General features: G+C 68.5%; 49 protein-coding genes (1 of these 49 cut by a window edge). 17 read left to right on the top strand and 32 right to left on the bottom strand.

The genetic code is table 11. The annotated features are described in order from the left end of the window. The 4 genes from AC07NI_RS25700 to AC07NI_RS25685 form a co-directional block, all read right to left on the bottom strand. On the bottom strand, window positions 1-211 hold the 5' portion of the coding sequence (locus AC07NI_RS25700) for a thermonuclease family protein (RefSeq protein WP_494624461.1). The gene continues 176 nt to the left of window position 1, outside the view; the window shows 211 of its 387 coding nt (coding positions 1-211); its start codon is at window positions 209-211; the stop codon falls past the left edge of the window. 83 nt (window positions 212-294) lie between these two features. After that, window positions 295-1,875 (bottom strand): malate synthase A, encoded by a 1,581-nt coding sequence (aceB, locus tag AC07NI_RS25695; RefSeq protein WP_494624459.1) that lies wholly within the window; start codon window positions 1,873-1,875, stop codon window positions 295-297. 74 nt (window positions 1,876-1,949) lie between these two features. Continuing rightward, entirely contained in the window at window positions 1,950-2,183 is a 234-nt protein-coding gene (locus tag AC07NI_RS25690; protein ID WP_494624457.1) for a hypothetical protein, read from the bottom strand. Between the two features lie 42 nt (window positions 2,184-2,225). Continuing rightward, window positions 2,226-3,842 carry an isocitrate lyase gene (locus AC07NI_RS25685; protein ID WP_494624455.1) on the bottom strand — a complete coding sequence of 539 codons (1,617 nt, stop codon included), beginning with the start codon at window positions 3,840-3,842 and terminating at the stop codon, window positions 2,226-2,228. 180 nt (window positions 3,843-4,022) lie between these two features. On the opposite strand from AC07NI_RS25685, the gene AC07NI_RS25680 reads away from it, so the two are divergent. Then, window positions 4,023-5,453 carry a helix-turn-helix domain-containing protein gene (locus tag AC07NI_RS25680; protein WP_494624453.1) on the top strand — a complete coding sequence of 477 codons (1,431 nt, stop codon included), beginning with the start codon at window positions 4,023-4,025 and terminating at the stop codon, window positions 5,451-5,453. Window positions 5,454-5,571: 118 nt separating this feature from the next. On the opposite strand, the gene AC07NI_RS25675 is transcribed toward AC07NI_RS25680, so the two are convergent. Continuing rightward, on the bottom strand, window positions 5,572-7,824 hold the full coding sequence (locus AC07NI_RS25675; protein WP_494624451.1) for a TonB-dependent receptor: 2,253 nt from the start codon (window positions 7,822-7,824) through the stop codon (window positions 5,572-5,574). A 365-nt stretch (window positions 7,825-8,189) separates the two neighbouring features. Between AC07NI_RS25675 and AC07NI_RS25670 the strand changes: the two genes are divergently transcribed. Then, the gene (locus AC07NI_RS25670) at window positions 8,190-8,894 is read left to right on the top strand and encodes a GntR family transcriptional regulator (protein WP_494624449.1); all 705 of its coding nucleotides are present in this window, start codon (window positions 8,190-8,192) and stop codon (window positions 8,892-8,894) included. Between the two features lie 41 nt (window positions 8,895-8,935). On the opposite strand, the gene pcaF is transcribed toward AC07NI_RS25670, so the two are convergent. The 4 genes from pcaF to AC07NI_RS25650 form a co-directional block, all read right to left on the bottom strand. After that, a complete protein-coding gene (gene pcaF, locus AC07NI_RS25665) occupies window positions 8,936-10,135 on the bottom strand; it encodes a 3-oxoadipyl-CoA thiolase (protein ID WP_494624447.1) in 1,200 nt (399 codons plus the stop codon). A 135-nt stretch (window positions 10,136-10,270) separates the two neighbouring features. Further along, the gene (locus AC07NI_RS25660) at window positions 10,271-11,017 is read right to left on the bottom strand and encodes an alpha/beta fold hydrolase (RefSeq protein WP_494624445.1); all 747 of its coding nucleotides are present in this window, start codon (window positions 11,015-11,017) and stop codon (window positions 10,271-10,273) included. A 152-nt stretch (window positions 11,018-11,169) separates the two neighbouring features. Continuing rightward, window positions 11,170-11,955 (bottom strand): IclR family transcriptional regulator, encoded by a 786-nt coding sequence (locus AC07NI_RS25655; RefSeq protein WP_494624443.1) that lies wholly within the window; start codon window positions 11,953-11,955, stop codon window positions 11,170-11,172. A gap of 141 nt (window positions 11,956-12,096) precedes the next feature. Beyond that, window positions 12,097-13,641: an acetolactate synthase large subunit gene (locus AC07NI_RS25650; protein ID WP_494624441.1), complete on the bottom strand. Its 1,545-nt coding sequence runs from the start codon at window positions 13,639-13,641 to the stop codon at window positions 12,097-12,099. Between the two features lie 354 nt (window positions 13,642-13,995). Between AC07NI_RS25650 and AC07NI_RS25645 the strand changes: the two genes are divergently transcribed. Further along, entirely contained in the window at window positions 13,996-15,258 is a 1,263-nt protein-coding gene (locus AC07NI_RS25645; protein ID WP_494624439.1) for a TetR/AcrR family transcriptional regulator, read from the top strand. Window positions 15,259-15,430: 172 nt separating this feature from the next. Here AC07NI_RS25645 and AC07NI_RS25640 read toward each other — a convergent pair whose 3' ends face one another. The 5 genes from AC07NI_RS25640 to AC07NI_RS25620 form a co-directional block, all read right to left on the bottom strand. Continuing rightward, entirely contained in the window at window positions 15,431-16,660 is a 1,230-nt protein-coding gene (locus AC07NI_RS25640) for a cytochrome P450 (protein ID WP_494624437.1), read from the bottom strand. A gap of 33 nt (window positions 16,661-16,693) precedes the next feature. After that, window positions 16,694-17,992: an NAD(P)/FAD-dependent oxidoreductase gene (locus tag AC07NI_RS25635; RefSeq protein ID WP_494624435.1), complete on the bottom strand. Its 1,299-nt coding sequence runs from the start codon at window positions 17,990-17,992 to the stop codon at window positions 16,694-16,696. Further along, window positions 17,989-18,198, bottom strand: coding sequence for a ferredoxin (locus AC07NI_RS25630; protein ID WP_494624433.1), 210 nt, complete (start codon window positions 18,196-18,198; stop codon window positions 17,989-17,991). Before AC07NI_RS25630 ends, AC07NI_RS25635 begins: the two co-directional genes overlap by 4 nt. A 32-nt stretch (window positions 18,199-18,230) precedes the next feature. Further along, complete coding sequence (locus tag AC07NI_RS25625; RefSeq protein ID WP_494624431.1) at window positions 18,231-19,553, bottom strand: MFS transporter; 1,323 nt, start codon at window positions 19,551-19,553, stop codon at window positions 18,231-18,233. A gap of 97 nt (window positions 19,554-19,650) precedes the next feature. Beyond that, complete coding sequence (locus AC07NI_RS25620) at window positions 19,651-21,834, bottom strand: TonB-dependent receptor (protein ID WP_494624429.1); 2,184 nt, start codon at window positions 21,832-21,834, stop codon at window positions 19,651-19,653. Window positions 21,835-22,573: 739 nt separating this feature from the next. On the opposite strand from AC07NI_RS25620, the gene AC07NI_RS25615 reads away from it, so the two are divergent. The 8 genes from AC07NI_RS25615 to AC07NI_RS25580 all read left to right on the top strand — a co-directional run bounded on the left by AC07NI_RS25615 (window position 22,574) and on the right by AC07NI_RS25580 (window position 30,780). Next, window positions 22,574-23,812 carry a 3-isopropylmalate dehydratase large subunit gene (locus tag AC07NI_RS25615; protein ID WP_494624585.1) on the top strand — a complete coding sequence of 413 codons (1,239 nt, stop codon included), beginning with the start codon at window positions 22,574-22,576 and terminating at the stop codon, window positions 23,810-23,812. A 13-nt stretch (window positions 23,813-23,825) separates the two neighbouring features. Beyond that, on the top strand, window positions 23,826-24,368 hold the full coding sequence (locus tag AC07NI_RS25610; RefSeq protein WP_494624427.1) for a LeuD/DmdB family oxidoreductase small subunit: 543 nt from the start codon (window positions 23,826-23,828) through the stop codon (window positions 24,366-24,368). A gap of 67 nt (window positions 24,369-24,435) precedes the next feature. Then, complete coding sequence (locus AC07NI_RS25605) at window positions 24,436-25,416, top strand: isocitrate lyase/PEP mutase family protein (protein WP_494624425.1); 981 nt, start codon at window positions 24,436-24,438, stop codon at window positions 25,414-25,416. Between the two features lie 68 nt (window positions 25,417-25,484). Then, on the top strand, window positions 25,485-25,904 hold the full coding sequence (locus AC07NI_RS25600; RefSeq protein WP_494624423.1) for a Zn-ribbon domain-containing OB-fold protein: 420 nt from the start codon (window positions 25,485-25,487) through the stop codon (window positions 25,902-25,904). Next, window positions 25,901-27,040, top strand: coding sequence for a thiolase C-terminal domain-containing protein (locus AC07NI_RS25595; RefSeq protein ID WP_494624421.1), 1,140 nt, complete (start codon window positions 25,901-25,903; stop codon window positions 27,038-27,040). Before AC07NI_RS25600 ends, AC07NI_RS25595 begins: the two co-directional genes overlap by 4 nt. A gap of 56 nt (window positions 27,041-27,096) precedes the next feature. Beyond that, window positions 27,097-28,302: an acyl-CoA dehydrogenase family protein gene (locus AC07NI_RS25590; protein WP_494624419.1), complete on the top strand. Its 1,206-nt coding sequence runs from the start codon at window positions 27,097-27,099 to the stop codon at window positions 28,300-28,302. A gap of 30 nt (window positions 28,303-28,332) precedes the next feature. Continuing rightward, a complete protein-coding gene (locus AC07NI_RS25585) occupies window positions 28,333-29,445 on the top strand; it encodes an acyl-CoA dehydrogenase family protein (RefSeq protein WP_494624417.1) in 1,113 nt (370 codons plus the stop codon). Between the two features lie 72 nt (window positions 29,446-29,517). Then, window positions 29,518-30,780 (top strand): MFS transporter, encoded by a 1,263-nt coding sequence (locus AC07NI_RS25580; RefSeq protein ID WP_494624415.1) that lies wholly within the window; start codon window positions 29,518-29,520, stop codon window positions 30,778-30,780. 8 nt (window positions 30,781-30,788) lie between these two features. On the opposite strand, the gene AC07NI_RS25575 is transcribed toward AC07NI_RS25580, so the two are convergent. The 11 genes from AC07NI_RS25575 to AC07NI_RS25525 all read right to left on the bottom strand — a co-directional run bounded on the left by AC07NI_RS25575 (window position 30,789) and on the right by AC07NI_RS25525 (window position 43,996). Further along, entirely contained in the window at window positions 30,789-31,706 is a 918-nt protein-coding gene (locus tag AC07NI_RS25575; protein WP_494624413.1) for an SDR family NAD(P)-dependent oxidoreductase, read from the bottom strand. 37 nt (window positions 31,707-31,743) lie between these two features. Next, on the bottom strand, window positions 31,744-32,820 hold the full coding sequence (locus tag AC07NI_RS25570) for an acyl-CoA dehydrogenase family protein (protein WP_494624411.1): 1,077 nt from the start codon (window positions 32,818-32,820) through the stop codon (window positions 31,744-31,746). Between the two features lie 8 nt (window positions 32,821-32,828). Further along, entirely contained in the window at window positions 32,829-34,004 is a 1,176-nt protein-coding gene (locus tag AC07NI_RS25565) for an acyl-CoA dehydrogenase family protein (protein WP_494624409.1), read from the bottom strand. A gap of 4 nt (window positions 34,005-34,008) precedes the next feature. Continuing rightward, a complete protein-coding gene (locus AC07NI_RS25560) occupies window positions 34,009-36,126 on the bottom strand; it encodes an acetate--CoA ligase family protein (protein ID WP_494624407.1) in 2,118 nt (705 codons plus the stop codon). Between the two features lie 2 nt (window positions 36,127-36,128). Further along, complete coding sequence (locus AC07NI_RS25555; protein ID WP_494624405.1) at window positions 36,129-36,899, bottom strand: enoyl-CoA hydratase/isomerase family protein; 771 nt, start codon at window positions 36,897-36,899, stop codon at window positions 36,129-36,131. A 31-nt stretch (window positions 36,900-36,930) separates the two neighbouring features. Beyond that, window positions 36,931-38,094 (bottom strand): iron-containing alcohol dehydrogenase, encoded by a 1,164-nt coding sequence (locus AC07NI_RS25550; RefSeq protein ID WP_494624404.1) that lies wholly within the window; start codon window positions 38,092-38,094, stop codon window positions 36,931-36,933. Window positions 38,095-38,404: 310 nt separating this feature from the next. Beyond that, on the bottom strand, window positions 38,405-38,716 hold the full coding sequence (locus AC07NI_RS25545; protein WP_494624402.1) for a DUF4387 domain-containing protein: 312 nt from the start codon (window positions 38,714-38,716) through the stop codon (window positions 38,405-38,407). Beyond that, the gene (locus AC07NI_RS25540) at window positions 38,709-40,097 is read right to left on the bottom strand and encodes an acyclic terpene utilization AtuA family protein (RefSeq protein WP_494624400.1); all 1,389 of its coding nucleotides are present in this window, start codon (window positions 40,095-40,097) and stop codon (window positions 38,709-38,711) included. The genes AC07NI_RS25545 and AC07NI_RS25540 overlap by 8 nt, the downstream gene beginning before the upstream one ends. Before the next feature lie 67 nt (window positions 40,098-40,164). Beyond that, window positions 40,165-41,223: a TauD/TfdA family dioxygenase gene (locus AC07NI_RS25535; RefSeq protein ID WP_494624398.1), complete on the bottom strand. Its 1,059-nt coding sequence runs from the start codon at window positions 41,221-41,223 to the stop codon at window positions 40,165-40,167. A 41-nt stretch (window positions 41,224-41,264) separates the two neighbouring features. Then, complete coding sequence (locus AC07NI_RS25530) at window positions 41,265-42,680, bottom strand: MmgE/PrpD family protein (protein WP_494624396.1); 1,416 nt, start codon at window positions 42,678-42,680, stop codon at window positions 41,265-41,267. A 101-nt stretch (window positions 42,681-42,781) separates the two neighbouring features. Then, window positions 42,782-43,996: a citrate/2-methylcitrate synthase gene (locus AC07NI_RS25525; protein WP_494624394.1), complete on the bottom strand. Its 1,215-nt coding sequence runs from the start codon at window positions 43,994-43,996 to the stop codon at window positions 42,782-42,784. 103 nt (window positions 43,997-44,099) lie between these two features. Between AC07NI_RS25525 and AC07NI_RS25520 the strand changes: the two genes are divergently transcribed. From AC07NI_RS25520 to AC07NI_RS25510, 3 genes are all read left to right on the top strand, one after another. Next, window positions 44,100-44,837: a hypothetical protein gene (locus AC07NI_RS25520; protein ID WP_494624392.1), complete on the top strand. Its 738-nt coding sequence runs from the start codon at window positions 44,100-44,102 to the stop codon at window positions 44,835-44,837. Window positions 44,838-44,894: 57 nt separating this feature from the next. Beyond that, complete coding sequence (locus AC07NI_RS25515; protein WP_494624390.1) at window positions 44,895-46,355, top strand: bifunctional DNA primase/polymerase; 1,461 nt, start codon at window positions 44,895-44,897, stop codon at window positions 46,353-46,355. A 150-nt stretch (window positions 46,356-46,505) separates the two neighbouring features. Further along, entirely contained in the window at window positions 46,506-47,552 is a 1,047-nt protein-coding gene (locus tag AC07NI_RS25510; RefSeq protein WP_494624388.1) for a hypothetical protein, read from the top strand. A gap of 80 nt (window positions 47,553-47,632) precedes the next feature. On the opposite strand, the gene AC07NI_RS25505 is transcribed toward AC07NI_RS25510, so the two are convergent. Beyond that, window positions 47,633-47,926 (bottom strand): hypothetical protein, encoded by a 294-nt coding sequence (locus AC07NI_RS25505; RefSeq protein ID WP_494624386.1) that lies wholly within the window; start codon window positions 47,924-47,926, stop codon window positions 47,633-47,635. Window positions 47,927-48,000: 74 nt separating this feature from the next. Next, the gene (locus AC07NI_RS25500) at window positions 48,001-48,180 is read right to left on the bottom strand and encodes a YjzC family protein (RefSeq protein ID WP_494624384.1); all 180 of its coding nucleotides are present in this window, start codon (window positions 48,178-48,180) and stop codon (window positions 48,001-48,003) included. A gap of 282 nt (window positions 48,181-48,462) precedes the next feature. Here AC07NI_RS25500 and AC07NI_RS25495 point away from each other — a divergent pair, with 282 nt between their 5' ends. Both AC07NI_RS25495 and AC07NI_RS25490 read left to right on the top strand, forming a co-directional pair. Continuing rightward, complete coding sequence (locus AC07NI_RS25495; RefSeq protein WP_494624382.1) at window positions 48,463-48,882, top strand: helix-turn-helix domain-containing protein; 420 nt, start codon at window positions 48,463-48,465, stop codon at window positions 48,880-48,882. Window positions 48,883-49,060: 178 nt separating this feature from the next. Further along, the gene (locus AC07NI_RS25490; RefSeq protein ID WP_494624380.1) at window positions 49,061-49,762 is read left to right on the top strand and encodes a hypothetical protein; all 702 of its coding nucleotides are present in this window, start codon (window positions 49,061-49,063) and stop codon (window positions 49,760-49,762) included. Here AC07NI_RS25490 and AC07NI_RS25485 read toward each other — a convergent pair. The 5 genes from AC07NI_RS25485 to AC07NI_RS25465 all read right to left on the bottom strand — a co-directional run bounded on the left by AC07NI_RS25485 (window position 49,759) and on the right by AC07NI_RS25465 (window position 56,249). Further along, window positions 49,759-50,340 (bottom strand): alpha-ketoglutarate-dependent dioxygenase AlkB, encoded by a 582-nt coding sequence (locus tag AC07NI_RS25485; protein WP_494624378.1) that lies wholly within the window; start codon window positions 50,338-50,340, stop codon window positions 49,759-49,761. The two genes, AC07NI_RS25490 and AC07NI_RS25485, sit on opposite strands and share 4 nt — an antisense overlap. A gap of 8 nt (window positions 50,341-50,348) precedes the next feature. Beyond that, window positions 50,349-53,522 carry an error-prone DNA polymerase gene (locus tag AC07NI_RS25480; RefSeq protein WP_494624376.1) on the bottom strand — a complete coding sequence of 1,058 codons (3,174 nt, stop codon included), beginning with the start codon at window positions 53,520-53,522 and terminating at the stop codon, window positions 50,349-50,351. Beyond that, a complete protein-coding gene (locus tag AC07NI_RS25475; protein ID WP_494624583.1) occupies window positions 53,519-54,943 on the bottom strand; it encodes a DUF6504 family protein in 1,425 nt (474 codons plus the stop codon). The genes AC07NI_RS25480 and AC07NI_RS25475 overlap by 4 nt, the downstream gene beginning before the upstream one ends. A gap of 13 nt (window positions 54,944-54,956) precedes the next feature. Further along, the gene (locus tag AC07NI_RS25470; RefSeq protein WP_494624374.1) at window positions 54,957-55,718 is read right to left on the bottom strand and encodes an ImuA family protein; all 762 of its coding nucleotides are present in this window, start codon (window positions 55,716-55,718) and stop codon (window positions 54,957-54,959) included. A gap of 246 nt (window positions 55,719-55,964) precedes the next feature. Further along, window positions 55,965-56,249 carry a hypothetical protein gene (locus AC07NI_RS25465; RefSeq protein ID WP_494624372.1) on the bottom strand — a complete coding sequence of 95 codons (285 nt, stop codon included), beginning with the start codon at window positions 56,247-56,249 and terminating at the stop codon, window positions 55,965-55,967. 223 nt (window positions 56,250-56,472) lie between these two features. Between AC07NI_RS25465 and AC07NI_RS25460 the strand changes: the two genes are divergently transcribed. Beyond that, the gene (locus tag AC07NI_RS25460; protein WP_494624370.1) at window positions 56,473-56,655 is read left to right on the top strand and encodes a hypothetical protein; all 183 of its coding nucleotides are present in this window, start codon (window positions 56,473-56,475) and stop codon (window positions 56,653-56,655) included. The last annotated feature ends 7 nt before the right edge of the window (window positions 56,656-56,662 follow it).

The raw sequence follows: 56,662 nt of genomic DNA, 5'->3' as shown, positions 1-56,662 counted from the left end.
CGACGCGGCAGCCGACCCGCCCGCGCGTCAGTTGGATCAGGGTGTCGCGCGCCTCGTAGGCGAAGGGTTCGGCGGGGGTTTTACCGCGCCGGACCTCGGGCGCGTCGACGCCGAACAGCCGCACGCTCTGGGACCCGCAGCGAAGCGTGTCCCCGTCATGAACCTTGGGAGCGGAGCAGGCGATGATGGCCGCGGCGAGCTGGACGAGCATCGGCCCAGTCTAGCCGAGTCGCAGGTCCCGTGGATTGTCGGCGGCCCGTCGTGTCGAGGGCGACGGACCGCCGACGCCAGGCCTCAAGCCAGGAGCTCGTAGGCCGGCAGGGTGAGGAACTCCTCCAGGGTGTCGGAGAGGACCATTTGCGAGAACAGCTGCGCCGCGTCCTCGAGACGGGGGGAGGGGAACTGGTGGCGCAGGTCGATCAGTTCCTGGGTGAACAAGCTGACGAACAGCTCCGAGGTCAGCACGCGGCCGTCGTCCAGCTCGGCGCCCAGGCGGATCCATTGCCAAAGCTGGGTGCGGCAGATCTCGGCGGTGGCGGCGTCCTCCATCAGATTATAGAGCGGCACCGCGCCGCGGCCTTCGATCCAGGCCTGGGTGTAGCGGATGCCGACGCGGATGTTCTCGCGAACCCCGGCCTCGGTGCGCACCCCGTCGTGCAGCTCCAGCATCTGCGGCTGGGTGATGACCAGATCAGCCAGCGTCTTGTCCAGCTGGTTGGGCGTGGGCATCAGGCGGTCGAAGACCTCCAGGGCCACCGTCACCAGGTCGGGGTGGGCGACCCAGGTGCCGTCGTGACCGGCGCCCGCTTCGCGTTCCTTGTCGGCCCGGACCTTGGCGAAGGCGGCCTGGTTGGCGGCCTCGTCGCCCTTGATCGGGATCTGCGCGGCCATGCCGCCCATGGCGAAGGCGCCGCGGCGGTGGCAGGTCTGGATCAGCTTCAGCGAATAGGCGCCGAGGAACGCCTTGCCCATGACCATGGCCGAGCGGTCCGGGGTGAGGAATTCGGCCCGGCGGCCCAGGCGCTTGATGAACGAGAAGATGTAGTCCCAGCGACCGCAGTTGAGGCCGGCCATATGGTCGCGAAGCTCGAAGATGATCTCTTCCATCTCGAAGGCGGCCGGAATGGTCTCGATCAGCACCGTGGCCTTGATCGTGCCGACCGGCAGGCCCAGGGCCTCCTGGGCGCGGACGAACACCTCGTTCCAGAGGCGGGCCTCCAGGTGGCTCTCCAGCTTGGGCAGGTAGAAATAGGGCCCCGAGCCCTGGGCCAGCGCGGCCTTGGCGTTGTGAAAGACATAGAGGCCGAAGTCGAACAGCGCGCCGCTGACGACCTGACCGTCGACCTCCATGTTGCGTTCGGGCAGATGCCAGCCGCGGGGGCGGATCTTCAGGACCGCCGGATCGGCGCCTAGGGCATAGGATTTGCCCGACTTGGCGTCGACGTGCGTCAGGTCGCCGTTCCAGCGGTCCTTCAGATTGACCTGGCCTTCGATCAGGTTGGACCAGGTCGGCGAGGTGGCGTCCTCGAAGTCGGCCATGAACACCTTGGCCCCGCAGTTGAGGGCGTTGATGATCATCTTGCGGTCGACCGGGCCGGTGATCTCGACGCGGCGGTCCTGCAAATCGGCGGGAATGGGAGCAACGCTCCAGGCGCTGGACCGAACGCCCGCCGTTTCGGGCAGGAAGTCGGGCAGCTCGCCGGCGTCGAAGCGGGCCTGGCGCGCGACGCGGGCGGCCAGCAACTCACGTCGGCGCGCGTCGAACCGGCGGTGCAGGTCGGCCACGAAGGCCACGGCCTCGGGCGTGAGGATCTCCACCGCGCGGCCCTCGATAGGGCCGGTGATCTGGACGTTGGCGGCGATGTCGAGGGGCATGGGAGATCCTGCGGGCTCAAGGGGTCTCCCGGCGCCAGGCCGGGAGGAAGCGTGTCGACGAGGTGAGTTGTGGATCAGGCGCTCTTGCCGGCGCCGTTGGGACGAACGGTGGGGACGATCTGGTCGCCCCAGTTACCGGCCCCGTCGTGATGGCGCGAGGTGCGCACCAGCTCGACGGAATAGCCGGCCGCGATGGCCCGCTGCACCGCCTCGTTCAGGCGGTGGGCGGCCTCGGCCACCCGATCGACCGCCCGTTGCTGGTCGGTGGAGTTCGGCATGGCGGCGGGAGCAAATTGCGTGGCGGTCATGATGGAATCCTCGATCGGGTGGATGGGGAAGGGCGCTCGCCGCTATTCGGCGGCGAATTGGTTCATGGTGTTGGCGTGGCCGCCGGCCGTCAGGGCGCGTTCGCCGGCGACCATGATCTTGAAGCTGTCGCCCAGATCGGAGCCGACCTCGTGCTGGTGCTTGACGGCCGAGACGCCGCGACGGATTTCCTCGCGCTGGACGGTGTTGACGTAGGCCTTCATCCGGTCGGGACCGAAGTAGCCGCGCGACAGCTCGTCCATGCTCTTGGCCGTCAGGTGGAAGGTCGGCAGGGTGATCAGGTTGTGGAACACCCCGGCCCGGGCCGCGATGTCGGCCTGGAAGGCGGCCAGGCGGGCGTCGGTTTCCTGGCCCAGGTCGCTGGCGTCGTATTCGGCCGACATCAGGGCCGCGCCGTCCGGGTAGCTGTCCTTGTGGATCTTGCCCTCGGCGATCCATTGGTCGCGCACCTGCTTGCGCAGGTTCAGGGTCCAGTTGAACGACGGCGAGTTGTTGTAGGTCAGCTTGGCGTTGGGCACGACCTTGCGGATCTCGCTGACCATCGAGGCGATCTCATCGACATTGGGGGTGTCGGTCTCGATCCACAGCAGGTCGGCGCCGCCCTGAGTCAGCGAGGCGATGCAGTCCTCGATGACGCGGGCCCGGCCGGTGCCGTCCTGGAAGGCGAACAGGCCGTTGGGCATGCGCACCGGCTTGACGAACTGGCCGTCCTCGTAGAGCGCCAGCTCGCCCGGCAGGATCGGGTTGCTGTCGGTGATGGCTTCGGTCTTCAGCCACTTGATATAGTCCGAAGCCAGGTCGCCCGGCTCCTGGCTGACCGGGACCTTCTGGGTCAGGCCCGCGCCCAGGCTGTCGGTGCGGGCGACGATGACGCCCTCGTCGACGCCCAACTCCTCGAAGGCCAGGCGGCAGGCGCGCAGCTTCTCGATGAAGTCTTCGCGCGGCACGGTGACCTTGCCGTCCTGGTGGCCGCACTGCTTGGCGTCCGAGACCTGGTTCTCGATCTGCAGGCAGCAGGCGCCGGCCTTGATCATTTCCTTGGCCAGGATGTAGGTCGCGTTCTCGTTGCCAAAGCCGGCGTCGATGTCGGCGATGATCGGCACGACGTGGGTCTCGAAGTTGTCGATGGCGGTGATCGCGGCGGCTTCGGCCGCCTTGTCGCCGGCCTCGCGGGCGGTCGTCAGCACCTTGAAGAGGTCGTTGATGGCGACTTCATCGGCCTGGCGCAGCGAGACGTAGATCTCTTCGATCAGGTCGACGACCGAGGTCTTCTCGTGCATCGACTGGTCCGGCAGGTGGCCGAAGCGGTTGCGGAGACCCGCGACCATCCAGCCCGACAGATAGACATAGGCGCCCTTGGTCGTGCCGCGCAGGCGCTTGACCGACTTGATCATCTGCTGGGCGTGGAAGCCCGACCAGCAGCCCAGCGACTGGGTGAACTTGCTGCTGTCGGTGTCGTAGGCCGCCATGTCGCCGCGCATGACGCCGGCCATGTCGCGGGCGATGTCCAGGTGGGTCGAGTAGGTGTTCTGCAGCTTCAGCTGGATGATGTCGTCGATGCCGACGCCGCCCGGCGTCACGCCTTGCGGATAGCGGGCCAGCAGGGCTTGGCGATGTTCGGCGTAGGTCTTGCGCGTCATGTGGGCGGTCCCCAAAAGCTGTCCGTCCCCCGGGGACCGCCGAGGCGGCGGTCGCGGGGCGCGGACCGGAAATTCGTGGGAATGACCTAGCGCTGCTCGGCGGCGGGAGGCGAACCTATTGAAGCTGAATTGTCACAGACGGACTTTGTAATTTCTGTAAATCTGTGACAGCTTGACCGGATGGGGATCTCAGACAAAAAGCTCTTTCTCGGCGGCCGGCTCAAGCGCCTGCGGCGCGACCTGTCGGTCAATCAGAGCCAGATGGCCGAGCAGCTGGGGATATCCGCAAGCTATCTGAACCTGCTCGAACGCAACCAGCGTCCGGTCACGGCCCAGATGCTGCTGCGCCTGGCCGACGCCTACGACCTGGACCTGCGCAGCCTGTCGGCCGACGATCCGGGCGGCGGAGCGGGGCTGGAAGAAGTCCTGGCCGACAAGATGTTCGCCGACCTGGGCCTGGGGCGTCATGAAGCCGTCGAGGTGGCCGAGACCTCGCCGGCCATGGCCGAGGCGATCGTGCGCCTTTACAGGGCCTATCTGGATCGCGGCCGGCTGATCGACCTGGGGGCGTTCGAGCGCGCCGACGGGACCTCCGGCGCCCAGGGGGGATCGGCTCAGCCCACCGACTGGGTGCGCGACCTGGTCGGCGCCCAGCGCAACTATTTCGCCGAGCTGGAGACCTGCGCCGAGACCATCGTCGCGGCCCTGAAGGCCGACCCCCAGGACCTGGGCCCGGCCTTGCGCGAGCGTCTGCTGACCACCTACGGGGTGCAGGTGCGGATCATGCCGGTCGAGGTGATGACCGCCTCGCTGCGCCGCTATGACCATCACCGCAAGCGACTGATGATTTCCGAGACCCTGGCGCCGGCCAGCCGGCTTTTCGCCATGGCCTATCAGTTGGGGCTGCTGGAGTTCGGCGAGGTCCTCACCACCCTGACCGACCGCTTCAACGCCCCCGACCGCGCCACGCGCCAGCTGCTCAAGGTGTTCCTGGGCAACTACCTGGCCGCGGCCGTGATGATGCCCTACGAGCTCTTTCACGCGGCGCTCGAAACCAGCGGCTATGACATCGAGCGGGTGCGCTCGCGCTTTGGCGTCAGCTACGAGCAGGCCGCCCAGCGCCTGACCACCCTGGGCCGATCGGGCGCGCGCGGCGTGCCCTTCTTCATGGTGCGGCTGGACGCGGCGGGCAACATCTCCAAGCGCTTCGCGGCCGGGGCCTTCCCGTTTTCTCGGTTCGGCGGGACCTGTCCGCGCTGGAACGTGCACGACAGCTTCAAGACCCCGGGGCGGGTGGTGACCCAGGTCATCGAAACCCCGGACGGCGAGCGCTACTTCACCCTGTCGCGGACCGTGAGGCGCGTGTCGGGCTTGCAGGCGGGCCTGGAGGACGAGCTGGTCATCGGCCTGGGCTGCGAGCTCAAATACGCCAGCAAGATGGTCTATGCGCGGGGGCTGGACATGGCCGCGCCCGTGGCCGTCGAGATCGGCCCCTCGTGCAGGATCTGCGAGCGGCCGGCCTGTCCGCAGCGGGCCGCGGCGCCGATCAATCGCACCTTGCTGGTCGAGGAATCGAGCAAGTCCCTGTCGCCGTTCCCGTTCGCGCCCTAGGCCGGGGCCTCGAAGTTCGCGGTTCGGCCGCGCCAGGCCGGCGTAAAAAAATGCCCGGAACATCGCTGTTCCGGGCAGTCGAGAGAGGTGTCCGACGTCAGACGCCCCGAGGTGGGCTTTAGAAGTTGGCGCGCACCGTCAGGCCATAGGTGCGGGGCGCGGCCAGGGCGCCGAAGGTGCCGCCCAGCAGCGTCGTCTGGAAGCTGCGGGTCACTTCGTTGGTCAGGTTCTTGCCCCACAGGGACAGCGACCATTCGCGACCGCGCGGCTGCAGCTCGACCCGGGCGTCGACGAACTCGGTCGGCGTGCGGATCTCGCGGTTGTTGTTGCTGTTGTCGTCGTAGATCAGGCTTTCGTAGCGGTACTCGCCCGAGGCCGAGACTTGGAACTGGCCGACGTCGAAGGTGTAGGACGGGCCGATGATCAGCTTGTTCTTGGGCACCCGCGACAGGCGGTTGCCCGACATGTCCGCGCCGGTGGAGTCGAAATAGGTGTCGAAGCCGGCGTCGGTGTAAGCGTAGGAGACGTCCAGGCGCGCGCCCCGGAACGGGCTGGCGACCAGCTGGGTTTCCCAGCCCTTGATGGTGGCGTTGGCGGCGTTGAGCGTGACGGTGTTGATCCCGACCGTCTGGCGAACCTGCAGGTCGGAATATTTGGTGATGTAGACGGTGTTGTTCCACACCAGGCGGCCGCGCAGGAAGGTGGTCTTCTGACCCAATTCGTACTGGGTGGCGTATTCCGGGTTGAAGGGAATGCGCGCGGCGACATTGGTCACCGGCGAGCCCTGGAAGCCGCCGCTCTTGAAGCCGCGCGAGACGTCGGCGAACAGCAGGGTGTCTTCGCCCAGCTTGTAGTCGACGCCGGCGCGATAGGTCCAAGCCTTGAAGGTCTTCGAGGTGGTGGTGTTGATCAGCTCGCCGGCCTGGGTCCCGGGAAGGCTGCCGCAGCGGCCGGCCGGAACGTCGCAGATCGCATCGCCGGGGGTCCGCAGGTTGAAGACCGTCCCGATGTTGTTGATCGCGTAATCCTTGTCGTCACGGGTCCAGCGCACGCCGCCGAACACGCGGATCTTGTCGCCGATCGGCTGGGTCACGTCGCCGAACACCGCGAAGCTGTCCAGGTCGGAGTTCCGATAGGTCAGTTCGTAGGGCAGGGAGGCGGGGGGCGCGCCGGTCGCGGTGCGATAGATCAGCTGGGTGCCGTGGGTCTTGACGTCCTGCTTGAAGTGGAAGAGGCCCACCACCCAGGTCGTGGCGCTGGACGACGGCGACATCAGCCGCAGTTCCTGGCTGGAGAAGACGGACTTCTCGTCGGTGCCGCCCTCGACCGTGGTGCGTTGCTGAGTCGCCGGGTTGGGCGTGGTGCCGTCGAAGTCGTAGTAGAAGCTGTTCTTGAGCCAGCGCTTGGAGGCGATGAAGCTCACATTGCCAAAGCCGACGTCGAGATTGGTCTCGTTGCGCAGGCCCCAGGTGTTGTTGTTCTGGTGGCCGGGGATCGACGGGTTGGTGGCCGAGCGGTCGCTGTTGGGCGTGCCCCACCAGGTGTCCGCGCCCGCCGTCGAGGTGGTCGGATCCAGGGCGAAGACATAGATCGCCGGCCCGTTGGCGCGGTCGCGCGTGCCGTCGATCGTGAAGTTGGTGTTGAACTTCTCGTTGGGCTCCAGCAGGAATTGCAGGCGGCCCGAGCGGGTGTTCTGGTTGTCCAGCTGCGTGCCGTCGGTCGGATCCTGGGCGTAGCCGTCGTGACGGTGCATGCTGGCGCTGCCGCGCAGGGCCGCCTTGCCGTCGATCAGGGGCAGGTTGACCACGGCCGAGGCGTCGCGGCGATCATAATTGCCAACGCCCACTTCCAGGGCGGCCGAGAAATCATCGAGCTTGGGCTTCTTGGTGATGATGTTGATCGCGCCGCCAACGGCGTTGCGGCCAAACAGCGTGCCCTGCGGGCCCTTCAGGACCTCGATGCGCTCCACGTCGAAGACGTCGAAGGCCACGGCCGCGGGGCGGCCCAGATAGACGTCGTCGATGAAGGTCACGACGCTGGGGTCGCCCGAGGCGCTGGTGTCGGTCGAGCCGATGCCGCGAATGAACGGCCGCGGACGGGCCTGCGGGAAGGCGTCGAACGACAGGCCCGGCGTCAGGGCGACGACGTCGCCGATCGACTGGATGCGCTTCTGCTCGATCTGCGTGGCGGTGAAGGCGGTCACCGTCACGGGCACGTCTTGCAGGACTTCGGAGCGGCGCTGGGCGGTGACCACGACTTCTTCGATCGTGGAGACCTGGGCGTCGTCCTGCGGCGCGGCTTGTTGGGCGTAAGCCGTCCCGGCCATCAGGGCCGAAAAGGCAACGGCGGACATCATGGTTTGCTTCAGCATCGTTTCACTCCCCCTGCGCTCTCTTGGGCGCTTGAGAGTCACCTAACGGCAATCCGCGAATTTTGACAATGGATTTTATTAGAATCCACGAATAAAAAGTTTTGGAAGTATGCGTCAGTTTCACGGTGCAGCTTGGAGGTCCCGGGCTTTCGAAACCCCGGTGTGGTTGACTGCAAGGCCGGTTCAGCGTCCGAATGCGCGCAGGGGCTTTGTTCGGCGATCATGGGCTTGGATTTTTTGCCAGTTGGTCAATTTCGTCGTGATCGCCCCGTCGATGGCGCTTCTCGGCGATTGTGAGCGCCTCGATTCTCTGAGAATTTTGCCTGAGTTTTTTGGCTGACGATCTTCTGGGACACCCGCGCGACATGGCTCAACATGCAAAGTCCGTCGTCGAATTCACCATCGACGCGCTGCGCGACGCGATCCGCGAGGGGCGCTATGTGCCCGGCCAGAGGCTCGTGGTCGCCGATCTGACGCGGACCTTCGGCGTCAGCGCCGGTCCGGTGCGCGAAGCGATCCGTCGTCTGACGGGCGAGGGGCTGATCGACATCCAGCCGCATCGCGGCGCCATGGTCCGCCAGCTGAGCGCCACCGAGGTCACCGAGATCTTCCAGGTGCGCGAGATGATCGAGGGCCTGGCCGCCCGGCTGGCGGCGGCCAAGATCGGCGAGGGCGCCAACCGCAAGCGCCTGGAGGCCTGCCGCGACGCCATGGCCAAGGCCGCCGAGGCCCAGGACCCCAGCTATGTCGGCCACAATCTGGAATTCCACAGGCTGATCTACGACCTATCGGCCAACAGCCGGCTGATCGAGATCGCGCGCCAGCTGCTGCTGCCGCTCTACCGCATGCGCTATCACAGCCTGATCGACCCGACCTATATCAGCGCCTCGATGAGCGAACACGACCAGCTGATCGACGCCATCCTGGCCGGGGATCAGGACCGGGCCGAACGGGTCATGCGGGCCCATGTCAGCCACTCGCGCGAAACCATGGTCGCGGCGGTGGAGCGGCCGGCCGCGCCAAGACGCGGCGTGACCGCCCCGGCCGCTGCGGCCGAGCATATGGCCTAGAGCCGCACGCGCCGCCGACGCGGGCGACGCGCCCGGACGGACTAGACCCGCTTGAAGGCCAGCGCCGCGCCCTGGCCCACGCCGATGCAAAGCGTGGCCAGACCCCGCTTGCCGCCGGTGGCTTCCAGTTGACGCAGGGCCGTGAGGACCAGACGCGCGCCCGAGGCGCCCAGCGGGTGGCCCAGGGCGATGGCCCCGCCGTGCGGGTTCACGTGAGCGCCGTCGTCGGGCAGGCCCAGCTGGCGCAGCACCGCCAGGCCCTGGGCGGCGAAGGCCTCGTTCAGCTCGACGGTGTCGAAATCGCCGATCGACAGGCCCGTCTTGGCCAGCAGCTTGCGCACGGCCGGCACGGGACCGATCCCCATGACGCGCGGCTCCACGCCGGCGGTCGCGTAGCCGGTGACCCGGGCGCGCGGCGTCAGGCCATGGCGCTTGACGGCCGCTTCGGACGCCAGGATCAGGCCGACCGCGCCGTCATTGACGCCCGAGGCGTTGCCGGCCGTGACCGTGCCCCCCTCGCGGACGATGGGCTTGAGCTTGGTCAGGGTCTCGATGGTGGTTTCGCGCGGGTGTTCGTCGCGCTCGACGAGGGTGGGGCCGGTCTTGCCCGGGATCTCCACCGGGGTGATCTCGCCGGCCAGGAAGCCGTCGGCCTGGCCGGCCAAGGCGCGCTGCTGGCTGCGCAGGGCGAAGGCGTCCTGGTCCTGGCGGCTGACGCCGTGTTCGGCGGCGACGTTCTCGGCGGTCTCGGGCATGGAGTCGACGCCATAGGCCTTGCGCATGGCCGGATTGACGAAGCGCCAGCCGATGGTGGTGTCGAAGATCTCGGCGTTGCGCGAGAAGGCGCTGTCGGCCTTGCCCATCACGAACGGGGCGCGGCTCATGCTTTCGACGCCGCCGGCGATCAGCAGGTCGTTGTGACCCGACAGGATGGCGCGGGCGGCGTAGCCGACCGCCTCCAGACCCGAGGCGCAGAGGCGATTGACCGTCACGCCCGGAACATCGACCGGATATCCGGCCAGCAGCAGGGCCATGCGGGCGACGTTGCGGTTATCCTCGCCGGCCTGGTTGGCGCTGCCCAGCACCACCTCGTCGATGGCCGACAGATCCAGACCCGGGTTGCGCGCGGCCAGGGCCTTGAGCGGGATCGCGGCCAGATCGTCGGCGCGCACCTTCGACAGGGCGCCGCCGTAGCGACCGATCGGCGTGCGGATCCCGTCGCAGATGAAGGCGCTGGTCATGGGTGTCTCCAGATCGAAACAAACAATTGTTCGAGATGCGGCGGTCTTTAGACAGCGCCGCCGTCGTGCTCAACCGCCTTTCGACGAGGTCGATCGCGGTCGGCGCCGAAGTGTTGCGTCGCTGCGTCGCGCGGTTCAGGCCGCGTGCGCGCGCAGGAAGGTGTGGATGTGGCGCAGCGCCAGGCCGACATGCTCGGGCGGCTTTTTCCAGGGGAACAGGCTGACCTGGGCGTTGGGAGCCAAGAGCGCCGACTCCATGGCCACCACATAGGGATGGGGCGGAATATCATCGGGCAGGATGAGGATCGGCGTCTGGCAGCCGCGCACGAAGTCACGATCGGCCGTGAACACAAAGTCGGGGTCGTCGCGATACATCGCTCGCAGAAAGGCCTCCACCGTCTCCATCGACAGGTCCGGGCGGCGCGCGAGCAGGGCCGGGGCCCAGGTGCTGAGATAATAGGGATAGAACAGATCGGGCGCGGCGGGATCCACGCCGCTGGGCTGGGCCAGGACCGCGGCGACGACGCGGTCGGGCGCGCGCCGGAGCAGGTTCCAGATCAGCGGTCCGCCGATGCAAAAGCCCAGGACCGCGAAGCGCTCGACGCCCAGATGGTCCATCAGCCGCAGGTGATCGTCGGTGAAGGCGTCCCAGGGGTTCTGCGTGGGCAGGGGACCGCTCGACTGGCCGCCTTCGGCGTTGCGAAGATCGGCGGCGATGCAGCGATAGTCGCCGCTGAACGCCTCCACCGCGTTGAAGGCCTCGTTGGCCTTCAGGAAGCTGATGGTGGAGTTGAGGCCGCCGCCGGGAATGAGCAGCAGCGGGAAGCCCTGGCCGACGTCCTCGTAGTGGAGGACGACCCCTTCTGAGTCGAGCAATGGCATGGGTAAGGCGCTCCTGGCGTTGATGGGCGCGCCGCGCTTCGACGGCGCGGCCTGCTCGCGGAGGATTGTTGAGTCATCCCCTCGCCGGCACCATCGCCGATTTTACGTTCGGGTGCAATTTGAGATCCGAACGAAGAATCCTCGCGGTGGGCCTAGAAGTCGCTGTAGGCGCCGCGCGCCTTGGAGGCGATCTCCAGCACGGCCGCCTGCAGTTGCGGCAGACAATTGGGCGCGCCGTCGCTGAGCAGGTCGCTGTGCAGCCCGCCCACGCTCAGCGTGGCCAGGACCTGATTGTTCTTGCCGAAAATCGGCACGGCCACGGCGCACACCCCCACGACCGTGTCGTCGACCGACAGCTCCCAGCCGCGCTCGAGCACGACCTGGCAGTGGGCCTCGAGCTTTTCAGGATCGGTCTCGGTCTTGGGCGTCAGCTTGGGCAGCTTGCCGCGCAGCGCCTTCCTGCGGTCGGCGGGCGGCAGATGGGCCAGGAGCAGGCGCGGCGCGGCCCCGCAGTTGAGGGGGAGGGACTGGCCCACCAGATAGTGGCGGATCTGCACGACGTGGCGCGGATCGAAGACCCGCTCCACGCACAGGGCCTGGTCGTTGCGCAGCACGCTGAGGAAGGCGGTGGCGCGCACGGCCTCCGCCAGGCGCGACATCACCGGGAAGGCGATGTCCCGCAGGCCCTGGACCGGCAGCGCCGTCGTCAGTTCCAGGAGCTTGAGCCCCAGGGAATAGCGCTTGCCGCCGGGGTCGTAATCCACATAGCCCAACTCGACGAAGGTCAGCACCAGGCGGCGCGTCGTGGCCTTGTCGAGCCCAGACAGGCTGACGATCTCGGTGAGCGTCAGGAAGGGGCCGCCCACCAGGAAGACGTTGAGGATGCTCATCGCCCGGGCCACCGACCGCGTGCCCGACTGCGCCTTTTCCAGTTCCACTGTCGCTTCTGTGCTCATCGAACCCCGAGAATGGCCGTCTTCTACCCTGTCTGGCGCAGGGCGCGAGACCCTGTGCTTTAAGACCCTAGCCTTATCGCGCCAAGGCCGCCAACGACGCGGACCCTGGCGCGCGGGCGGCGATCAATCGATCACCGCCTCGATCAGGAAGGGACCGCGCCGGCCCATGGCCGCTTCGATGGCCTTTTCGAAATCCTCCCCGGTCTCGCATCTGCGCGCCGGCACGCCCATGCCTTCGGCGATCGACACGAAGTCCAGGGCGGGGCGGCCAAGATCCAGGAGGCCCTTGGCGGCCGGGCCGATGTCGCCGGCGCCGGTACGGGCCATCTCGATCGTGAGGATCCGGTAGCTCTGATTGGCGAAGACCACGGTGATCACGTCCAGGTCCTCGCGGGCGATCGTCCACAGGGCCTGGATCGTGTACATGGCCGAGCCGTCGCCGTTGAGGCTCAGGATCTTGCGGTCGGGCGCGGCGACCGCCGCCCCGACGGCCAGGGGCAGGCCCACCCCGATCGCCCCGCCGGTCAATTGCAGCAGTTCGTGGGGCCGGGCGGTGAAGGTGGCGATGGCCACGCCGAGGCTGGAGGTCACCGCATCGTCGCAGATCACCGCGCCTTCGGGCATATGGCGGGCGATCGACAGGCCCGCGGCATGGGCGTTGAGCTTGCCGGTCGGCGCGGTGTCGGGGATCTGGAAAGGCTGGGTCGGGCCTTCCTTCGGCGCGCCCAGGGCCTCGGCCAGGGCCTCCAGCCCCGCCACGGCGTCTTCCCAGCGCGCGGCCAGGGTGACCTGTTCGCAGCCCTCCGGCGCCAGGACGCTGGGCCGATCGGGATAGGCGAAGAACGCCACGGGGGTCGTGGTGCCGCCCAGCACCATAAGGTCCGCGCCCGCAAGCTCGTTGAGGGCCATCTCGCCGAAATAGGGCAGTATCTTGGGCCGGAAGCCGCCCGATCCGGCCGGTCGCCGGGCCACGAAGGTGTCGACATAGACCTCCACCCCCGCCGCCTTCAGGCGACCGGCGTGGGCCATCGCCTCGCTCCGGGCCGCCTTGCCGCCCAGCAGCAGCACGGGCTTCTTGGCCGCCTTGATCGCCTTGGCGACCGCCTCCACCGCCTCGGCCGCCGGAGCGGCGGGGGCCGTCCTGCTGGCTCGCGCGATCTCTTGGTCGGCCGGCATCCAAGCGGTGTCGGCGGGCAGGATCAGACTGACCGGGCCGGCCGGCGGACCGTCCGCGGCGGCCACGGCCTCGGCCGCCAGCGCCGAGATCGTGGCCGGCGATTCGGCCGACTTGATCCAGATCGAATTGGGCTCGACCAGGGTGGCGATGTCGGAATTGAGCGGCGCGTCATACTGGCGGTGATAGGTGGCGTGGTCGCCGATGACGTTGATGATCGGGGTGAAGGCCCGCCGGGCGTTGTGCAGATTGGCCGCGCCGTTGGCGTATCCCGGGCCCAGATGCAGAAGGGTGCAGGCGGGCTTGTCGGCCAGGCGGCCGTAGCCGTCGGCCGCGCCGGTGGCCACGCCCTCGAACAGGCAGAGCACCGGCCGCATGGCCGGGTAGCGGTCCAGCGCCGCCACGAACTGCATTTCAGACGTGCCCGGATTGCCGAAGCAGGCGGTCACGTCGTTCGCCGTCAGAGTCGAGATAAGGGCGTCGGCGCCGTTCATAGGGTCCCCATTGGGTTCGTGCGGATCGTTGATCGCGCCAGGCGGCGCGGGTCGGAGCGTTGCGGGTCGTTGGCGTCGGGCGAGGGCGGATGGACGGATCGCGCCGCGCCTTCGGATCAAGTCTCCGTCGGGTGGAATTGGGATCATCAGATGAAACTGATGTTCGACTAACGACACTATGCGACGGGGTTTCGTGTGCTTGCAAGCGCGTTTGAAGGCGCCGCTGGGGAACCCGGAGCCTTGGCGGCGGGGTGGAAATTTACGTTCGGGTGCGATTGGGTCTGGAGTCGCAAGACCTTTTCGACGAACTAGTATTCAGTATGCCCCTCTAAGGAGTCGGGGGCGGAGGCAGGAATGGCAAGATCGAGCGCCGCGACCCAAAAGAGCCGCAAGCCCGTAACGCAGTCGCGTCGTGACGAACTGCTCGACGAGGCGGCGCGCCAACTGAACGCGCGCGGCGTGTCCCTGACCTCGTTGACCGACATCGCCGACAAGCTGGGGGTCTCGAGAGCCGCGCTCTATTACTATGTCGACGACCGCGAAGACTTGGTCTTCCAGGTTTATCGGCGCTCCTGCGAGATCCTGGCCCGCCACCTGGGCGAGGCGGCGCGATCGGGGCGAACGGCCCTGCAGGTTCTGGCCGACTTCGTCACCCGGGCCCTGGCCGAGGAGTCTCCGGAGATCGCCTGTCTGAGCGAGCTTGGGCTGCTGCGCGACGCGGAGATGGAAACGGTCCTGGCGCTCTACGAGGGCATCGTCGCGCGGTTGGCCAGCGTGCTGGAGACCGGGGCGAAGGCCGGCGAGATCCGGCCGGTGGACTATCAGACGGTCGCTCGAACCATCATCAGCATCATCCACTGGATCCCGCTGGCGGCGCGCTGGTCAGCCTCGATCAAGGCGCCCAACCGGCCGGCGGTGATCGCCGCGATCAACGAGTTTCTCGCCATCGGCTGGGCGGCCGATCGCGCCAGGACGATCGACCCGCCCCAGATCGATCTTTCTCCCCTGCTGGCTCCCAACGTCGCGGCCTTCGATCGCGCGCGCATGATCGAGGCCAAGCGCGAGACGGTGCTGGCCACGGCCTCGCGGCTGTTCAATCGCAAGGGCGTGGACACCACCTCGCTCGACGAGATCGCCGCCGCGCTCGGCGCGACCAAGCGCACGCTCTACCACTATGTCGGCGACAAGCAGGCCATCGTGACCGCCTGCTACGCCCGCAACGCCAGGATCGCCGCCCACATCTACGCCAGCGCCCTGGACGGCGGCGGCTCGCGGGCCGACGTCGTGGTGGGCGTGCTGCGCGCCTCGGCCCTGGCCAATCTCTATGAAGGGCTGGAGCCCTTGCGCCCGGGGGCGGGCTTCGACGCCCTGACCCCGGAGGACCAGGCCGCCTGGAGCGCTCGGTCCAAGGAGATCCTGGCCAAGTACCGCAAGCTCTTCGAGGACTCCCAGAAGCTTGGCGGGATGCGCAAGATGGAGTTCGGCCTTCTTCAGATGATCATGCCGGGCGAGAGCCTGTGGCTGGCCCGGGGCCTGGTCACGGGCGACGACGCGCGCAAGGCCCAGATCGTCGCCGAGGCGGTGGATGTCCTGCGCCTGGGGCTCAGCCCGGTCTGAGGCGGCACGACGGCGTTTGGCGCGCCCGGTCCACGCCGCGGTTCAGCAAAAAGAGACAGGCCGCTCCCCGGAGCCATGGCTCCAGGGAGCGGTCGGCCGGCCCGCGAACGGGCCGACCGCGCCTGTCAGTCCTCCGAGGGGAGGGGGACGCAACACGCGGCGAGCGCCGCGTTCACGGCCTCAGGCCGGCGATCGACACGCGCAGCTCGCGAGGTCCGCGCAGCGAGGGGTTGAAGCGGTAGGGCGGCGGATCCTGGACAAGCTTGGGATCGACCAGACGCCGGGCCAGTTCGCGCAGGGCGATCTGGCCTTCCAGCCGGGCCAGGGGCGCACCGAAACAGGCATGGATTCCGCTGCCAAATCCCAGATGCTGGTTGTCGGGCCGCTCGGGCCAGAAGCGGTCGGGATCCTCGAACCGGTCCGGATCGCGGCTCGCCGAGGCGAGCATGAGCTGCACCGCCGAGCCCTTGGTGATCGTCGTGCCGGCGACCTCGATGTCGCTGAGCGCGGCGCGATTGGTGTAGTGGACCGGCGGCTCGAAGCGCAGCAGCTCCTCCACCAGGCACGGCGCCAGGCCCGGCTCGTGGCGCAGGCGCTCCAGCATGTCGGGTCGGCGCAGCAGCGTCAGCATCCCGTTGGTGATCAGATTGACGGTCGTTTCGTGGCCGGCCAGCAGGAGCAGGACCGAGACCGAGATCATCTCCTCGGCCGACATCGCGCCGTCCGGACCGCTGTCGTCATTGACCAGGCGCGAGAGCATGTCGTCGCGCGGCTGGCCCTTGCGCAGGGTGATCAAGCCGAACATGTAGCGCGCCAGTTCCCTGAACGCCGCGTCCGCCCCTTCCGAGCGTTGGCCGCTGGCCGGATCGCGATCCTGGGCCTGGACGATGGCCTCGGCCCAGGCATGGAACTTGGACTCGTCCTCGCGCGGCACGCCCAGCAGGTCGGCGATCACCGCGACCGGGAACGGGTAGGACACGTCGGCCACCACGTCGATCTCCTCGCGCCCCTCCAGGCGGTCGATCAGGTCCTTGACCATGGCCTCCAGCACGGGGGTCATCGCCTCGACGCGGCCCGGATCGTTGGGCGGGCCGAAATGGCGCATGGTCATGCGACGCAGCCGGCCGTGGCGCGGCGGGTCCATGGTCAGAAAGCCCAGGCCGTTTCCGCCGCGCGGCGAGTTGGACGGCTCCACGCTCAGCCGCGGGTCGCGGATCAGTCCGGCCACGTCCTTGTAGCGGGTCACCACGAAAAGGCCGTCGGGTTCGCGCCAGACGGGGCGCTCGCGCAAGGCCTTGTAGTGTGTGTAGGGGTCGGCGCGGCTGGCGGGGTTGAGAATGAGCGGCATGGGCGAGGCCGTCGCCGGCTTTGTTCCCGCGGGCTCGACATTGGGTTGGGACATGGAAGTCTCCAGCTCGGCTGAGGGCCGCGGACGTCAGGCGGCGTTTTGCCCCGCGATTTCCCAGGGAAATCCGGTGGCGACGAGTTCGATCGGGTCGGGTTGGTCGACGGTGCGATAGGTCGGCGGGAAAGCCGTGCCTTCCTGGACCTGGGCCTCGTAGAACGACATCCATAGCGGCTGGTTGACCGCCACGACGCCGACCAGGCGGCCGGCGCGACCATAGCCGGCCACGAAGCGCTGGCTTTTCAGGTCGCCCTGCAGGACAGCGACCTGGTCGGCCTGGGCCGGCAGACCGGCGGCCTTGATGTTCGCGCCAAACTGCATCGACCAGAAGCAGGGCAGGGTGGCGGCGTTGCTGGTCGATCCGGGCGTCATCAGGTTGGCCGCCACGATCTTGGCGTGGTGGAGGGCGGTTCCCCAGTGTTCGAGCGACACCGCCCGGCCCGAGGCCAGGGGATGGGGCACGCGCGCCACGTCGCCACAGGCGAAGATCGCCTCGAGCGGCCGTCCGGCCGCGTCCAGCGCCACGCAGGCCTCGTTGCAGACCACGCCCTGGGGGCCGGCGTCCAGGCCCGCTCCGAGCAGCCACTCGACATTGCGTTGCGCCCCCAGGCAAACCACCACGACCTGGGCGGAGATCACCTCGCCGTCGCTCAGGACCGCGCCGGACACCCGCCCGGAAGGACCGGACACCAGGCTGGCGACGGAGGTTCCGCACCGCAGGTCGACGCCCGCCTGGCGCTGGAGCTCGGCGAGGGACTGACCGACGAAGGCGCCCAGCGCGCCCATCAGGGGCGTGGCGCAGCTCTCCACGGCGGTGACGGCCAAGCCCCGGTCGCGGCAGGCCGAAGCGACCTCGCACCCGGTGAAGCCCGCGCCGATCACGAGCACACGGTCGGGACCCGCGTCCAGGGCCGCGACCAGACGCGCGGCGTCGTCCTGGGTGCGCAGGGTGTGGACTCCGCGCAGATCCGCCTCGCTGGCATTGGGCCAGGCGCGCGCGCGGGCCCCGGTGGCGATCACCAGGGCGTCGAACGGCACGCGGGCGCCGTCGGCCGTACGCACGGCCCTGTCGGCGAGATCCAGCCCGGTCGCGGCCTGGCCCAGGCGCCAGTCGGCGTCGATCGACCGCAGGCGCGGCAGGGTGGTCTGGTGGGGTTTGACCCATCCGCTCAGGACTTGCTTGGACAGCGGCGGGCGGTCGTAGGGGCGCGCGGCCTCCTCGCCGATCAAGGTCAGCCGGCCCGTAAAGCCCTCGTCCCGCAGCGCCTCGGCCGTGCGCAGGCCGGCGAGCGAAGCGCCGACGATCACCACGGACTGGGGCGGGCTCATGCTTCGGCCTCCAGCCCGTCGGGTTCGATGACGATGGCCAGGACCGGACAGGCGGCGGCGGCGCGCAGGACCCGTTCGCGTGACGGATCCTCCGGCTGGGGATGGTAGGAGAGGGTTTGCTCGCTCTCCAGCTTGAAGACCTCCGGCGCCAGGAAACAACACTGTGCGTAGAGCTGGCATTTCGTCAGATCGACGAGGACGCGCATGGTGACCTGCTAAAAAGCGTGAAAGGGAGCGGCTATTCGGCGGCGGCCGCGCCGGTTCGATTGGCCTTGTCGAAACCCGAAGCGAGCAAGGCCGCGGCGCTGATCGCCGCCAGGGCCGCGCCGACCTTGAGCATCAGGTGATAGTTGCCGGTCAGATCGAAGGCGTGACCGCCCAGAACCGCGCCCAGGGCGAAGGACACGCCAAAGCACAGGCCCAGCGTGCCGAAGATCGCGCCGAAGGACTTCAGGCCGAAATATCGCGCCGTGAAGAAGGCCAGGAAGTCGGCTTCGGACCCTTGAGCCAGACCCAGCAGGACGACGCCGAGCATCAAGGCCCAGACGGGCGGCTCGGGCATCAGGAACAGCAAAAAGCCCAGGACCGGGGCCGCCAGGAAGGCGAAGGCCACGCCCGGCGGCCAGAACCGGTCGAGCAGCGCGCCGCAGCCCAGGCGTCCCACGACGATCGCGCCGCCGAACAGCGTCCCAAACAGGGCCGCGCGGGGTCCAGGCACGCCGATGTCCGAAAGCAGCGGTTGAAGGTGGGTCTGAAACGCGGCGCTGGCCATGCTGATGCCGATGATGGCGAGCATCAGCAGCCAGAAGCGCCGGTCCGTCGCGGCCTGCTTGAGGGTCAGGCCCGTGGCCGGCGCCTTGGGCGCGTCGGAGGCCGCGGCCTTGACCACGCGCTTGGCGCCGTAGCCGAACAGCGCGAACGAGGCCAGGCCCAGCACCAGGCAGACCGGGACCATCATGGTGTAGCCGGCGCGCCATCCGAAGCTGGCGATGACGTGCTGCAAAAGCGGCAGGATCAGCATCGACAACAGGACCGCGCCGCTGAGGCCGATCGCCAGGGCCAGGCCGCGTGCTTTCTGGAACGCGCTGACCAGCGGCCGCGAATAGATCAGGGGCGCCGACGCCGGGCCGGCCGCCAGGCCGATGAACAGCACGGTGGCGACATAGAGACGGTAGTCGCCCGTCTGCAGGGCCAGGAAGACATAGGCCAGGGCGAAGAGGATCGCCCCGCCCAGGACGAAGCGGCGCGGCCCCTTGCGGTCGACCATGATCCCGACCCAAGGCATCAGCAGGGCGCTGAGCAGGGCCGATCCGATGACCAGGGAGATCTGTCCCCGGCTCCAGCCGAAGTCGTGGGCCAGGGGCTTGATGAAGAAGCTGTTGACGTTGCCGAACATGTTGATGCCCGACCCCATGCCCAGGGCCGCGCCCAGCAGGATCGGCCAGCCGCGGCGCAGCTCGTCGATCGCGCCCAGGGGCGCCGGTTGCGCGGGCTCCGCGGCGCTCGCCGCCCCGCCGGGCGTCAGGAAGATCCCGGCGGGGGCTTGCAGTTTCTCTTCCATGTACGCGCCCTAGGCTGTCACGAGACGTTGCAGACGAAGAAGTCCGGCGTGGCCGGTCCGGACCCGAGAGGCGTCCGGTCCGGCCACGCCGACATCACTAGAAGCGGGCCTTGAGCTCTACGCCGACCTGGCGCGGATTGCCCCAGCTGGCGAAGCGCGCCCCGTAGGTATTGGACGCACCCAGCACCGCCAGATAGTCGGTGTTGGTGGCGTTCTTGGCGTAGAGGCGGCCGGTATATTTGCCATCGACGCTGTCCCAGATCGCCGCCAGGTTCAGCACGTTGTAGGACTTCTGGCTGTCGAGGGGATTGTTGAACTCGCGAAACTGGATCCGCGTGGAGATGTAGTCGTCGACGCGGAAGGTGTACCGCCCATGGGCGGTCATGTCCGTACGGTACTCCGCGCCCAGGCTCGCGGAGAACTTCGGCGAGCGGTTCATCGGGCTTCCGTCGAGGTTCTGCGGGCCGGCGGCGGGGTACAGGGTGTCGGTGTTGACGAAGCCGGCCCCGTACTCGGCGTCCATGAAGGTGACGTTTGCGTTGAGCGACAGATGCTCGCTGGCCTGCCAGGTCGACTCGATCTCCAGCCCCTTCACCGTGGCCTTCGGCGCGTTGATCAGCGACTGGGACAGCCCCAGGAACTGCGAGACCTGGAAGTTGGTGTAGTCGTAGTAGAAGGCCGTGGGGTTCAGCACCAGCCGCCCGTCGAGCAGGCGCATGCGCAGGCCGCCTTCATAGGCGGTGATCTCTTCGGGCTTGAACGGGGCGTTGCAGCCCGAGCCGTTGAGGCCGCCGTCCTTGAAGCCCTGGGAGACGGTGAAGTAGGTGTTGACGTGGTCGTCCAGGTCGTACTGGAGCCCGACCTTGGGCGTGAAGGAGCTGTAGGTCACCTCGCCGGAATTGCTGCACGAGGTGACGGACGGCAGGATCGCCGGACCGGCGATGACGCGGTTGATGATCGACAGCTGGGTGTTGGAGACGGTGTCCTTCGAGTAGCGGGCGCCGACGATCAGGCGGAAGCGATCGGTGAAGTTGAAGGTGTCGTCGGTGAAGACGGCCTTGGATTTCACCTCATAGGGCCCCTGGGTCTGGGTCAGCCGGCCGGCCGGCGCCAGGCGCGAGCCCGGATAGCCGACCGGGAAGTCGAACTGGCTCGTGTTCCTGAGGCTGTCGTCCATGTAGAACGCCCCCACCAGCCAGAACAGCTTGCCGGCGGTCCCGCTGAGATTGAACTCCTGCTGCAGCGTCCAGGACTTCTGGAGACTGATGAAGTTCGTGAAGGCGACGTTGGTGCCGTCCGCGTCGTAGTTGTCCTTGTAGAACAGGCGCGAATAGGCCGAGATCGATTTGAAGGTCGCCGGCCCGAAGTCGTATTTGACGACCCCGTTGAAGCCGAAGATCTTCATGTCGAGGCTCGGCGCCAGGTCGGCGGTGAATTTGTGGGCCTCCAGCGGCACGACCGCCCCGGCCAGGGCCGGGGTGGCGGCGATCGCCAGGGCGTTGGGCGCCGTGGTCAGCTGCAGGTAGGAGAAGTGGCCCTTGCGATGCAGGCCAAAGGCGGTCAGCTCGACATTGAGCTTGTCGGTCAGGTCGGCGTTGATCTTGAACCGCCCGCTCAGCACCGCGCCCTTGTCGGCGTCGGGTCCGCCGGGCCGGGTGTTCTCCTCGAAACCTTCGCCTCGATTGGTGTAGTCCAGCACCAGGCGCGTGCGCACCTTGTCGCTGAGCGGGACGTTGACGACCCCGTTCAGGTGATACTCGTCATAGCTGGCGTAGCCGGCCAGGACCGAGCCCTCGAACCTGTCGGTCGGGGAGGCGGTGATGAAATTGACCGCGCCGCCGGTGGCGTTGCGCCCGTAGAGCGTGCCTTGCGGGCCCCGCAGGACCTCCACGCGCGCCAGATCGATCTGGCCCAGGCCCGAGGCGTGCAGACGGGTCAGGTAGACCCCGTCCACGTGCAGGGCCACGCCCGGCTGGCTCTGGGGATTGTACTGGTTGAGACCCACGCCGCGGATGCTGACGGCGGTGATGCCGCCGAAGGTGCCCGCGACCATGCTGGGCGTGTGAAACTGCAGCGTGGCGACGTCGTTGATGCCGGCGTGCTCGAGTTTCTCAACGCCGATGGCCGATACGGCGCCGGCGACCGATTGCAGCGATTGTTCCCGCTTCTGGGCGGTCACGACGATCTCTTCCACCTGCGCCACTCCCGTGGTCGGCGTGGCGGCCTGGGCTTGTGCGATCATCGGCGTCAGCGTCACCAGCGCGAACGCCGATACGGACAAGCAGAGGTAAGCCTTGGTACACATAGGCGTTTCACTCCCCATTATTGAAACGTCACCCAATGGCGCGTCTTTTTTTATTCAACGCAAAGTCGAGCCGCTATTTGGCGGCGTGAGTTTACGTTCGGGTGCCATTAGGTATGCCGCGTAAATTCGCTGTCAACCCCTGCATTTACGTTCGGGTGTCGATCCGTCCTCGGGTGGCGAAAATGAGCCAAGGCGATTGTTCGCGCGTGAAATTTCGCGGATCGGGCCGGTTTTGGCTTTTGACCGGCCTGGGCGGCTTGGACCGCACGAATTCGCCGACCGCCCGGTTCCGCGCCGAGGTCGAGCCCGCTGATCGGTCCGCGACAAGCGCCTAGAGCGCCCCTCGCGACGCTGGACTTGGGGCGTCGTCGTGCCCGACTTAGGACTAACCGTCAGATATTAAAGGAAAATCCTGACATTGGCGTCGAGCAGCTTTCCACGCGGGCGGGTTCGCTCGACGGTGCGGCGGGGCCAGCTCTCGGACGGGTCCGGTTGACGCTGCGGCGCCGCAAAAATTCTACGAGCGATTGACATATGACACGCGAACGTAAAATCTGCGGATCAGCGAGGCGCTCGACGGCGCCGGCTGGGCGGGCGCTTCAAGCGAATTTCAAATGAAGGCCGCGCCGGGCTGAGTATCCGTCGCGCATAGCAAAAAGATAAAGGCGCGAAGAACGCGCCAATTATCGTCTCAGGAGGAGCCTGCATCGTGGGTATGACGATTATCGAGAAGATATTGGCGAAGGCGTCGGGGCAGAAGACGGTGTCGCCCGGTGACGTTGTTGTCGCCAAGGTCGACACTTCGTTCCTAATCGACCAGTTCGACCCGGCGGTGTGGCCCGAAATCCTGAAGGTGCATAATCCCGACGAGATCGTCGTGGCCTACGATCACCAGGTGCCCGCGCCCGACCGGCGCACCGCCTACGCCCAGACGCTGGGCCGCGAGTTCGTCAAGCAGTTCGGCATCAAGCGCTTCCACGACGTGGGTCCCAAGCAGGGCATCGGCCACGTCATCGCCACCGACAACGGCTATGCGCGGCCCGGCACGGTCCTGGTCTGCGCCGACTCCCACGCCTGCGCCGGCGGCGCCTGGAACTGCGCGGCCCGGGGCATCGGCATTCCGGACATGATCTTCGCGGTGACGACCGGCAAGGTCTGGTTCCAGATCGGCCAGACCATCCGTTACGACCTGAAGGGCAAGCTGCGCTTTGGGGTCTCCGCCAAGGACGTGTTCCTGTACATCGCCGGCCACTACGGCGACCACACCGGCTTCAACGTCGAGTTCGGCGGCGAGGGCATGGGGTCGCTCGGCCTTGCCGCGCGCCGGACCATCGCGGCCATGGGCGCCGAGCTGAGCGCCGACTTCACCACCTTCGAACCCGACGACGCGCTGATCGACTTCGTTCGCTCCAAGACCGACCTGGCCTTCGAGGCGATGTGGCCCGACGCCGATGCGACCTACGCCGACCGGCGGACCATACAGCTGGAGGACATCGAGCCCCTGGTGGCCTTGCCCGACGCGGTCATCAAGAACTCCGTGCCGATCAGCCAGGTCAAGGACGTGGCGATCAACATGGCTTTCGTCGGCTCATGCGCCAACGGCTCGTTCGACGATCTGGCCGAGGCGGCGCGCGTGGTGAAGGGCCGCAAGGTCGCCGACGGCGTCCGGTTCATCGTCACCCCCGGTTCGCAGGACATCTTCCAGGCGGCGATGGCGGCCGGGCACGTGGAGACCCTGATGACGGCCGGAGCCTTGGTCACGCCCGCCACCTGCGGCGCGTGCGGCGGCGGCCACATGGGGGTCTTGGGCCCCAACGAGGTGTGCATCACCGCCTCGACGCGCAACTTCCGGGGCCGCATGGGCGACCCGTCGGCCCAGATCTACATGGGCTCGCCGGCCACGGTCGCCGCCTCGGCGATCGCCGGCAAAATCGTCCATCCCGCCGATCTCTGAAGGTTACACGACCATGACCAATCTCACCTTCGGCCGGACCTGGAAGTTCGGCGACAACATCAACACCGACCTGATGCTTCCGGCCCCGGCCGTGACCTTGCCCGCCGAGGAGCAGGTCAAGTGGATCTTCCACGCCAACCGTCCCGACTGGATCAAGGAGGTCCAGAAGGGCGACATCATCGTGGGCGGGCGCAACTACGGCATGGGTTCGGGCCGCCCGGCCGCCCGTTCGCTGCGCAACGCCGGCGTCGGCGCCCTGCTGGCCGAGTCCATGAACAGCCTCTTCTTCCGCAACGCGGTGAACTACGGGTTCCTGGCTTTGGAATGTCCCGGGGTGACGGAGATCTTCGAGGAAGGCCAGACGGCGGAAATCGACACCGACACCTGGACGGTCCGCAATCGCGAGACGGGGGCGACCCTGCCGGTCAAGCCGGTGCATCCGGAGCTGTTCGCCCTGATGACCAACGGCGGGGTGATCCCCTCTCTGGTCAAGGACGGGTCGATCCGCTTCCGGGCCGAACCGAACATTCCGCGCGGCGCGGTTCCGTCGGCCTGACGGCCGCGCAGCCGGACCCGCACCACGCTCGAAAACTCACAAGACGACCCTCCAGGGAGGCCCGATCATGCTCAAGCCAACCACTCGCAAGAGCGCCGACTACCGGCGCATGCTGACGTCCGAAGCGCCGCTCGTTCACGTGTGGGGCGGCACCGCCCACCAGGCCCAGCTGGCCGAGGCCACCGGCTTCAAGGCCTTCGGCGTCTCCGGCGCCATGACCAACACCACGATCCTGGGCTATCCCGACGCGGGTCTGATCACCGCCACCGAACTGATCACCAACGTCACCCACATCTGCCGTTCGGTCTCGATCCCCGTGATCGTCGACTGCGACACCGGGTTCGGCAACGCCATCAACGTGCGTCGCACGGTCGGCGAGGTGATCCAGGCCGGGGCCGCGGGCCTGTTCATCGAGGACCAGGTCGCGCCCAAGCGCTGCGGCTTCGTCAAGGGCAAGGAGCTTGTCTCCCTGGAAGAGGCCGTCGGCAAGTATCGCGCGGCTTTGGACATGCGCGACGAGCTCGACCCCGACGTCATCATCATGGCCCGCACCGACGCGCGCGGCGCGGTGGGCGGCAGCCTGGACGAGGCCCTGCGCCGTGGCGAGGCCTATCTGAGGGCCGGGGTGGACGTTCTTTATGTCGAGGCCCTTCAGACCCGCGAGGAGGTGCGCAAGATCCGCGAGACCTTCCCCGAGGCGCTGCTGTTCGCCACCACCCACGCCATCCGCCCCATGCTCACCCCCGAGGAGGAGCGGGAGTTCGGCTTCTGCATGGAAGGTCTGGCCATCGGTTCGGTGGGCACGATCGCCATGTACGATTTCCTCAAGGACTATCAGGCGCGCGGCGCGGCGGCGCAGATCGAGCACTACATGGGCTCGATGAAGCATCCGCTCGGCGGGCTGGGGATCTTCGACCTGACCGGCTTTCCCAAGGTCATGGAACTGGAGCAGAAGTACCTCGAGCCGGAGAAACTCGAGCGCTACGACGCTTCCCTGGGCACCTACGACCCGCGCAAGGGCCACCTGGCCGGAGAGGGCGCGGCCTGAAGCGGCGGCCAGGCGCGCTGGTTCCGCCGGCCGCCTGGCCGCCCCAGCCGGGGCGAGGATTGTCGTAAATGCCAAGGTTGGCTCCTGAGCCCACGCCGGAAACCCAGCACTTCTGGGACGGGACCGCGCGCGGCGAACTGCTGCTGCAGCGAAACAAGGACACCGGCGAGAGCTATTTCCCGCCGCGGCCGTTCTGCCCGCGCACGGGCTCGCGCGATGTCGAGGTGTTCCGGGCCAGCGGCCGCGCCCGCCTCTATTCCTACGTGATCAACATGCGTCCGCGCCCCGACATGGGCGGCGAGCCCTACGCCATCGCCGTGGTGCAGCTGGAGGAGGGCCCCAGGATGATGACCAATATCGTCAACTGCCCGGCCACGCCGCAGGCCCTGGTCCTGGACATGCCCCTGGAGGTGGTCTTCGAACAGATCAGCGACACCATCTGGTTGCCGCTCTTCCAGCCGGCCGCGATCCGGGACGCCGCGCCATGAGCCGCCCCGCCGTCGCCGTGGTGGGCGCCGCCGAAACCACCAAGATGGGCAAGATCCCCGACGTCTCGGTGCTGGGGCTGCACGCCGACGCGGCCCTCAACGCCATGGCCGACGCGGGCCTGGGGCCGGCCGACATCGACGGTCTGGCGACCGCCGGCGTCAGCGCCGTGGAGCTGGCCCATTATCTGGGCGTGACCCCCAGCTATGTCGACGGGACAGACCTTGGCGGCTGCTCGTTCATGCTGCACGTTCGCCATGCGACGGCGGCGATCGCCGCGGGCCTGTGCAAGACGGTGCTGATCACCCACGGGGAGTCCGGCCGCTCGCGCGTGGGCGCCAGCCGCGCGCCGACCTCGCCCGCCAGCCAGATGGGTCAGTTCGAGATCCCCTTCGGGGTGACCACGGCCCCGACCAAGTTCACCCTTCCGGCCCTGCGCTACATGCAGGCGCGCGGCTACACCGAACAGGACCTGGCCAGGGTGGCCGTGATTCAGCGCCAGTGGGCGGCGCGCAATCCGCGCGCCAGCTTCCGCGATCCCCTGACCATCGAGGACGTGCTGGACTCGCCGATGATCGCCTGGCCATTTCGCCAGCTGATGTGCTGCCTGGTCACCGACGGCGGCGGCGCCCTGATCCTGACCGCCGCGGACCGCGCCAAGGATTTTCCGACGGCGCCGGTCTATGTCCTGGGAACGGGCGAGGCGGTGGAGACCCCGATGGTCAGCCAGATGGAGGATTTCACCACCTCCAAGGCCTTTCGCCGCTCGGGGCAGGCCGCGTTCGCCCAGGCCCGCATCACCCCCGCCCAGGTCGATCATCTGATGATCTACGACGCCTTCGCCCACCTGCCGCTGTTTGGGCTGGAGGACCTGGGCTTTTGTCGGCCCGGCGAGGCGGCGGGGTTTGTTCAGGATGGCCGCACCGCGATCGGGGGATCCCTGCCGATGAACACCAACGGCGGAGGCCTCTCCTACATGCACTCGGGGATGTACGGCATGTACGCCCTGCAGGAGAGCATGCGGCAGCTGCGCGGGACCGCGCCGGCCCAGGTCGACGGGGCCAGCATCAGCCTTTGCCACGGCGCCGGCGGCATGTTCGCCGCGGCCGGAACCGTCATCCTGTCGAACCAGGGCTGAACCATGGACCTCGCACGCCCCGCTCGCAGCAACCCTCCGCCCTCTGGAGATTGACCATGGATCGCGCGGACACCTCTCTCGATTTCCTCGAGGCCTTTCGCCTGGTGGCGCGCGACTGGCTCGCGCTGCATTTTCCGCCCTCGCTCCGCGGCCAGAGCGAGCTGGTGTCCACGACCGTGACGCCGCCGCCGCCCCCGCCGGACCTGGTGGCGTGGAAGACGGCGATGTCGGCCAAGGGGTGGGGGGCGCCCACCTGGCCCAGCGAATATGGCGGCGGGGGCCTGGACGATCAGAGAGCCAAGATCCTGGCCGAGGAGATGGCCGCGATCGGCGCCTGGAATCCGATCGTGGGCATGGGCGTGACGATGTTTGGGCCGACCCTGCTGGAATACGGCACCGAGGCTCAGAAGCAGCGTCACATCCCGCCGATCGCGCGCGGCGAGCTGCGCTGGTGTCAAGGCTATTCGGAGCCCGGCGCGGGCTCGGACCTGGCGGCCCTCTCGATGCGGGCGGAGGATCGCGGCGACCATTTCCTGGTCAACGGCCAGAAGACCTGGACGAGCGGCGGTCAGTGGTCGGACTGGTGTTTCGCCCTGGTGCGCACCGATCCCCGCCACAAGCAGGAAGGCATCTCCTTCCTGATGATCGACATGAAGAGCCCGGGGGTCAGCGTCAGGCCGATCGGCCTGATCTCGGGCAGCTCGCCGTTCTGCGAGACCTTCTTCGACAATGTCGAGGTGCCCAAGGACAACCTGCTGGGACCGCTCAACGGCGGCTGGACGATCGGCAAGCGGCTGTTGCAGCACGAGCGCACCGGCATCGCCGGCGGCGCGCCGCGCCTGGGCGCTGATCGACGCAGCCTCGTCGCCGAAGCGATCGCCCACATCGGCCTGGACCCCGACGGGCGCCTGGCCGACCCGGACCTGCGCGGCCGACTGCTGCAGTACGAGCTGGAGCGGCGGGCTTTCGCCGCCACCGCCGGACGGATCGCCGCCGAGGTGAAGGCCGGGGCGGCCTCGCCGGCCCTGACCTCCATCCTCAAGAATGTCGGCGCGCGCCTGACCCAGGACCGCACCGAGCTGCTGGTGGAGATGATGGGCCAGCAAGGCCTGGGCTGGGACGGCGAGGGGTTCGCGGCCGACGAGCTGGAGGCCACGCGCGCCTGGCTGTTTTGCAAGGCCGTCTCGATCTACGGCGGCACGACCGAGGTGCAGAACAACGTTGTGGCCAAGCGCGTGCTTGGCATGCTCGACCACCAATAGCGCGGCCGGCCCGCGAACAGGGATCAATCCATGGCGGTTCTGAGCGAAGAACAATCGATGCTGCGGGACATGGCCCGCCAGTGGGTGCGCGACGAGCAGCCCGTCGCCGCCTTCCGCAAGCTGCGTGAGCAGGCCTCGGTCGGTCATGACCGCCAGGCCTACGCGGCCATGGCCCAGATGGGCTGGACCGGGGTTATCGCGCCCGAAACCTACGGCGGCTCGGGCCTGGGCTATCTGAGCCTGGGTCTTGTCCTGGAGGAGGCCGGACGCAATCTGGTGGCCACGCCGCTGGCGGCCTGCGCCCTGGACGCGGCCAGCGCCCTGATGCTGGGCGGGACCCACGACCAACTGGCGCAGTGGCTGCCCAGCCTCGTCGCCGGCGAGGCCGTCGCCACCCTGGCCCTGGACGAAGGGCCGCGCCACGACCCGACCAAGGTCGAGACGCGGGCCGAACGAACCGCCAAGGGCTGGAGCCTGTCGGGCCGCAAGCTGTTCGTGCCCGAGGGCCTGGGCGCCGATCTGCTGATCGTCTCGGCCCGCACCCCCGTCGGGGTGGCCCTGTTCCTGGTTCCGGCCGGGTCGGACGGGGTGTCGCGCCGGGCGCGCCATCTCGTCGACGAGCGCGACCACGCCGAGATCGTGTTCGCCGGCGTCAGCCTGCCGGCCGAGGCGCTGCTGGGGCCCGAGGACGGCGCGGCCCTGATCGACAAGATCCTGGATCGGGCGCGGGCCGGCGTCGCCGCCGAGATGCTGGGCCTGGCCGAGCAGGCCTTCGAGACCACCCTGGACTATCTGAAGGTCCGGGTTCAGTTCGGCCAGGTGCTCTCCACCTTCCAGGCCCTGCAGCACCGCTGCGCCCAACTGTTCACGCGGATCGAGCTGGCCCGCTCGACGGTGGAGGCGGCGCTGGCGGGCATCGACGCTGGACAGCCCGATGTCCCCGAACTGGCGGCCATGGCCAAGATCATGGCCGCGGACGTGGCCAATCTGGCCGCCCGCGAGATGATCCAGCTGCACGGCGGGATCGGCATGACCGACGAGCACGACGCCGGCTTCTATCTCAAGCGCGCGCGGGTGCTGGACAACCAGTGGGGCAACAGCGCCTTCCATCGCGAGCGGTTCGCGCGGCTTTGCGGGTTTTGAGCGCGCCGGGGACGCCTGGGGCGCCACGGGCGCCGAAGGCCGGGGCCAGCGCGGCTTTAACAAGAGGGGCTCATGCCGCCGATCCCTCCTCCGTCTAGGGCCGAGCCCTCCGGCGCCTTCCGCGCGCTCAGGCATCACAACTATCGGCTCTGGGCCGGCGGCACGCTGGTCTCGAACCTGGGCACCTGGGTGCAGCGCACCGCCCAGGATTGGCTGGTGCTGACCGTGCTCACCCACAAGAGCGCCTCGGCCCTGGGCGTCGTCATCGCCCTGCAGTTCGCGCCGCAAGTCCTTCTTCTGCCCTGGACCGGCTCGGCCGCCGATCACCTGGATCAACGCAAACTCCTGATCGCGACCCAGGTGGCCATGGGCCTTCTGGCGCTGGCGCTGGGCGCCCTGACCATCAGCGGCGTGGTCCGCCTCTGGCACGTCTACGTCTTCGCCTTCGCGTTCGGTTGCGCGGCCGCGTTCGATGCGCCGGTTCGCCAGGTCTTCGTCTCCCAGCTGGTCGGCGAGGAGGATCTGCACAACGCCGTCATGCTCAACGCCACCTCTTCGACCCTGGCCAACCTGGTCGGTCCGGCGGTCGCGGGCCTGTTGATCGCCGCGGTCGGGACCGGCTGGTCGTTCATCGCCAACGGCCTGTCCTTCGTGGCGGTGCTGGGGTCGCTGTTCCTGTTTCGCGCCGCCGAGCTTCGTGCGGTCGTGCGCGCCCCGCATCGGCGCGGCAGTTTCCTGGCCGGCCTGCGCTATGTCGCGGGGCGAGGCGACCTGATCGCCATCCTGGTGATGCTGTCGCTGATCGGGACCTTCGGGCTCAACTTCCCGATCTTCATCTCGACCATGGCGGTGCGCGTCTTTCACGCCGACGCCAGCGGCTTTGGCGTTCTGTCGTCGGTCATGGCGGTGGGCACATTGGGCGCCTCGCTGCTCAGCGCCCGGCGCGGCAAGCCGACTCTCACAACCTTGCTCTGGAGCGCCGGCGTGCTCGGCGTCGGCTTCAGCCTGGCGAGCCTGGCGCCCAGCTACTGGACCTTCGCCGCGGCGCTGGTGGTGATCGGCGTGGCCTGCCTGGTCTTCATCAATGGCACGAACGCCCTGATGCAGCTTTCCACCGAGCCGGCGATGCGCGGCCGGGTCATGGCCCTGCGCGTGGGGGTGGCCTTGGGCGGCATGCCGATCGGCGCGCCCGTCGTCGGCTGGGTCGCCGATCACTGGGGCGCGCGCTGGGCCCTGGGGGTCGGCGCCGCCTCGGCTTTCGCCGCCGCGACCGTCGCCGCCTGGGTCCTGTTGCGCGGCGGCGCCGTCAAGCGGCGCGGCGCCGACGCCGTCTAGCCAGGCGGCTAGAGCGGCTCATAGGGGAAGACGGTGGCGCTGGCCCCAAGGTCGGTGAACTTCGACTTCATGGCCGGCAGGCCCTGGGCCAGCAGGGTCTCGGCCGACCAGCCCTCGGTTCGGGCGATCGAGGCGATGGGTCGCGGTTGGCTGAACAGCACCACCTCGTTGCCGCGCACGGCGAAGATCTGGCCGTTGACCTCCTTGGCGGCGCCCGACGCCAGGGCGACCGCCAGGGGCGCGACCTGTTCGGCGCGCATGCCCTGCTTGATCCGCTCGACCCGCTGAGCCGATTTCTCGTCGGTGATGGGGATGCTGGCGATCATCCGGGTGAAGGCGAAGGGGGCGATGACGTTGGAGCGCACGCCCTTGGAGGCGCTCTCCATGGCCAGGACCCGCGAGAGCCCCGCGACCCCGAGCTTGGCGGCCGCGTAGTTGGTCTGGCCGATATTGCCGATCAGGCCCGAGGTGGAGGTGAAATGCACGAACGAACCGCGGCCCTGGTCGCGGAAGTGACCGATCGCGGCCCGGGAGATGTTGAACGCCCCGCGCAGATGGACGGCGATCACCGCGTCCCAGTCGGCCTCGCTCATCTTGTGGAACATGCCGTCGCGCAGGATGCCGGCCGGATTGATGACGGCGTCCAGTCCCCCGAAGGTGTCCATGGCCTGGGCGATCATGCCCTCCACCGCGGTCAGGCGGCTGACATCGTCCGAATTGGCGACGGCCTCGCCGCCGGCCGCCCGGATCTCCGCGGCCGTGGCCTCCGCGCCGCTGGCCGACCCGGCGTCCTCGCCACGAAGGGAGCCGCCGATGTCGTTGACGACCACCTTGGCGCCCTCACGGGCCGCCAGCAGGGCGCATTCGCGGCCGATGCCGCCGGCCGCGCCGGTGACGATGACGACCTGTCCGTCCAGTACACCCATGGTCTTCTCCTGATCTTTTGTTGCTGTGCGCGCCGCCCTAGGCGCTGGCGAAGCGGCCGCGATGGAAGTCGGCGTTGCCGTAGACGGTGTCGAAGCTCATCAGCCGCTTGGCGTAGCGCCCCACGGCGACCTCGTCGCACATGCCCATCGCCCCGTGCAGTTGGATGGCCTGGTTGGCCACGAAGCGGGCCAGCTGGCCGATCCGGGCCTTGGCCGCGGAAACGGCGCGGACGCGCTCGCGGGGCGGAGCGTCCAGCTTCAGCGTCGCCAGCAGCATGAGGGACCGGGCGTCCTCGCAAGCGGCGTAAAGGTCGGCGGCGCGATGCTGCAGGACCTGGAAGCCCGCCAGGGGCTTTCCGAACTGTTGGCGGCCGCGCAGATAGTCCACCGTCATCTCGAACAGCGCGTCCATGGCCCCCACGGCCTCGGCGCAGAGGGCGGCGATGATCCGGTCCGTGATGGTCTCCAGCAGGGCCGCGCCGAGCGCGGGTCCCGCCACCATGGCGCTCAACGGAACGCAGACCTCGTGCAGGACCAGGTCGGCCGCCTCGCCGCCGTCCAGCGTGCGGAAGGTTTCGAGGGTGAGGTTGGGGGTGTCGCGCGGCGTCAGGAAGAGGGCCGTCCCGCCTTGGGTCCTGGCCGAGACCAGGAAATAGGCCGCCTGGCTGGGGCTCTCCACGAAGGTCTTGGCGCCGTCGAGAACCCAGCCGCCGACCGCGCGGGTGGCGCGCGTCTCGATCCGGTCGAGGCGAAAGCGGCCCTGGTGCTCGAAGCAGGCCAGGGCGACGCGGTTGGCGCCCAGCATCGCGTCCGCCAGCAGCGGCCGCGTCGCCTCGCAGGCGCCCAGGACCGCCGGCGTCACCACCCCGGGGCCGACGAACGGCGCGGCCAGAAGGCCCCGGCCCAGGCCCTCCATCACCACCATCAGGTCCACGGCCGTGCCGCCCAGGCCCCCCTGGTCCTCGGGCGCGGCGATGGCCAGCCAGCCAAGATCGGCCATGGCCGACACCAGGCCGGCTTCGTCGCTGGGCGCGGCCGCGCCCGCCTGTTTGCGGACGAACTGGCCGACGCTGGCCTGCAGGAGACGTTGTTCTTCAGAGAGAGAGAAATCCATGCCCGACCTCAGAGGCTCAAGAGCCGGGAGGCGATGATCCCCCGTTGGATCTCGGCGCTGCCGCCGAAGATCGTGACCGCCCGGTTGTAGAGATGGTTCTTCATGACGTGCGGCGCGCCCGGCGGCAGCTGAGCGCCGCGCTCGGCCTTGACCAGCAGGCCGTCCAGGCCCTGGGCCTCGGCCGCCATCTCGGCGGTGCGCTGCAGAAGCTCGGCCGAGCGAAGTTTCAGCAGCGAAGCGCGCGCCCCCGGCTCCACGCCTTGGGTCATGTCGGACAGGACCCGCAGGGTGGTGATCTCCAGGGCGATCACCTCGATTTCCAGCTGGGCCAGCTTGTCGCAGAAGCGGGCGTCCTCGGTGAGCGGCGCCCCGTCGCCGGCCGGCAGGCCCGCGGCGAAGGCCCGCAGACGCTCGACCCCGCGCTTGAGCCGCCGCTGCATGGCGCCCACGCCGCGCTCGCGATCGAGGAGGAACTTGCCGTAGGACCAGCCGTCGCCTTCCTGGCCCACGATATTGGCGTGCGGCACCCGCACATTGTCGAAGAACACCTCGTTGACGTGGTGGGCCATGTCGATGGTCTCGATCGGCCGGATCGTGACGCCCGGCGCGTTGGCCGGGATCAGCATTAGGGAGATGCCCAGCTGCTTCTTGGGGCCCGGGGTCGTGCGCACCAGCACAAACAGCATATCGGCCCAGTGGGCGTAGGTGGTCCAGATCTTGTGGCCGTTGACGATCCAGTCCTCGCCGTCGCGCACCGCCGAGGTGGCCAGGCTCGCCAGGTCCGAGCCGGCCCCGCGTTCGGAATAGCCCTGGCTCCACCAGGTCTCGCCGCTGAGGATGCCGGGCAGGTGCTCGGCCTTCTGGGCGTCGCTGCCGAAGGTGTAGATCACCGGGCCGATCAGGCTGAGGCCGTAATGGGCCTGTTGCGGCGCGTCGGCGGCGGCCATCTCTTCTTCGAAGATGTAGCGCTGGGTCAGGCTCCAGCCCGTCCCGCCGTATTCCCTGGGCCAGGACGGCGCGCCCCAACCCCGGTCGAACATGCGCCTTTGCCACCAGACGAACTCGTCCTTGGTGAGCTTTTCGTTGCGGCGAACCTTGTCGCGCAGGGCCTGGGGCGTGTCTTGCGCGAAGGCGCGGACCTCATCGCGGAAGGCCAGGTCCTCGGGGGAGAAATCCAGTTCCATGCAGCTACTCCGCGGCGATCTGGCGGGGCACGATCAGGGCGTCCAGAGCCAGGGCGCCCTGGCCGCTGGCGCGCACGACGACCGGATTGACGTCGATCTCATCGACGGCGCCGGCATGGGCGACGGCGAAGCGCGACAGGTTGACGATGATGTCGACGAGGGCGGGAAGGTCGGCCTTGGGCCGCCCGCGGGCCCCATCGAGAAGCGGGAAGGCCTTGAGGGAGCGCACCATGGCCAGGGCCTGGACCGCGTCGACCGGCGCGGGCCGCAGGGCGGTGTCTCGGAACACCTCGGCGAACACGCCGCCCAGCCCGCACATCACCATCGGCCCAAAGACCGGGTCGCGGGTGACGCCGACGATCATCTCGGCCACGCCCGCGATCATCGGCGCGACCAGGACGCCCTGGATCCGGGCCTGAGGCGCGGCCAGCCCGGTCGAATCCATGATGCGATTATAGGCGGCGGCGACCTCGCCGGGCGTCTTCAGGCCCAGCGCCACGCCCCCGACCTCGGTCTTGTGGGCGATGTCGGGCGAGACGATCTTGAGCACGACCGGGTAGCCCAGGGTGTCGGCGGCCGCGACGGCGGCCCGGGCGTCGGTGACGACCTCCTCGCGCGGACTGGCGATGCCCGCCTGCTTGAGGACCCGCTTGGCGCCGGTCTCCGTGACGATGTCGGACAGATCAAGCGGTTGGGGCGCGGCGCGTTCCGCCGGCCCTTCGCGCGCGGCGTTCGGCTCGGCGCCAAGGCGGGCCAAGGCGGCCATGACCCGGCAGATGTTGTCCACCCCGTCGATGGCGGGAACGCCGAGCCCGGCGAGGGTCTCGACGAAGTCGGCCGGACCGTGGGTGCAGACCATCAGGGGCCGGTCGGGATAGCGGGCGCGAACCTTGGTGAAGGTCTCCTCGAAGACGGCGCGCAGCCGCGGCACATAGGGCGTCGTGGTCAGGACGACGGTGAGCATGTCGCAGAAGTCGTCCTCGAGCAGGGCGGCCAAGGCCGCTTCGAAGATCTCCGGCTTGCTCGAGGCCTCGGCGGTGGCGTCGATCGGGTTCTTGGGCGAGGCGAACGGCACAAGATCGGTGATGGCCTTCTGGGCCTTGTCCGAGGGATGAGGCAGCTGCAGGCCGGCGCGATGGGCGGCGTCGGCCATCAGCACGCCAAACCCGCCCGAGGCGGTGAAGAGCGCCGCGCGGGGTCCCTGGGGCAGGCGCCCGAGCAGCAGGGCGGCGGCCTGGCCGATCTCGAGCAGTTCCTCCACGCTGGCGGCGCGCACCGCGCCGCAGCTTGCGAAGACCGCATCGAAGACCGCGTCGGCTCCAGCCAGGGCTCCGGTGTGCGACGCGGCGGCGGCCAGGCCCGCCTCGGTCGCGCCGGCCTTGAGCACCACCACGGGCTTGCCGGCGGCGCGGGCGGCGTCCAGCGCCGCGACCAGGCCCGGTCCGTCGCGACAGGCCTCCAGACACGCCAGGATCACCTTGGTGGCCGGATCGCGGGCCATCCAGGCGATGGCGTCGGAGACGTCGACGTCGCACTCGTTGCCGGTGCTCATCCAGCGGCTGACGCCGATCTTGCGCTCGCGCGCCAGCATCAGGACATAGGCGCCGACATTGCCCGATTGGGAGACGATGCCGATGCCGCCCGAAGTCGGCGCGCCGTCGTTGAGGGCGCTGGAGAAGGTGGCGTAGACGCCGTCGGCGACATTCATCACCCCCAGGCAGTTGGGGCCCAGGACGCGGCAGCCGGCTTGCCGGGCGATCCGGGTGATCTCGGCCTGCATCGCCTGGCCGGCCTCGCCGACCTCCGCGAAATTGGACGAGAAGACGATGATCGACTTGACGCCCTTGTCGGCGCAGGCCTGGACGGCGGCGACCGCGTGCTCGGCGGGCAGGGCCACCAGCGCAAGGTCGGGAATCTCCGGCACGGCGTCGATCGAGGCGTAGGCGGGCAGGCCCTGAATGGTTTGCGCGGCCGGGTTGACCGGATAGAGCGCGCCGCCGAAGCCAAACCGCAGCAGGGTGGCCAAGGGACGCCCGCCGATCTTCAGCGGGTTCTGGGAGGCCCCGAGGATCGCGATCGATCGAGGGGAAAGCAGGGCGTCGAGCCCGTCGCCGCGGATCATGTCTATCGTCCCTTGAACACGGGCGGGCGCTTTTCGAGGAAGGCGCGGCGCGCCTCCTGGGCGTCCTCGGTGCGCGACAGGTCCACGGTCATGCTCTGTTCGAACCGATAGGCGTCGCGCGGCGGGAGCAGCTCGACGAGGTTGCAGGCATGCTTGGCGGTGCGAATGCCCAGCGGCGGTTTGGCGGCGATCTGAGCGGCCAGGGCCATGGCTTCCGGCAAAAGCTCATCGAGCGGCACGGGCCGCTCGATGACGCCCAGTTCGCGCAGGTCGGCCGCGGTCACCTTCTCGCCGGTGAACATCAGCCGGCGGGCGGTCGAGCGGCCCAGCACCTGGGTCAGGGTCGTGGCGCCGCCGGCCAGGCCGACATTGATCTCCGGCATGGCGAAGGTCGCGCTTTCGGCCGCCATCAGGATGTCGCAGGCGACCATCAGGCCAAAGCCCGCGCCCAGGGCCGGGCCGTTGACGGCCGCAATCACCGGCTTCTGGCACTCGCGGATGGCGTTGGTCGTCTCGCGGACCAGGCGGTTGAACCGCCAGTAGCTGCCCTTGTCGTCGAGGCTGGGCCGATCCTTCAGGTCGGCGCCCGCGCAGAAGACCTTGCCCGCGCCGGTGAGCACGATGGCGCGGACCTCCTCGGTGTCGTTGAAGGCGTCGAAGAGGCCGATCAACTGGTCGCGCAGGGCCTCGTTCAGAGCGTTGACGGGCGGGCGGCTCAGGGTGACGAGGGCCACGCCGTTCTCGGTCAGGACCTCGACCAGGGTGTCGGTCATGGGCGGGTCTCCAGTCGGGCGAGGATCATCATCAGGCGGCCGCTTCCATGATCGAGACCACCTCGGCCATGTCGGTGACCTTGCGCGGGTTGGCGTGCAGGCACGGATCGGTGCGGGTCATTTCGGCCAGGTCGCCGTAGCGGGCGGGCGAGACGCCGGCCGCTGTCAGGCCCTGGGGCATGCCCAACTGCGCGATCAGGGCCTCGACGACGTCGGGGGCGTCCTCGCCCGGGTGGCCCATCTCGTGGGCGATCTGGGCGTAGCGATCGCCGACGGCCGGGCGGTTGAAGCGCATGGCGTGGGGCAGGATCAGGCAGGAGGTGACGCCGTGGGCGACGCCGCAGGCCGCGCCCAGGGCATGGCCGATCGCGTGGCTGATCCCGACGGGCACATTGCCGGCCAGGCCCATGATCGACAGGGCCGCGCCGAGCTGGCAGTCGCTGCGGGCCTGCAGGTCGGACGGGTCGGCCTTGACCCGCGGAAGACCGCGACTGAGCAGTCGCAGGGCCTGGAAGGCCGTGGCGTCGCTGAACGGATTGGCCTCGTTGGCGCAGATCAGCTCGATGGCATGGTCCAGGGCCCGAACCCCCGTCGACAGCCAGGTCATCATCGGCGTGTGCACCGTGACGGCCGGATCGTAGATGATCACCCGCGGGGTCAGGCCAGGATGCTTGTAGCTTTCCTTCTTGCCGGTCGCGGGGTTGAGGCTGCCGCCCTGGGAGTTCATCTCGCCCGCCGACAGGGTCGTGGGAATGGCGATCTGTCGGGCGATCGGGGCGTCGTACTTGGGAAAATGCCGCGTGCCGTCGGGTCGGGTGACTAGGCGGAACGCCTCCAGCTGGTCGGGCTCGGTGACGCCATGGCGCAGGCACAGCTGGACGATCTTTCCCGCGTCGGTCAGCGAGCCGCCGCCGAAGGTGACGATCAGGTCGGCCTGGACCGCGCGCGCCCGATTGGCCGCCAGGGCCACGGCCTCGCGCGGGGCGAAGGGCGGCATCTCGTCGAACACGCCGACACAGGCCTCGCCCACGGCCGCGGTCAGCTTGGCCACCTCGTCGGTCTGGGTGTTGAGGGTATGGCTGACCAGGAAGAACACGCGCCGCGCGCCGATGCGTTTGACCTCCGCCGCCAGCGCGGTCGCGGCGGACTCGCGGAACCGAACACGCTCGATCGGCAGGAAGGTAAAGCTTGGCACCTGGTTCTCCCGCGAAATCTTGTCGTTGTGGGGCTTTCGGCGCGCCGCCCGGCCATTGAGCCGGGCGATCGTCGACGGTGTTCGAGCCGGCCTGCCGTCGCGCCGAGACGCTCCGGCGGCCTTTTGGCGGCTCTTATCTTCCCCATGCAGATCCGGTGTCCCGAACCTGGGACAGCGATAGCGTGTGGTCCAAAAGTGTCAAGAAGCAATCTCCAGTATCATCAGACGAACCTTTGCTCCATCAAAAAGCCCCCGCCCACCAGGTGGGCGGAGGCTTACGTAGCGTTCGCGGGCCGCCCCGGGGCTGCCGTCAGGCCCTGTCCAGCTCCAGGTCCAGCAGGCGGGCATATTGCTGGCCGCCATGCATGTCGCGCTCGCCCCGCCAGCCCTGCGGCATGGGGCGGGGATAGGAGATCTTGACCATCTTCAGGCTGTCGACGGGGTATCGCCGCACCAGGGCCGGGTCGGCGCCGTAGAGACGCTGAAAGGTGTCGGGGCCCAGGGCGGGGCTGGCCTTGAAGGCGTCATAGGCCTGAGGCGTCGAGAAGAAGATATCCACCGTGACCCAGAACGGACCGGCGTTCTTGGAGCGCACCCGGCTGACGTCGCTGAGCTTAGGCATGTTCGAGGATCTCCGTGGGCTCCAGCAGGCGGGTGCGGACCAGCTCGAATCCGTCGGTCGTCTCGACCACGTGCTGCAGCCGGAACTCATAGAGCTGGCCGCGTTCGATCTCCGCCGGGGTGAACGGGTAGGCGTAGCTTGGCATCTCGAAGCTCGGTTCGAGCGGGAAGTGGAAGAACATCGGATTGCAGGTCTTGGCGATCAGCGTCGCCATGGCCTGGGTCGGGGCGGTGGCCACGAACATCACCCCCACCTCCAGCGGCGCGGGCGCGTCGTCGGGACGGGGCCGCCCCGAAATGCCGTTCCAGCCGTAGAGCCGCAGCGAGATGTCCCAGTCACCAGGGCCGAGCGCCCGCTCGGCGCGCTGGTTGAGGGCCTTGAGCAGGCGCGCCTCGAAGAGGTTGAGCGAGCCCAGGACCTTGGGGTCTTCGATCCCAATGAACATGATGGTCTGGAACGCCCCGCCGGAGGCGCCTTCCAGCTTCATCGTGTAGGGCTTTGGGGTCCAGCGCATCCCCGTCACTCGGACCGTCCGCTCGTCCAGCGCCTGATAGTCGGCGTCGGTGACGTCGAGCACGCCGCCCGGTTCGGTCAAGACGAACGGGTCGCTGTTCTCGTAGAGCATGTGGGCCGAGACCGAGTGGGGCGTGCAGCGGCTGGCGGGATCGGCGGGGACCACCTCGAAGCCGGTGTCGTCGACATGCAGGATCACCGGTCCGCCGCCGATCGTGCACACGCCGCCGCACTCGGTGACCTTGGCGCCGTGCCAGGCCGCGGCCGGATCGGCGCCGCGCATCAGGGCCACCGCGGCGATCACGGCGGTGTCGGTGGTGCGCCCGCCCAGCACGACGTCGGCTCCGCGCTTGACCGCCTCGATATAGGGCTCGGGGCCCATCAGGGCCACGATGTGGGCGCAGGCGTCCAGGGCCTGGTCGTCCAGGAGGCCGGCCGGGGCGAGCGGGCGAATGGCGCCGGCCGCGTTCTTGGCCTTGAGGAGGACGGCCGACTGCTGACTGTAGAGCAGGGCGATCTTGGGCGAGAGGCCCTTTTCGCGGGCGATCTCCCTCAGAATGTCGGCCGTCCAGTCCACGCTGGCGTCGACCCCGCAGGTGCCGCACGAGCCGATCAGCAGCGGCACGCCCGCCTTGAGGCTGGCGGGCAGCAACACCTCCAGGTCTCGCTTGACCGCCTCGCGGCTGACCTTGGAGACGCCGCGGAAGAGATAGGACGGGCCGCTGTCGGTCGAGCCGGCGTCGCAGGCGATGGCGTCCACGCCTTGGGCGATGGCCAGGTCGACCAGGTCGGGACGAATGCCGGCGCCAAGCGCGCCGACGGGGACCAGGATCGTCGTCCGGGTCCCGTTTGGAAAGGTGGAGGTCATTGGATTTCCAGGTCGCCTCGTGCGGGCGGATCCGCCGGGCGGCGCGGGGCCGCCCGGCGGGGACGGGCTAGTTGATGCTGGAGACGACCGTTTCGTAGACCGGCTCGGCGACGCGCGAGGGGAAGCCGCCGCGCACCGCGCCGGCCGACTGGTCGTGGAAGATCGCGTTCATCAGCGGGCTCAGCTCGCGGCTGTTGGGCACCGACAGCCACATCCGCAGCAGGTGGCGGCGACGCTCGGGCTCGTCATAGTCCTCGAACGCGGTGCGCGCGTGCATGGTCACGTGGTTGTTGAGGAACTGGAAGTCGCCGGCCTCGAACAGCATGCCGTAATAGAAGCGCGGATCGTTGGCCAGGGTGTGGATCAGGTTCATCGCCTCGGTGAACTTCTCCGGCAGGCGTGGCGCGTCCTCGAACTTCTGCGACTCCATGCAGTGGTTGTAGATGTTGCGCGAGGCGAATTTGCCCTTGTGGTAGGAATAGACCGGCTGGATGTACCAGGGGCTCTCGTCGGGCGCCTGCTGGCCCATCCAGCTCCACGCCACCGGCTCATAGAGCACTTCGAGCAGATCGGGCCGGGTGCGGGCGATCTCGTCGTGGATGGCCAGCGAACTGATGAACCGGCTCTCGCCGCCGGCCTTGGCCGTCTGCAGCACGAACAGGCAGACCACGTCGCAGGTGTCGGTGTGGAAGCCCAGCTTCTGGCCGCTCATATAGCCGCGCCACTTGGCCGGATCGACGTTCTCGCCGAAGTTCTTCACATCGCCCAGGTGCTCGCCGCGATGGCTCTGGCAGACGGCCTTGCCGATGTTGAGGCCCATGCCCCAATAGAGGATGCGCAGGTCTTCCTTGCTGTAGCGCGCGGCGGGGAAGCCCCGGATCACGTGGGCGCCGTAGCCGTTTTCCAGGCTGTCGAGAAGGACGTCGAGGGCCGGGCGCATCACGCTCAGCGGGAAATCCTCCTTGGTCAGCTCGGCCATGCCCTTGCCCGAGGCCTTGGCCACTTGCAGGGCCTGGTCCAGGTCGGCGATCTCGGCCTCGGACAGGTGGTAGATCCACTTGTCGATGTTGGCCTCGAGGTCCTTGGCCTTCCAGGCCGACTTGTCGTTCAACGGCGCCAGATGCATCTGGGAACTCCTTTGCTTATCGTTCTGAGCGAGGGGTCGGACTAGGCCGACAGCAGGGCGGGGCGACGCGCGGGGGTGACCGCGGCCAGGCTCATCAGCGCCCGGACGTCGCCAAAATCAGGGAAGGCCCGCAGGGCCTGGGCCAGGGCCTCGACCGCCGGCGGCTCCAGGGCGCGTCCCGCGCAGTCGACGAACTTTTCCCACAGGCCCTCCGGCTCGCCTTGACCGCGGCCGGGGCCGGCGAAGAAGGACTCGTAACGGCCGCCTTGCTTGTCGGTGACGGTCACATCCCCGGAGAAGGCGCCGCCTTTCCAGTCGGCCGGCGCGGCCTGGACGCGGCAACGGGCCATCAGGTCGACAATGATCGGGTCAAGATGAGCCGCGCCCTCGAAGTGCTCGAGCCCGACGAAGCCGTCCTTCAGCGCCCGGGCGACCACATATTGCAGGCTGAACTTGCCAGAGAGAGCTTCGTCGAGCTGGGCGCGATCGGTGTGGGGCATGCGCGCGGCGTCGACGACGATCAGGATGTCGTCGATTTCCTCGGGCGAGATGGTCTGGTCGCGGCGCAGGGCCAGGGCCGCACCGATCGCGCCGTGCGTACTGGCGCAGCACGGATAGGCCTTGATCGGATTGAAGCCGCGATTGACCTCCAGGTCGCCGTCCAGGCGGGCCAGGATCGCCTCGACATTGCTGACGCCCTTGCCATTGAACACCGTCAGGAAGCCCTGCTTGGCTTCCAGCACCGCGTGGCCGGCCGTGTATCCGGCCGCCGCGAGCTTGGCGCACACGATGCCGTTGCGCACCCCGTGTCCCACATGCAGCGCCTTGACCATGCTGCCGAAGTTGGCCTTCAGGCCGCTGGCCATCGAGGCGGCGATCGACAAGGCCACGGCGGTGCGCTCGGCGTCCAGGCCCAACAGGCGCGCGGCCGCGGCGGTCGCGCCGAACACACCGATGGTCGCCGTCGGGTGCCAGCCCTTCTCGTAGTGGGCCGGGTTCAGGCCCCGTGAAAGCCGAACGATCGCTTCATACCCGGCCGCATAGGCCACGATCGCCTCCTTGGCCGAGGCGCCGGTCTCCTCGCCCAGGGCCAGGATCGCCGGGATCAGCATCACCGACGGGTGGCCGCCCATCAGGATGTTGCCGTCATCATAGTCCAGGGCGTGGGAGGCGATGCCGTTCAGGAACGCCGCGTCGAGCGTCGAGGCCCGGTCGTTCGCGCCCAGGATCAGGCTGCCGGCGGCGCGCGTCTCCACAATGGCGCGTTGGGCCAAGGCGACGCCGTCGAAGTCGGCGCCGGCCAGGCTGACGCCGAGCGTGTCGACCAAGGCGACCTTGACCACCTCCAGGCCCGCGGGCGTGAGGTCGTCATAGCCGATGGCGGCGCAACGGCGGGCCAGGGCTTCCAGAATGGTGGCGTCGCCGTTGGCGACGGCGGGCGCGGCAGATCCGTCCATAGCATCCTCCTGCCGGCGGGCATGCTGAGGCCGCCGTTCGGGACGCTATTAGGGGGTGAGGATAATCTGCGTCAATCTGTACGCAATCTGTACATATTAAGTCAAGCGATGATGGGAAGCGGGCCCGCATAGGCCGTTCGTGGCCGGATCAGGTCGCCGCTGGCCATCTGCTCATAGGCGTGCGCGATCCAGCCGACCGTGCGCCCCAGGACCTTCAGGGAGGCGTCGCCCTGGCGAACGCCGAGCTTTCGTTCGATGAAGGCGTAGGGCAGGCGGATGTTGGGCTCGGCGGCCATGGTCTCCCGAGCGGCGTCGACCGCCCGCAACAATCGCTGGACCTCGGGATCGTCGCCAAACTGACGGCCCAGCGTGGCGAGCAGCGCCACGGCGCGCGCGTCACGCGCCGCGTGCGAGCCGTCCGGCCTGGCGCCAACCGGTCCGCCCTCGAAGCCGGGCAGGGCCTCGCCGTCTCGATAGCGCTCGATCAGCGGTCGCTCCGGCTCGTCGCTGGCCACGATTTCCTCGATCAGCCGGCGCACCGAGGTCACCCGTCCGGCGGTCAGGCGGTAGCCTGAGTTGGCCACGATGCCGGCCAGCACGGCCTGGTGGGGCGTGCAGCCGGCGTTGGCGACGGCCCGGACCGCATAGGTGTCGGGGGTCAGCTCGTGGTCGGCCAGGAGGACGAGCACCCGGCGGATCAGGTCGTCATAGCCGGCGGGGGCGTTCCAGAGGCGGGCCAGCACCCGATGCACGGGCTCGGATGTCGGCTCCTCGCCAAGACCCAGGGCGGCGAACCAGCGCAACAGATCCGCGCCGGCCCGCGCGAAGCCCAGGGACGAGCGATCGTAGTTGCGCGGGCTGCTGCGCTCGAGCAAAGGCAGGAGCGTCCCGGCCTGCTCGGAGATTGTCAGGCCCACCAGGAGTTTCTGGACCTTGCGCACGCTGTCGGGCGCATGCGGGGCGGTGTCGGGAAAGAGGGCGGCGCGGTCATGATCCCAAAGGATCGCGGCGATGTCTTCGAGCGTGGCGGTCTCTGCGAGCTTGACCGCCGAATGTCCACGGTAGAACGGGCCTTCCTCGGTGATCAGGGTGATCTTGGTCTGGGGCACCAGGACCGAATCCCAGTTGACCTTGCCGGTCTTGGACTGGCGCATGTTTTCGACGTCCTCGCGCCAGTAGCGGCGGGCGCGTTGGCCCGGGACGGGTTGCGAGCGAATGCCCTTGCGTCCGACATAGGCGTAGAGCGATGGCACCTCGACGCCGAGGATCTTGGCGGCCTCTTCGGCGGTCACATAGAGGTCGGAGTCGCTGTTCAAGGCCGTCGTCCTGCAATCTGTACGATCCGCGTACATATGTGCAGTGTGTCTATCTTACGCCGCCGGTCGCTCGCAAGGGCCGGCCTATCGTCCCGGAGGTCCGATGCCGATGACCATGGCCGAACTGCTCGCTCGGGAGGCCGAATTGACCGAGCAGTCGCGCGATCTCTACGGGCCGTACCTGGCCACGGCGATGCAGAGCTGCGGCTTGATGACAAGCGCCCTGGCCCGCGTCGACGACGACAGGGCGCTGTTCGCGGCCATGCACGCCGTGGTCGGCAAACATATGATCCTGGCCGCCCTGTCCTTCGTGCGCCGCCATCGCGTCCAAGGCTCGATGAACCTGCGCCAGGTCACCGAAAGCGCTCAGCGGGCCTGCTATTTCCTGGCGCACCAGCAAGATCATGTCGTGCGCGAGACCGCCGAGGAACTGGTGGTCAACGAGGCTGGGGTCAAGGACAGAACCTATCGCTTCTTCGACCGCTTCATGGGCGAGCACGCCGCCGCCTTCCGGCAGGCCAAGAAGATCATCAATATGACCGAGGCCCACGCGTCGTTGCGCGGGGCGGAGTTGATCTTCCGCAGAGGCGCCCAGGGCAATGACGCCTTCTTCGACGCGGATGATCCCGTCCTGGTCAAGGTCGGCCTCTGGAGCGTCATCAACACCGCGGTTGGAGTGTTGGACGCCTATCACCTGGCCAACGCCCAGTTTGGCGGTCTGCAGTTCGCCGAGGACTTCGGAGATCGGTTCGCGGCCGTGTCGGCCATGCGCGACAGGCTTCACGACGAATTGTGGGGCGATCCGCAGGTGCAAGCCCTTGAAGACGCTGCGGGAAATTAGGACTCCCCGCGCGAGATATGGTAGTCGGGAACTCGACAATCGCAAGATAGCGGCTAGATGACCGGTCCTTACGAACGACTGATCGCTGACTACCGTGCTGGCGGCGTCCATCCCTTCCCGGCGGATGGAAAGCGACCCTGTGTGAGCAAGTGGAACCTGAGACGACCCAGCGCGGCGACGACGCGGCGTTGGGCCGAGAAGTTCCCGACGGCCAATCTGGGCTTGCCGACCGCGCGTGAGAAACTGTTGATCCCGGACGCCGATTGCCCTGAGGCCTTGGCGCGGTTCGAGGCGATCTTGGACCAGACGCCGCTGCGCGTCCGCACTCGCCGTGGCGAGCACTGGTATTTTGCCGACCCCACGGGTGAGCGCGCCGGCGTCAAACATCCCGGCGGCGCGGGCTTCGATGTTCAGGGAGCCGGCCTGGGGGACTACATCCTCCTGCCGGGGTCGGAGCATGCCGATGGCGTTTACGCCCTCGTCGATTACGAGGGTGACGCGCCGATCGCCGAGTTCCTCTATCGCCTGCAGCGTCTGCCTCGCCTGAGCGAGCGAGCCTACAGCGACCTGGTCGAACGGCCGCGCGGCCAGGTTCAGGGCGCGCGCCGGCGTGTCGAGCCCGCGATCGTCTTGGCGGGGGCGGCGATCCTGCAAGGGACGCGCAACCCCACCCTCTTTCAGATCGGTTGCCGCGACGCCCACGCGATCCGCCGCCGGCACGGCGACGTCGATCAAGGCCGGCTGGCCCTGGCCGACCAACTCGCGGCCGTGAACGCCGCGCTCTGTGTTCCGCCCCTCGATGACGTCGAGGTCGACAAGGTGGCCAGGAGCGCCTGGGCGCGAACGGTGTCGGGCGTCAATCGCGCGCCCCCGCCCCGGGATCATCACATACGGGGCGTCCTCAGATTGCTCGGGCGCGATGTCCGCAGCCTGTTCTTGTGGGGTTGGCTGAGCCAGAGCACCTTCGATCTCGCCGACTTCGACCTTTCGCCAGCGCGTCTCGCCTTGGCCATTCCGGGCTGGAAGGTCCATGACGCCAAGGCGGCCATCGAGGGCCTCGTCGACCGCGAGATCCTGCGTATCGTCACGGCGGGCGGCAAAGGTCGAGGCAACGTCCCGCGCTATCGCCTGGCCGATCTGCTGGTTTCCACCGTCTCGTTCAACGCGGCTTTCAACACGGTCGGCGGGGACGCTTCGGCGGTTGCGCTTTTGGCCTTCATGGTCGGAGTCTGGGGCGCCGACGCCTTGGCCGCGCCAATTAGCGCCGAGGGCATGTCATTGACCGTGGGCGGTCCATTCGGCGGATGGAGCAGGACAAGGATCCTCAAGGCTCGCGACCGTCTTGAGGCGGCCGGGCTGCTCGAACGGCTGCCCGAGAAGCGACGCGGTCTTCGTCGCCCTCGCGCTTTGTTCCAGGTTCGGGCCGGGGGTGTTCTCAAAATGGTGGGAAACGTACGGGTAGATATCCACCGCCCCCCAGCCGAGCCGGCCCTCCAGGCCGAGCTACAGCGCCTCTAGGATGGTCTCACAAGTGAGCGCCACGGGCCCATTTCCAGGTCAAACAAGGCGCCTCACGGCTAGAAAACGTCGGCGGGCCTTCGAAAACACCATTCGGCAAAAATTTTTGGCCTCCGGCGGCCGGCCCCCCCATGTCCCCGGGGGACAGCCGTGAGGGTCGTGATCCCCGTGGCCGAGCAACTCGATCGGGCCGGTCGAGAGCTGGCCGATGGTCGCCCGGTCAGTGGTCGCATCGCCCTGATCCTGGTCGACAACGCCCTGGAGCTGATGTGCCACCGCAAGGCCCAGGACATCCTGACCTACGGCGCCCGGGGCGAGACCCTGTCGCCCGGCCAGCGCGCGGACCTGCGCGGTCAGGACTTCAACGCCAAGATCGCGGTCCTTCGCGCCCTGGGCCATGTCCCCCAGGACCAGGCCCAGGCGGCGGCGACGTTTCATCGCCACCGAAATCAGCTCTACCATGTGGGCCTTCGCGACGACCCGGTCGTTGGTGATCTTGCGCGCCTCTACTACGAGCTGGCCGTCGGCCTGATGCCGGGGCTGCTGCTGGCGGAGCGCCACCTTCAGTGGGAACCGTCCCTGTTGGACGATACGGCCCGTCGCCTGCTGCCGGAGTTGGAGACCAACACACGCTACAGGAACAAGGTGAGCATCGGCGATCTCGCCGGCCGCCTGCTCGCGGCCCTGCCGCCGTCCCGCAACATACCGGGCGCCTTCCAGGCCCATCTCCTGGCCCGCATCGACCTGTGCGAGACCGACTTCAAGATCATCGCCGGGGGACGCAGCGGCAAGGACGATCCGGACGAGACCCTTCGGCGTGTCCAGCTCGAGCACGACACGGTGGCGGCGGTCCTGAAGAAGCGACGCGAAGAGAACCGGGTCCTTCGACGCGCCGGCCTGCCCGAACGTCCCATCGACGAAGGGATGCTGTCCCTGGCGCGAGGTCTGCCGATCATGGCCGCGGCGAACGCCAGGCTTCTGCCGGGCTGGAAACCGGCCTATCCCAAGCGCCCCTTCGACCTTTGGCGTAAGCAGTCCAGGGCGGTCGGCCGGGAGACGTTGGGGCTCAAGGCCTTCGAGCGGTTCGATCGCGTGATCCGTCAGATCGAAGGGCTCGACGAGGTCATGGCCGAGCCGATCGAGGATATGCACGGCTGGAACCAGCACATGGAAGACGTGATGATGGACTCGCGCTGACGCGACGTCTGAACGCCAAAACGCCCCCGGAGGCTGGCCGCGTCCGGAGGCGTCTGGTGCGCGTGGTGTCTGGGTAGGGGCTAGTTCAGCACCGTGGTGATCCAGGCGCGCTCCTCGCCCTTGGTCACGAAGACCCAGGCGTTGGGACGCACCCCGTCGGCGACGCGCTTGACCAGGTCGCGGACGCCAACGGCGTTGCCCTCGCCGTTGAAGTCGTACTCGGCCGTGGGCAGCGCATAGGTGTGTAGGCGGCCATCATCGCCATAGGCGGCGATCGCGCGCTTGAAGCCGTGGCTGGCCATGCGCTCGTGAAGGGTTTCGTAGTCGCTGGGTTGGGCGCCGTGCAGTTCGACGCGCGTGGTGAAGTTGGGCATGAGAGTCTCGTATTCGGGGGAGGGAACGGATAACGCCGCCGAAGCCCTGAGGCTCGGCGGCGCGTCCTGTTGGGTCAGTGCTTGGTGCGGTCGACGAGCTTGAAGCCCTGACCGGACTGGCGGGTCGGCGGCAGGGGTTCGCCCCGCACGACCGTCCGCTCGACGCCGGTGGCGCCGCCACGCGGCCCCACGATTTCGTACTGGCCCGAGGCCGGAGCCGGCTGGCCCGGCTTGAAGATCTTATCGTCAGACATGACGTCTTTCCTGTTCTTGGTTTCAAAAAGAGGAGCGACGCCAGTTGTTCAGGCCGAACGGAACGCCCCTCGATCCGGAGAATAAGGATAACGCGGGCCCGGCGCAAGGCGCCGCTTCGCACTTTTTGCGCCTCCACCGGGAAAATCTGTCGCGGGCCATAAGTGTGTGTGTTTATCTGCGTATGGATAATCAGTGCGTTTGATTAGGGAGACATATTTGACCCCTGGTCTATGGACGGAAATGGCCCTATATCTGGGACACGGAAGGCCCAGGGTGTAACAATGGACGGCGTAGCCAGGACGCAGCAGAAGTGGGGAGAAGCGGCGACAGCCGCAGGATTCACCGTCCTGCCCAACCATCTTCTGAGTATAAATCAGTTCGTCGGCGAGGCGCGGCAAATCTCGCCGACCGAGATGGTGGTCTTGTTGCAGCTGCTCGCGGCTTGGTGGTCGGCCGACAAGATGCCGTTCCCTAGCAAGGCTACCATCGGCAAGCGCGCCGGTCTCAGTCCGCGGCAGGTTCAGCGCGCGCTGTCGAGCTTGGAAGGCAAGGAATACTTGAAGCGCAAGGCGCGGTTCGGCTCAAACAAGGGTCGAGCAAGTAATGAGTATGACGTGAGCGGCGTCGCTGAAGTAGTTCGTCGCCTCGGCGATGCGTATCCGGAAGCTTTCAAACGCCGCGCTTCAGAGCAGGCCGAATAAAGAAAAGCCCCCGTCTTGACGACGAGGGCTCTTCCGATCGAGACAGTGCTTGCGCTCCGCTCGGCCTGAACAGGATTTCTATATGGGTGCGACTCTGTTGGCGTCAAGGGTTGTGTGGGGGCGCCTTCCCCCGTTCGGACGTCCCTCCGATCGTTAAAATGTTCGCGCGATCAAGGTCTTGTTTCGCTCTTCCCGCCATTTTGGAGCGCCGATGGCCCCTCCCATCTTTCAATCCAACAGCCCGAGTTGGGGCGACATGTCCAATTACGTGTCGCACTTCGCCAAGACGACGGCGGAGCGCGACGCCTACTCCAACATCATGAGCATCCTGAGCTCGAGGCGGATCGAGGCGCGCAATCCGTTCGGCGTCGGTCGAACGCGCGCCCCGCCAAGCGTACGTCATGACATGGTGTGTTTTTCGGAGGTTCCGTTGCATCAGCTGGCGCGCCTGGCGTCGCGTCGGCAGTCCCAACACGGGATCGTTTTTCGCAAGGAGTTCGTCATCGCCAACGGCGGCAATCCGATCCTCTACGCCTATGCTGCCGGGAACCTCGGCGCGCCGTTCGACGCCTTGATGGCGCAGGGCGCGGGCGAGGCCAATCATCCCATCTGGTCAATCGTCCCGTTCGTCGACGCGCCCGGCGCGGGCGGCAGCTACTTCTTCGAGTGGGAGCGGGAGTGGCGCAAGATCGGCGACCTGAACTTCGGCGTCGACGACGTCGCCTTCCTGATCATTCCCGAGACCCATCACGAGGCGGCGCGGATTTTCTTCGACGACGCCGAGCGTGACCACACCGGTCCCTGCTATCGCTGCCCCTTTATCGACGCCCACTGGAACCAGGCCCAGGTCGACGCGGCCTTGGCCGGATCGGCGGCCTAGCCGCGCACGGTGCGGAACGTCACCGAATAGCGCAGAGCTTCAACCGCTGGGATGCTGTGCTGCCAGTCGCTGCGGGCAGGGCCGCTCATCAGGTAGGCCGAGCGCGGCTGGGCGATGATCGAGGCGCGCTCCCATCGATCGACGGCCTGGCGACGGAGGCGGAAGGTGCAGGGCGAGATCAGCGAGACCCCGGCGATGGCGACGGCCGGCGGGCGGTCGCGGTGCCAGCCGATGCCGGCGCCGGGCGCGTATTCAGTGACCAGGGCGTGGCGGAAACTGTCCTTGGGCAGGCCCGTGAACGCGGCGACCTTGTCGAGGAGGGGCATGAGAAGGTCGGGGATCGGCTCGCCGGTCTCGACCATCCTTCCGGCCTCGTCCTGGCGCCAGCCAAAGCCGGCGATGCGCCGGTTGCCGAAATAGCCCAGATGCTCGTAGGGCTTGAACGGCAGGTCCTGGAAGCTGGCGACGAGATCGCGTTCTTCTTGCGGGCTGACCAGGTTCTCCTGATAGCGGAACCCCTCGGGCAGGGGCTTTCTGGGCGCCAGGGGCAGGTCGAACAGGCTGGGCTGGGCGTCCATCGGTTTCCTCAGCAGAAATTGCGCGAGCGCTTGGCCCAGGCCATGTCGCCCGGGTCGTTGGTGCGGCCCTCCAGCCCCGCCAGCACCTCGCGCAGGTCGTGGAGTTTGGAGGCGACCAGGTGGACCACCTCGCCCTCGCGCTGGATGCGGCCGTCCACCCCGATCAGGTGCGCCCCCAGGGCGATGGGGCGCTGCTTTTCGTACAGCGTCTTCCAGATCACCAGGTTGGCCACGCCGGTCTCGTCCTCGATGGTCATGAACATCACCCCCTTGGCGGTGCCCGGCATCTGGCGCACCAGCACAAGGCCCGCGGTCTGGACGTACTGGCCGTCCCTGGCCGTGGCGGCCGCGCGGCAGGGCGCGCGCTTGAGGGCGGCGAGGTCCTCGCGCAGCAGGGCCAGCGGGTGGCGGCGCAGGGTCAGGCCCACATGGCCGTAGTCCTCGATGATCTCGCGGCCTTCGGTCATGGGCTTGAGCGCCACGTCCGGTTCGTTGAGCTCCGGCGCCCCGGCCTGGTCGAACAGCGGCAGCGGGGCGTCACGCAGGGCCTTGATCGCCCAGCTGGCCTGGCGGCGCTGCTGCTGGAGCTCGGGCCCGAAGGCGTCGGCCTTGGCCAGTTGCTCCAGCGCCCCCGGACCCAGGCCCGACCGGCGCCAGACCTCGTCGACCGAACGGTAGGGCTCTTCGCCTCGGGCCAGCACCAGGCGCGCGGCGTCGGTCTCCTTCAGGCCGGTGACCCGGCGCAGCCCCAGGCGCACGGCGAAGCGCCCGGTCTGGCCGACCGGCTCGAGCGTGCAGTCCCAGCGCGAGGCGTTGACGCAGACGGGGCGGACCTCCACGCCGTGGTCCTTGGCGTCGCGGACGATCTCCTTGGGCTGGTAGAACCCCATCGGCTGGCTGTTGAGCAGGGCCGCGCAGAAGACGTCGGGGTGATGGCACTTCAGCCAGGACGAGGCGTAGGCCAGCAGGGCGAAACTGGCCGCGTGGCTTTCGGGAAAACCGTAGGACCCAAAGCCCTCCAGCTGGCTGAAGGTCTGCTCGGCGAAGTCCTGGGGGTAGCCGCGCTCGACCATGCCGCCCACCAACTTGTCGCGAAAATGGCTGACCCCGCCGGTCATCTTGAAGGTGGCCATCGAGCGGCGCAGCTGATCGGCCTCGCCGGGGGAAAAGCCGGCGCATTCGATGGCCACGCGCATGGCCTGCTCCTGGAAGAGCGGCACGCCAAGCGTCTTGCCCAGCACCCGCTCCAGCTCGGGCTTGGGATAGGAGACCGCCTCCTTGCCCTCGCGTCGGCGAAGATAGGGGTGGACCATGTCGCCCTGGATCGGGCCGGGCCGCACGATCGCCACCTCGATGACCAGGTCATAGAAGCTGCGGGGCTTGAGCCTGGGCAGCATGGCCATCTGGGCCCGGCTTTCGATCTGGAAGACGCCCAGGGTGTCGGCCTTGCGGATCATCGCATAGGTGCGCGGATCTTCCGGGGGAATGGTGGCCAGGTCCCGGTGGATTCCCTTGTGCTGGGCCAACAGGTCCAGGCCGCGCTTGAGGCAGGTCAGCATGCCCAGGGCCAGCACGTCGACCTTCATGAACTTCAGCTCGTCGATGTCGTCCTTGTCCCACTCGATGATCTGGCGGCCGTCCATCCGCGCCGGCTCGATCGGCACCAACTCGTCCAGGCGATCCTCGGTCAGCACGAAGCCGCCCGGATGCTGGGAGAAGTGGCGGGGGGTGTTGAGCAGCTGTTGCGCCAGCTCCAGGGTCAGGCGCAGGCGCCGGTCCGAGAGGTCCAGGCCGATGTCCTTGGCGTGGCGCTCCTCGATGTCCTCGCGCGAGAACGACCAGATCTGGCTGGAGAGCGCCTTGGTCATGTCTTCGGGCAGGCCCAGGACCTTGCCGACGTCGCGCACGGCGCCGCGCGGGCGAAAGCGCTGGACCACGGCGACGATGGCCGCGCGGTGGCGGCCATAGGTCTCGAAGATCCACTGCATGACGGTCTCGCGCCGCGCATGCTCGAAGTCGACGTCGATGTCGGGCGGCTCGTTGCGCTCCTGGCTGACGAAGCGCTCGAACAACAGGTCGTTGCGCTCGGGGTCGATGCTGGTGACGCCCAGGACGTAGCAGACCGCCGAATTGGCGGCCGAGCCGCGGCCCTGGCAGAGGATGTCCTGGCTTCGGGCGAACTGGACGATCGAATTGACCGTCAGGAAATAGGGGGCGTAGCCCAGCAGGCCGATCAGCCGCAGCTCGTGGGCCAGGGCCTTTTCGACCTCGGGCGGAACGCCGTCGGGATAGCGGCGCGCCGCCCCCTCCCAGGTCAGGCGGTCCAGGGTCTCCTGGGGCGAGCGGCCCGGTTCGCTGACCTCGTGGGGATACTGGTAGGAGAGCTCGTCGAGATTGAAGGCGCAGCGCCGGGCGATCGCCACCGACGCGGCGATGGCGCCCGGGTGCTTGGCCAGCAGGCGACCGATCTCGGCCGGGGCCTTCAGGTAGCGGTCGGCGTGGCGGTCGCGCTTGAACCCGACATCGTCGATGGTCATGCCCTCGCGGATGCAGGTGACGACGTCCTGCAGGAGGCGGCGGGCCTTTTCATGGAAGAGGACGCGGTTGGTGATCACCGGGGTGACGTCGGCCGCGCGAGCCATCTGCTCCAGCTGATGGAGCCGCAGGGCGTCGCCAGGCCGGCGGCGCAGGGTCAGGGCCAGATGAGCGTCGGGACCGAAGATCGCCGCCACCTTCCGCAGCTGAACGGCGCAGGTCTCGTCGGGCATGTCGGGGACCAGGATGGCGATCATCCCCTGGGCGTGGGCGGCGACGTCCTCCAGGGTCAGGTCGCACTCGCCCTTGCCGGCCCTGGCCTTGCCCAGGGACAGCAGCCGACAGAGCCTGCCGTAGGCGGCGCGGTCGGTGGGAAAGACCACCAGGGTGGTCTCGTCGCGCAGCACCAGCTCGCAGCCGATGATCAGCCGCACGCCCGTGGCCTTGGCGGCGATATGGGCGCGGACGATCCCCGCCACGCTGTTGCGATCGCAGATCGCCAACGCCCGGTAGCCCAGCCGCTGGGCCTCGTCGAACAGTTCTCCCGGCGAGGAGGCCCCGCGCAGCAGCGAAAAGTGCGAGGCGCACTGCAGCTCGACATAGGACCCCAGGTCCTCGCTCGTCAGGTCCTTGGGCGACGGGTTCATCCGAACACCCCGGCCATGAACCAGCGTTGGCTGCCGGTCTCGGCGTCCTCGCCGTCGCCGTCGCGAAAGATCCAAAACCGCTCGCCGCTTTCGTCCTCCACCTGGAAGTAGTCGCGGCTGCGGGCCAGTTCCGCGTCGGCCTTCCACCATTCGCCAAACACCCGCTCGGGCCCGTCGGCGCAGGCCACCCGGTGGCGCGCCCCGCGCCAGGTGAAGGCGGCCGGCGGGGCGTCGGGCAACAGGGCCACGGTCTCGATCGGTTCGGGGCGCGGGAAGAACCGGGCGGGACGGGGCCAATCGGCCGGCCAGGAGACGCCGTCGGGCGCCTCCAGGGCCGGGGCGCGTTTGACCGACCGTTCGGGAAGATCGCTTTGCGCGCTGGCCAGCCGATAGACCTGCTCGGCGCCCAGACGATTGGCCAGGGTGTCGATCAGGCCCGACAGGTCGACGGCCTTGTGGGCCTCGCCCAGGACCTGGCTCTGTTTGTAGGCCAGGGGTTCGGCGCCCGGCGCGGCCAGGACGATCTTCTCGACGCCGAACCCTGGATCGACCCTTTCCAGCTTCTCGCACAGGAGCTTGGCCAGGCGCTTGGCGTCGCGGGACGGCGAAGCCATGCCGATGCGGGCGGCCTCGATGCGGTTGTCGACCCGGGTGAACCAGGCGTCCAGGCGCCGGGCGCCCAGGCCCGCATCCTCCAGCGCCGCGCACAGGCCGTGAACCAGTTCGGTGACATAGCGGGCCATGGTCTCGGGCGCGCCGATCGGTTCGGCGAAGATCTTGCGCACGTGCAGGGTCTCGGGCGCCATCACCGGCTCGATCGGTTCGGCGTCGCGGCCGAAGGCCTGGTTCAGGCGACGCACCGGTTCCTGGCCCAGGCGATGGGACAGCGGCCCCTTGGGCGTGGCTTCCAGTTCGCCGACGGTGTCGAAGCCCAGGCGCCCCAGGCCGTCCACCAGATCGGCGGACAGACGCAGGGCCGCGACGGGCAGCGTCATCAGCTCGCGACCCGTCGCTCCGGGCGTCGTCACGAAGATCGCCCGGCGGCTGTACCGGGCCAGGGCGTGAGCGCCGCCCCAGCTGTCGGCGACGGCGACGGTGGCGGCGAAGCCCGCCTTGGTCAGGCGCTCGCGCAGGGCGATGGCCATCTTCTCCTCGCCGCCGAACAGATGGGCGCAACCGGTGGCGTCGATCACCAGGCCGTCGGTCCCGTCGGCCGCCACGGTCGGCGAGTAGTGCTTCTGGGCCCAGAGGGCCAGGCGATGCAGGGCCGCCGCGTCGCCGGCCGGATCCAGGTCGTGCAGCACCAGGCCCGGGACCAGGGCGGTGGCGTGGGCCACGGCCTGGCCCAGGCGCAGGCCCGCCTGGGCGGCGGCGAGATTCATGTGCGCGACCGCGCGCCGTCTTCCGACCCTGCCGACCATGACGATCGGGGTCTCAGGCGGCGGCGCGGTCTTGCCCTGGCTTCGCGCCAACCGATCGGTCGGCCAGCGGGGCAGGAAGACGGAGATGACCCTTGGCGTCACAGGCTTCTATCTCAAGGTCGAAGGCTTCGCCGGCCCGGCAACGGAGGAGTTCAAGAAACCAGCGGGGGCGACCCACGCCGGCGGTGGGAAGGGGCGAGGAGGGCAGGGCCGAGACCCGCCACCGCGTCGCGGCCGCCGTGGGCTGGCCCAGGTCCGCGGCGTCGGCGACCCGCCGCCATCTTCGGATGGCGATCGCCATCTGGCCGCTCTTCTCGGCGGCCAGCTGCAGACGACGCGAGGCGGTCATGGAGAGCTTGGCCACCTCGCCGACCACGCCGGCCAGGCCAGGCCAGCGCAGGCCCTCTTCCATGCAGGCCAGGACGCCGGCCTCGTCGCCGGCCTCGGCGAAGATCACCCGATCAGGCGGCAGGCCGTGCTGGGCCAGGGCCGGGGCGAACAGGTCGCGCTGGCGCAGGCACCACAGCACCGGGCCCTCGGCCCGGGCCAGGACGCCGGCGGCGAACATCGCCGCGGCCGCGCCGTGCAGCGCGCCGTCCGCGCCGCCGGCCACCTCGTGCAGGGCGCCGACGGCCAGGCCGCCGCCGGGCAGGCGATCGTCGATCCGTGGCACGCCGAACGGCAGCACCGCGCGCACGGCCGCGTCGGCCGTCTCGATCAGGCGAACCTGGCGGCGAAGCGCGTCGAGCGCGGCGGGGGTGCGGTTGGTGATCATGCTGACAAAAATGGCTATGTTCCATCTTTGTTCTCTTGGCCGCGCGAGAGTCAATCAGCCCTGGGGTGCGGCCAAGCGCGCGTCGGCGCGGAAAGCCCGGCGCGACAAGGCCTTGCGCGGACTCGGGAAAATTTCCCGACGCTCAAGCTGCGACCGCTTTTGTCGGGCGGCGGCGTCGCGCGCGCGAAAAGACCGGGCGAGAACGCCAATCGCGTTGCTGGGGAGAAGATGCGCTTAGGCCTGGGCCTAGCGAACGTCGCAGGCGCGCAACATCGCGGTCGAGGCGGCGATCGCCTCCTGGCTCGAGAGTCCCCGGCTGTCCTTGGCCCGCTTCATGGCGGCCGCGCAGACCGGGCTGCTGGCCGCCGACGCCGACGCGGTCTTGGCGCCCGGCGCGCCGGGCCCCACGCCCCAGTAGACCACCACCACGACGGCGACGAACAGGGCGAGCACGACCGCGACGACGGAGACCAGGCCTCTCGCGGCCTGGCGATCGTCACGGGCGGGGTCGAAGGTCTGGGCCGATGTCATGAGGTGATCCGCTGCGTGGCGATCGTGAACACGCGCGCAAGGACTTGAAAAGCGCGTTTCGTCCTTAACGCGCATATGGCGGCGCGGCGTTACCGCGGCGCCACGGATGCGGGCCTCGCACGGGGCGCGCTTCATCTTTTGACATCGACGACGCGGCTCGGACGAGTCGGCGGAACATTTTGGCGGGGTCGCGGATTCGCCTTTCGAACAGGAGATCCCAGCCATGACCAAGCGCGAACTGATCGAACCCAACCCCGGCGACAAGCGCTACGCCCGCCGCGACGAGAAGGGCCAATTCAGCCAGGAGGTCGATGTCGGCAAGTCCTCGGCGGCCGACCAGCGTCGCCATGCCAGCCATGACGCCGGACCCGGCCAGGGCGACAAGGGCGATCGCCAGAAAGCCTAGGGCGGCT

The sequence above is a fragment of the Caulobacter sp. GW821-FHT10E02 genome, assembly GCF_059415225.1.
The sequence above is the reverse complement of the archived record's forward strand: the minus strand, read 5'-3'. Positions and strand labels throughout refer to the sequence as shown.

Bases quoted from the DNA above. Each gene is read 5' to 3' on its own strand.
- aceB (WP_494624459.1), bottom strand. From the start codon at position 1,875: ATGCCCCTCGACATCGCCGCCAACGTCCAGATCACCGGCCCTATCGAG.
- AC07NI_RS25690 (WP_494624457.1), bottom strand. From the start codon at position 2,183: ATGACCGCCACGCAATTTGCTCCCGCCGCCATGCCGAACTCCACCGAC.
- AC07NI_RS25685 (WP_494624455.1), bottom strand. From the start codon at position 3,842: ATGACGCGCAAGACCTACGCCGAACATCGCCAAGCCCTGCTGGCCCGC.
- AC07NI_RS25680 (WP_494624453.1), top strand. From the start codon at position 4,023: ATGGGGATCTCAGACAAAAAGCTCTTTCTCGGCGGCCGGCTCAAGCGC.
- AC07NI_RS25675 (WP_494624451.1), bottom strand. From the start codon at position 7,824: ATGCTGAAGCAAACCATGATGTCCGCCGTTGCCTTTTCGGCCCTGATG.
- AC07NI_RS25670 (WP_494624449.1), top strand. From the start codon at position 8,190: ATGGCTCAACATGCAAAGTCCGTCGTCGAATTCACCATCGACGCGCTG.
- pcaF (WP_494624447.1), bottom strand. From the start codon at position 10,135: ATGACCAGCGCCTTCATCTGCGACGGGATCCGCACGCCGATCGGTCGC.
- AC07NI_RS25660 (WP_494624445.1), bottom strand. From the start codon at position 11,017: ATGCCATTGCTCGACTCAGAAGGGGTCGTCCTCCACTACGAGGACGTC.
- AC07NI_RS25650 (WP_494624441.1), bottom strand. From the start codon at position 13,641: ATGAACGGCGCCGACGCCCTTATCTCGACTCTGACGGCGAACGACGTG.
- AC07NI_RS25645 (WP_494624439.1), top strand. From the start codon at position 13,996: ATGGCAAGATCGAGCGCCGCGACCCAAAAGAGCCGCAAGCCCGTAACG.
- AC07NI_RS25640 (WP_494624437.1), bottom strand. From the start codon at position 16,660: ATGTCCCAACCCAATGTCGAGCCCGCGGGAACAAAGCCGGCGACGGCC.
- AC07NI_RS25635 (WP_494624435.1), bottom strand. From the start codon at position 17,992: ATGAGCCCGCCCCAGTCCGTGGTGATCGTCGGCGCTTCGCTCGCCGGC.
- AC07NI_RS25630 (WP_494624433.1), bottom strand. From the start codon at position 18,198: ATGCGCGTCCTCGTCGATCTGACGAAATGCCAGCTCTACGCACAGTGT.
- AC07NI_RS25625 (WP_494624431.1), bottom strand. From the start codon at position 19,553: ATGGAAGAGAAACTGCAAGCCCCCGCCGGGATCTTCCTGACGCCCGGC.
- AC07NI_RS25615 (WP_494624585.1), top strand. From the start codon at position 22,574: ATGACGATTATCGAGAAGATATTGGCGAAGGCGTCGGGGCAGAAGACG.
- AC07NI_RS25610 (WP_494624427.1), top strand. From the start codon at position 23,826: ATGACCAATCTCACCTTCGGCCGGACCTGGAAGTTCGGCGACAACATC.
- AC07NI_RS25605 (WP_494624425.1), top strand. From the start codon at position 24,436: ATGCTCAAGCCAACCACTCGCAAGAGCGCCGACTACCGGCGCATGCTG.
- AC07NI_RS25600 (WP_494624423.1), top strand. From the start codon at position 25,485: ATGCCAAGGTTGGCTCCTGAGCCCACGCCGGAAACCCAGCACTTCTGG.
- AC07NI_RS25595 (WP_494624421.1), top strand. From the start codon at position 25,901: ATGAGCCGCCCCGCCGTCGCCGTGGTGGGCGCCGCCGAAACCACCAAG.
- AC07NI_RS25590 (WP_494624419.1), top strand. From the start codon at position 27,097: ATGGATCGCGCGGACACCTCTCTCGATTTCCTCGAGGCCTTTCGCCTG.
- AC07NI_RS25585 (WP_494624417.1), top strand. From the start codon at position 28,333: ATGGCGGTTCTGAGCGAAGAACAATCGATGCTGCGGGACATGGCCCGC.
- AC07NI_RS25580 (WP_494624415.1), top strand. From the start codon at position 29,518: ATGCCGCCGATCCCTCCTCCGTCTAGGGCCGAGCCCTCCGGCGCCTTC.
- AC07NI_RS25575 (WP_494624413.1), bottom strand. From the start codon at position 31,706: ATGGGTGTACTGGACGGACAGGTCGTCATCGTCACCGGCGCGGCCGGC.
- AC07NI_RS25570 (WP_494624411.1), bottom strand. From the start codon at position 32,820: ATGGATTTCTCTCTCTCTGAAGAACAACGTCTCCTGCAGGCCAGCGTC.
- AC07NI_RS25565 (WP_494624409.1), bottom strand. From the start codon at position 34,004: ATGGAACTGGATTTCTCCCCCGAGGACCTGGCCTTCCGCGATGAGGTC.
- AC07NI_RS25560 (WP_494624407.1), bottom strand. From the start codon at position 36,126: ATGATCCGCGGCGACGGGCTCGACGCCCTGCTTTCCCCTCGATCGATC.
- AC07NI_RS25555 (WP_494624405.1), bottom strand. From the start codon at position 36,899: ATGACCGACACCCTGGTCGAGGTCCTGACCGAGAACGGCGTGGCCCTC.
- AC07NI_RS25545 (WP_494624402.1), bottom strand. From the start codon at position 38,716: ATGCCTAAGCTCAGCGACGTCAGCCGGGTGCGCTCCAAGAACGCCGGT.
- AC07NI_RS25540 (WP_494624400.1), bottom strand. From the start codon at position 40,097: ATGACCTCCACCTTTCCAAACGGGACCCGGACGACGATCCTGGTCCCC.
- AC07NI_RS25535 (WP_494624398.1), bottom strand. From the start codon at position 41,223: ATGCATCTGGCGCCGTTGAACGACAAGTCGGCCTGGAAGGCCAAGGAC.
- AC07NI_RS25530 (WP_494624396.1), bottom strand. From the start codon at position 42,680: ATGGACGGATCTGCCGCGCCCGCCGTCGCCAACGGCGACGCCACCATT.
- AC07NI_RS25520 (WP_494624392.1), top strand. From the start codon at position 44,100: ATGCCGATGACCATGGCCGAACTGCTCGCTCGGGAGGCCGAATTGACC.
- AC07NI_RS25515 (WP_494624390.1), top strand. From the start codon at position 44,895: ATGACCGGTCCTTACGAACGACTGATCGCTGACTACCGTGCTGGCGGC.
- AC07NI_RS25505 (WP_494624386.1), bottom strand. From the start codon at position 47,926: ATGCCCAACTTCACCACGCGCGTCGAACTGCACGGCGCCCAACCCAGC.
- AC07NI_RS25500 (WP_494624384.1), bottom strand. From the start codon at position 48,180: ATGTCTGACGATAAGATCTTCAAGCCGGGCCAGCCGGCTCCGGCCTCG.
- AC07NI_RS25495 (WP_494624382.1), top strand. From the start codon at position 48,463: ATGGACGGCGTAGCCAGGACGCAGCAGAAGTGGGGAGAAGCGGCGACA.
- AC07NI_RS25485 (WP_494624378.1), bottom strand. From the start codon at position 50,340: ATGGACGCCCAGCCCAGCCTGTTCGACCTGCCCCTGGCGCCCAGAAAG.
- AC07NI_RS25480 (WP_494624376.1), bottom strand. From the start codon at position 53,522: ATGAACCCGTCGCCCAAGGACCTGACGAGCGAGGACCTGGGGTCCTAT.
- AC07NI_RS25475 (WP_494624583.1), bottom strand. From the start codon at position 54,943: ATGGTCGGCAGGGTCGGAAGACGGCGCGCGGTCGCGCACATGAATCTC.
- AC07NI_RS25470 (WP_494624374.1), bottom strand. From the start codon at position 55,718: ATGATCACCAACCGCACCCCCGCCGCGCTCGACGCGCTTCGCCGCCAG.
- AC07NI_RS25465 (WP_494624372.1), bottom strand. From the start codon at position 56,249: ATGACATCGGCCCAGACCTTCGACCCCGCCCGTGACGATCGCCAGGCC.
- AC07NI_RS25460 (WP_494624370.1), top strand. From the start codon at position 56,473: ATGACCAAGCGCGAACTGATCGAACCCAACCCCGGCGACAAGCGCTAC.